Consider the following 57671-nt stretch of genomic DNA (forward strand, 5'->3'; position numbering starts at 1 on the left):
GCGAATTGCTAACAAAAGCAGAGCTTTCTGCGGTTAATACCAGAGTAAATTTATATCGAGAGAGGCTCAGTAGCATCAGTTGGTTTATGCGCGTTCTTAATGAGAGTATTGCACGACAAGCAAATCAAGAAGATGACTGTAAAGGTCGTTTTTGGGAAGGTCGCTTTAAGTCACAAGCATTACTTGATGAAGCAGCTCTTGCAGCTTGTCTTGCGTATGTTGACCTAAACCCTGTAAGAGCGAAAGCGGCTGATTTACCTGAGCAATCTGACTACACCAGTATAAAAACACGCATTGAGTCAGCTCAAAATAATAAGCAACCAAAGTCACTTATGCGCTTTGCAGGTAAACCACGTAAGCATATGCCTAAAGGTCTGCCATATGAGCTCAAAACATACCTGCAACTCGTTGATTGGACTGGTCGCTCAATACGAGAAGATAAACCAAGGAAAATCCCTGAAGATGCATTACCAATACTTGAAAGACTAAATATTTGTACTGACAACTGGCTTACACTCACCACTTCCTTTACCCGCTCATTTAAAAATACTGCAGGTAAAGAACAAGCAATCACAGCTTACACAAATCACATGAAACGAAAGAGAAGAAGCTCAATAACTAATAGCCAAGCTTTGTTTTGTTAATCTATTAAAACTACAAAACAATACTAATAAATAGCTATTGATATAAATAGAAATATCGACGTTCTGAAATTACTTATGATATAAATTAAATAGCTAATTTTTCAGATAGAGCAATAATTAAGCACCAACTCCCTACTTTCATCTAGCCGAGATAAATCTAAATTATGCGATACTGCACTCATATCAATAAATAAAATGGGTGTCTTTATTGTTTATGTAAAAAATGGATGTCTCTTTAATTACATTTTAAATTCTTAGAACAAAAGTGGGTGTCTAATTATATTGTCAAATCACTAAACAACACCTTGCTTTAACATTGCATCTGCAACTCGTTCAAACCCCGCTATATTCGCACCAAGCACCAAGTCGTGTTCATTAGAGTACTGCTTGGCAGTAACTGAAATAGTATTAAAAATGGATTTCATAACTTGCTGAAGTTTTTCATCAACTTGCTCAGATTGCCACTTTTGCATACTGGCATTTTGAGCCATTTCGAATTGGCTCGTCGCCACACCTCCAGCATTTGCGGCTTTGCTTGGCCCTAAGTAAACGTTGTGCTCTTTGAAAATCTTCATTGCTTCAGGTGTAGTTGGCATGTTGGCACCTTCGCACACAGTTAAACATCTGTTTTCTACAAGAGCTTTAGCATCACCTTTAGTAATTTCATTTTGAGTCGCACATGGCAAAGCAATGTCTGCTTCATATCGCCAAACTTGATGACCGTCAGTTGGGTATTGATTGACAGGTGTGAACTCAGCATCTTTATGTTCATTCAAATAATCTCTAAGCTCAGCACCACGTTCACTTTTTAGATGCATCACTAATTTTACGTCAAGCCCATTCTTACTATATAGCGTGCCCTTCGAATCGCTACAGCTAAGAATCACAGCATCGTACTCATCAAGCTTTTTCATCAGATAAAGTGCAACATTACCAGCACCAGACACTAAGCACCGTTTTCCTGTTAAAGAGTCGCCTTTCGCATCTAACATAGCACTTAGAAAGTAAGCAACGCCGTATCCTGTTGCTTCTGTTCTTAAAGAAGAGCCATTTAATGATTCAGGTTTTCCTGTTAAAACGCCACTAAATTGGTTTGTGATCCGCTTGTACTGCCCAAACAAATAACCGATTTCCCTAGCGCCAACGCCTATATCACCGGCGGGAACATCTGTATTAGCACCTATATGACGGAAAAGCTCAGTCATGTATGACTGACAAAAACGCATAATTTCATGGTCGCTTTTGCCTTTGGGGTTGAAATCAGCACCACCTTTACCACCTCCTAACGGTAAACCTGTCAATGCATTTTTTAAGACTTGCTCAAAGCCCAAAAATTTAACCACACTTTGGTTAACGCTGGGGTGAAATCGTAGGCCGCCCTTAAAAGGACCTAACGATGAACTAAATTCAATTCTAAAACCACGATTAACCTGAACATTTCCAAGATCATCAAGCCAAGGAACCCTAAATATGACTTGCCTTTCTGGCTCTACTAATCGTTCAACAATAGAGTTTTTTTGATACTTATCATTAATCTCGAGATATTGATTAATCGAAGACAGAACCTCTTCAACAGCTTGATAAAACTCCGTTTCATTTGGATTAGAACTCTTTACTGATTTTAACACTTGCTCTATGTATTCCATCACTCATTCCTCTTCAAGCTGTTGAAAATAAGATTCTTACAAATTAAACTCATTTACGTAAAGAATCGATCACTCTTACCTAATCGTAAACACCATTGGCTGCTCACTATCATTTTTCCAATAATAACGTAAAGGCTCACTCTGAGTGTCATAAAACCACACCTCGGCCACCAGCTCTAATCCACTGTTAGCTAACATTAAACTAGATGACAGCTTGCTCTGTACCAATGGTGCACGAAGCAAACACTGGTTATAATCGGCTTTATCGTCGTCGCCTTTAAGACATATGTTTAAAAAGGCTCTGGTGTCACCAATATTCAAATCTACATCTACATCGAGCTCTAATTTACTACTTAAATTAAACTCAGGAGCAATCGTTAAATCATTCATCGTCTCAGGATCCACGCCAGTAGCCGGAGGTGTTGTCTCAGGTGGCGTTGTATCTGTTGTAGGTGCTTGCGTTACATTTGTTCCAGCACTTTCAGTTGCAGAGTCGCCTTCACCACCGCCACCACACGCAGCTAACATTAAGCTTATGATCACTAAAGTATAATGTTTCATAATTATTCTCCTCTTGAAATCACGTTAGCAGGTTTAGCATTGTTGAACCACATTGGCTTTTCTTGTCCTTTTGATTCTGCAAATGCTTTAAAGTCGCTGTATGCATGGGTAATATCTACCCCTTCTTTAGGGTGAGCCCACGAAGTACCTACTTCAATTGCCCAAGGTAGACCTGTTTCGGTTTGGAAGTAAAAACCCTGCGCACTGTCAGATGAATCATCAGACTCTGCGAAAGAAAATAGTTGCATATCAAATTTTTCTGTCGGCTGCTGATTCTTAAGGTGAACCTCCCAGCTTCTAGGGTCTTTACCAACCAAGGCTTCACCATGATAGTGTCCATCAGCTGCAAATATGAAAGGATCTAATGTGTACTTAGGTGCATCAGCGGTCGCTGTACCTGGTAATAAATCAATAAACAATGAAAACGTGACTTTACTATTGCTATCACAACCCGTCTCGGTTCTAAAATAATTACAATTAGACTGTTTATCAATGTAATCCCAAGTATCAGGCATAATCACGAAAATAGCATCTTCAGTATTTTGCTCTAAGATCTCGTGCGTTTGTTCAAGACCATTAATCAGTAAACTAGTTTTTTCAGCATTAATTTGGCTACGTAAAATGCGTTTATCATTTGAACCTTCCACAGTCTCATATAACCTAACTGCAAAGCCATTATGAAAATCAGCACCTATCCCAACTAGCTCACCTTCTATTTTGTAACCTGTAGCCACACCATTTTGATCTATAATTGTAGTTCGATAGTTTATAACTAAATCATTGAAGTCATAATCTCCAGAAAATGGCCATTTATCCTCAAATGCAAGTGTTACCCAGCTATTTTCTCCTGGGTAAACTAGGCTTCCCAATGTTGTTACAGAGTAATCTTCTACCTCCCCACCAATAACACCACCACTTGCTGTAATTGGGTTGGTTTCACTACCATCAGTTACACGAAAGCGAGACCAGGTTGATCCCATAACGGCATCATCAGGAACATTAACCAAAATGCTATTATCGCCTTGGTTTAACCGATATTTAGACACCGTAATTTCATCCGCATCAAATTGGTAATTCTGATCCCAATCAAACCATGCGTATAGATATGTCTCGTCATTTGCAGAGGTAACAATAATTTGACTGGTATTGCCTGCTACCAAATCAGTGACGAACTTAACGCCGTCATCTGATTGATCATCAGGTGTTAAAAGTAAGTCTGAACGTGTATTAATATTCTCGCCATCTACTGTAGCACCTAAGTAAACCAAATTAGTTTGATCTGCATTTGGGTCAAATAAATGTCTTGCGCCACTGTCTTCGAGTGAGGTTTGATAAGGAGCTGGTGCATCACCAAAATCGATTGAATTATCCGTTACCTTTACCTCAGCAATTGCGCAGCGTGCACCATCATTTTGATTTGATGTAGGCCCTAAAGTAAACACCGCAGCAGTTGGCGTGTAACCGTTTACAGGGCTGATGCTAAGGTCTACTTTGTGTATTTTACCGCTTCGGTTATTACTAAAATAAAACTGTCCTTTTACATCAAAATACCCAGCACCATTCGCTCCGGTATCACCAGCTATATCTAAGTTCGCCACAAATGTGGGTGTCTGATTATTAAGATCTATTTCGTATAAGTCGCCATTTGATTCAACTGCATACAAAAGGTTGCTATTAGGATGAAAAGCAAAATCATAAATAGCTAACCCCCAGCTAGCTGAACCCGCAACTAAATCAGCTTGATATTCATCAGCAGGCTCTGTCAAATCAATACCGTACAATCCGAATTTGGGATGATACAAATAATATACCGCCTGATTAGTTTCACTATTTACATGGATGTCACCCACATAGAAGTTAGTATCAGGCAGACCGTTAACCACGAGTCGTTCTAGTTGATAATCATCACCAATTTTGACAACACTCTTCGGGCTTTGCTTACTAAAGCCATACATATATTGGTCTTTATAGTTAAAACCCACAGCATTTACGCTTTCATTGTTTGTTTCGTCACTAAAGTTTAATGACGGTGCTAATACTGTCGCTTTAGCAGAGACCAAATCAATTCCAAACATTTGTGCAGGTGTACCTTGTATTAGAAATGCTTTACTTGGGCATTCTTCAAACGGAGCTGCGCTTACATAACTAGTGGCAAGCACAGATAAAAGACAGACGGGTATTTTGCTTTTCATAATTACACTCTCCTGTGGTTATGTAATTATTTAAAGCAGCAATTGTTCCAAAATATAACTCATTAAAAAATAAGGTTTTAAATGTTTTTTGCAGATCCTTTTTGCAAGATGCAACCATCTATATCGCAAAATGCAATTCTTTTTAATCACAAAAAACAAATTTACTCAACACAAAAGCATGATGTGCTAGAATTGCTTCAGAAAAAATAATAATAAATGTTAAAAATGAACTTTAAAGCTCTTGTTATTCTGCTGTGTACCTTGTCATTTGCATCAATTGCGTCAACTCTACAAGGCCACATTGATGAAGCTAGAACAATAAGCGATTACCAAGAACGCTATAAATATTTAACAAATATAGATAAACGCCTTATTGAATCTGCCAGTTTTGCTGAGCAATTAAGCTTTAATGTTAGATTAATTCACGTTCATATACACCTAGGTCAGTTTCAACAGGCGCAAAATATAGTAGAAGAACTTGAGTCTTCTCCAAAATATAAAAGTGACTCCTCTATTTATAGCGAATTGTATTTAGTCAAAGCTCGATTGGCATATAGTGCAAATAAACTAGAATCTGCAATTCACTTATCTCAACAAAATGTCGCGCTGTTTCAGCGTTTGCAACTCACCGATTACGAAATTGATGCCGTTGCGAGCCTTGTCAGTGCTTATCATAATGCAGGTGAATATCAAGCAGCCTTAAACTTGCTTGAGGTTTATATTCACGACAACAATCGAGAATTATCCTTAAAGCAAAAAGAAATGCTCTACCATGGTTATTCGCGTAATCTTGAACAGTTAGACCGGTTAACCCTTGCCCTAGAATATAAGCTAAAACGCCGTGAAGTTATTCAGCAAATGTCGCCGTCTATTTCATTACAAGCAGGTATAAGTTATTCAATTGCCCAAAGTTATTTAGATTTAGAACAATACGAAAAAGCAAAGAGCGAGTTTATTACAGCCCTTAGTTTTGATAGGCAAACGGGTTCACTATCTGATATCGGACATAGTTTAGTTAAGCTATCCCAATGCGAATATGGACTTAAAAACTACCCTGCAGCACTTGCATACGCACAAGAGGCTAAGCAGGTCTTCGCTAGTTATAACAGTACGCGAAATACTGCCTGGGCAAACCATAATATTGCGATAAATTTGCTCGAAATAGATAAACCTGACCAAGCATTAAGCATTGAAAAACAAGTGCTCATTGAACTCAAGCAAGACGATCACTTATATATAGATGTATTACTTACATTAGCTAAGCTGTACATTGGCTCTACTGAGCACGAACAAGCTAAACATTATGCTGAGCAAGCCTACCAGTTAAGTAAACAAAAAAATAAGCTGCAAAAACAAATCATTGCCCTAGAACATTTGATAACTGTGACAGAAAAACAAGCTGATTATAAACAAGCCCTGTCGTATCAACGTGCTATTACAGAGCTTGAAAAAGGCTTTGCCCGTAACAACTACAACCAGCGTTTAGCTGAGCTACAAAACTCCATTGCAATGCGCGACCGCGATTTAGCAATACAAGATTTAAAACTTCAAGACAATGAAAAAAGCCAAGCTATTGCCGCACAACGTCAAGCTATTTTATACAGCGTCTTATTATTTAGCCTGCTTTTAGCTGCAATGGGCATTGCTTTATTAAGAATAAGACAGAGAAAACAGCTTATTGAACAGCGCCGAAATTATCTGGATAAACAAATCAGTCAACGTAGTAAGTTATTATCACAAGTAGCTCACGAACTAAGTGGTCCATTAACAGGGTTGCGCTTACACCTTGAAACGCTCCAAGCAGGCCTAACCCAATTTAATGAGCTTACTTACGAAAAACTTAACCAAAAAATCACCGACATGGCAACTTTAGTGACTGATTTAAATAAAATTTCACTTTTAGAACAAAGCAGTTTTCAGCTCAACGTAACAACAGTTAATGCGGCTGAGTATTTCCAAAGCTTACACGCAGATATGCTGATCCAGCTTGAAAAATTTGAAGTGACATTTACACAAAATGTTGCTGATGAACTAAGTTTTGAGTGCGATGCAACACGGCTTTCACAGTTATTTGCAAACTTAATCAGTAATTCGCTTAAGTACACAAATCACCCTGGTAAGATTAATTTGACGATTAGCCAAAACCAAACACAGCTTTTAATCTGCTATGAAGATTCATCCCCTGGCATCAGCGACGAGAGTTTAGCAAAGATTTTTGACCATCTTTATAGAGTGCCTGACTTAAAAACAGTGAAACAGTCAGGTTCAGGAATTGGGCTTGCGATAGTAAAACAAATTGTCGAAGCCCATAACTGGCGTATTACAGCAGCTCATAGCGAACTGGGTGGTGTCCGCTATGACTTAACGATTGCTATTTAGCAGATTTGTCTGGCCATTCGAACGCGCCAACATCGCCAGGAAATACAACCGGTGATTCAATACCGTCTTTGTTTACAGCCGCAACACCAAAATAGTAGTTATCGATAACAACATTTTTAAGGGTTGCTTCGGTTACCTTCCCAACATCGCGGCTAAACTGCCATTGTGGCTCACTGGTATAACGCCAATAGATTTTATAACTGACCACCGTTGGATCATCACTTTTATGCCACGCTAATGTTGTACTCGGCTTTACGGCACCTGAAATACTAACACCCGTTGGCGGCGCTGGAGCCCACGCCATTGAAGCCATTGTCACTGCATTGAGTGACGTTAATTTCGCCGCATAGGCAAAATCAACATGGTCGATGGTGTCACCATAAGTAATACCATTTTCAGTACGTAAGTCTTGATGCTGTTGATTATAGTTTTCGTTTGTCTCCATAATACGCACAGCTGCAAAGCCAACATCGTTAAATGGACGATGGTGCCCTCCTCGACCAAACCGATCGAGTCGATATACCAACATGGTATCTAGATTCTCGATGTAACGATCTGCGATTGTATCTATGTAGCGCGCAAGGTTACGACTTGCTGAGTCAACCTCACCACCCGTAAAACGGCGTTTATGAGCCTGGTCTTTCGTTTCAATAACGCGTGTGCCTTCAGAGAAAATACGTGCAGTTGTGTTATCTGTTACACCATTAATGCCCGTTGAATTACCAATCATGTCATTGTTTAAAACACCATGAACACGCCAATCATGCTCTTGTGCATATTTAGCTAAGATTTTACCGCCATACAAGCCTTGCTCTTCACCAGATAATGCTGCGTAAACAATTGAGCCGTTAAATTTATACTTTGATAAAACTCGCGCCGATTCAAGCACGCCAGCCACTCCAGATGCATTATCGTTAGCCCCTGGCGCATCTGAGGTATAGTCCATAACATCAGACACTCTCGAGTCAATATCACCCGACATCATAACCATACGGTTTGCATCAACTTGACCACGCTGTATAGCCACAATATTGACCACGTCAACCGGGTTTGGAATACGCTTTTCACCGGAGATAGTGTCTTTTACCTCGATGATTTCTAGGCAGTTACCGCAAGCTTTAGAAATCGCCTCAAATTCAGACTTGATCCAACGTCTTGCAGCACCAATACCGCGCGTATCTGATTTCGTCTCAGAGAGAGTATGGCGAGTGCCAAAATCAACCAGCGTTTGAATATCTTGCTCTATACGTGTTTTAGAAACAGCACTTGCAATATCATGCAAAGCTTGTTGATCTATATATTGAGGTGTTGTGGCATGAGCTGCCGAGACCAATAACAGCGATGAGCTAAACAAAGCACCCGTTGTTGTTATTTTACGCTTTAACATAGTTTCACTCCTTCAATGAATCATTAAAGGCTAACTAATATTTCATTTCGCGCAATAGTAATGCGTTAGAAAACAAATTAATAGGTTAAAACATTTTTCCGATAAAGCTATTAATACTATTTAATATTTTTAGTGCCTGATAACTTTATTCCCTCGTTATAAAACACCAAGCGATTACCCCCTTCATACTTAGCTTTGTACATAGCTTTATCTGCACACTGTATTAAGAATTCTGCATCACCATAATGCTCTGGAAAGAGAACTGCACCAATACTTGGGGAATAACACAGTTCATCATCATTAAAAACTAAAGGCTTACATATTTCACGACTTAGTTTATCAGCAATTTTTTTTACATCAGCTTTGCGTTTTACACTTTTTACAACAATTACAAACTCATCCCCTCCCAAACGGCCAACTATGTCGTCTTTATCCAATACATGGCGAATTCGCATGGCAATAGTTTTTAATAGCTTGTCGCCAGCACTGTGGCCGTGAATATCATTGACTTGCTTGAAGCCATCAATATCGATAAACAATACCGCAATAATTGCAGAAATAGTATTAGCAGTGGATAGTGACTCTTCTAGTTGGGTAATTAAAAAGCTACGATTAGGGAGATTAGTGAGTGGATCGTGCCCAGCCATGAATATGAGTTTTTGCTCAAGCTTTTTCTGTTCTGTTATATCATGAGCAATCGCTACTCTAACTTGCTTTTCTTTTGACCAATAGACAGACCACAAGACATGGACCACAGTACCGTCTTTTTTCACCCACCGATTTACAAACCTTGGATGTAGATTATCTGTCATTATCTGATTGATAGCATTAATGGTTTTTGCTCTATCTTCGGGATAAACAAAGTCCAACATTTTTCTATTGATGGCTTCTTCTGGTGCGTATCCGAAAATTGTTTCAAAGGCTGGATTAGTAAACAGCAAGGTGCCTTTTACATCTACTACGCAAACAGCATCAAGTAATAGCTCAATAATATCTGACAAATAATCTGAGGTATTTTTGTTCATACGCAACTTTTAGGCTAGCACTATACTGAGTATAGACGAAACCTAACAAGTCACTGAAAGTTTAGACCTTGGGTGGATATAACTTTTTGCTAAGCCATGCAGATATGGCACTAAATATTGCGATACCAGTAAAATCTGCAATTAAATCAACAAAGTCTAATGTTCTCGATTCAATAAAAAATTGGCTTAGCTCTTCTAAAATCACAAACGTACTCACAATCAACACAGCTAAATAAATAGGCCGTCCAGCAAGGTTCAATGTTTTAAACTTAAAGGCAAGGTTTATGAATAACGTAAGTAGTCCAAATAAGCAAAAATGCCCCAACTTATCACCGTAAGGAATGGCCGCAACGAGTTCGAAAAACACCGACTTTTGCCCAGTATTGGCAAGATAAATAACCCAACCAATAAAAGCGAAAAAGCCGATAGCAATTAACACCAGAATACGTTGAAGCATCTTTTATGGCGCCATATGTGAGGTTAAAAATAAAAATTGGTAGGCAATCACTTTATTCCAATAGTGCCAGTCATGAATACCCGGACGCTCAACATAGTCATGGCGGATGCGCATTTTTAACATCGCCTGGTGTAGCGCTCGGTTTTGCTCAATAAAAAAGTCATCAACGCCTATATCAAGCATAATAGGTAAGGTATCAGCGCCCTTTTTCCATGCCGTATTGCCAGCAGCAATTTTATGGAGGTTGTTAATAATGGCAATGCTATCCCATTTTTCTTTGTTTTCAGCATAACTGCCGAGTACTTTTTCAAGGTCAAACTCTGCACTAAAGGGCCTAACATCAACCCCAGCAGATATCCCTGAAACTGCTGCAAACTGTTCTGGGTGATTTATTGCAATGTGCAAGGCACCAAAGCCACCCATTGATAAGCCTGTTATTGCACGGCCACTTTTAGACCGATTAGTCGAATATTCAGAATCGATATAATTTAGTAAATCGTCTGCAATGTAGGTTTCGTATTGCGAGCTTTTGTCGATATCAGAATCGAGATACCACGAACCGAAGTTGCCATCTGGGTTAACAATGATGACATCATATTGGTCTGCCAGTTTTTCTATGTTTGTAAGCTTAGTCCAATCGCTGTGATTGCCACTGTAGCCATGTAATACATAGATAACATTGTATTTTTTTGAGTCCTGATAGCCATCAGGTAATGTCACCGTTACGGGTTTTTCGATGCTGGTTTTTTTGCCCTTAAATATGTGGGTGTCGGTTTGGTAGGCACAAAGCGGTAAGCTAAAAACGAGGGACAGCGTACAAAGCAACTTTTTCATCATTAATTCCTTTTTCTTATTATATTTTCATTTCTCACACTAGATGTAAATAACTGAATAGTTGATAGATTTTAATCTTAGTTTTTAAATTAAATGAACTGCTAAAAAACCACTCAAATGGTATAGTAAGGCCACTTTGATTTTTAAAAAGCGTCGTCTATGTATCGTTTATTTGAACGGATGACTAATCCGTTTCCTAAAGAGCAACCCTCTCAGCCACCTAATAGCTTATTTGCTTTTTGCCGTCACTATACTCGTGGCATGGAGCTTTCATTGCTGCTGATGTCGTTAAGCGCCGCTGCACTCGCTATTTTAGAAGTATCGCTATTTAGTTACATGGGCCAGCTTGTCGATTGGCTTGGTCAATACACCCCAGATACCTTGTTTGTAGAACAGCAGGCTGAGCTTACAAAAATGGCGGTTATGTTGCTGGTGGTGTTACCTATTGTCGTGTTCTTTCACTCAGCGGTTTTACATCAAGCGCTGCTTGGCAACTATCCTATGTCTATCCGTTGGTTAGCGCACCGTTATTTGCTTCGTCAGAGTGTTAGTTTTTATCAAAACGAATTTGCCGGCCGTATTGCAACTAAAGTGATGCAAACCTCATTAGCTGTTCGTGAATCGGTGATGAAACTGCTCGATGTACTAATGTATATCGTGGTCTATTTTGGCGCCATGGTGTTTTTGGTCGCAGAATCTGACTGGCGTTTAATGTTGCCATTATTGGTTTGGCTGGTTTTGTACGCCGCTATTCAAATGTATTTTGTACCTAAGCTCAAGAAGGTAGCAAGCTCACAAGCGGATGCGCGCTCAGAAATGACCGGACGTGTAGTTGATAGCTACACTAACATTTCTACTATCAAATTGTTCTCGTACACACAGCGAGAAGAACAATATGCAAAAGATAGTATGGATGTGTTTTTACAACCGGTATATAAGCAAATGCGCTTAGTTACTAGCCTAAACTTCTCTATCAACACGCTAAATTACTTATTGGTATTTAGTATTGCTGCCCTCTCTTTATATCTATGGTCAATTAGCGCCATCAGTGTTGGAGCTATCGCCATTGCGGTGAGTTTATCACTGAGACTAAACGGTATGGCACAGTGGATCATGTGGGAGATCAGTAGTCTATTTGAAAACATTGGTACTGTTGCTGATGGTATGAAAACCCTATCAACGCCGATTGAAGTGGATGATAAAGAAAACGCAAGCACTCTTACTGTTAATGAAGGGTCGATAAGCTTTGAGAATGTGCAATTTAACTATGGTAAAGCTGCCAACGAGACCCTCCGCGGCCCTGTTATCAATGGCTTAAATTTAGATATTAAACCGGGTGAGAAAATAGGTTTAGTAGGTCGCTCTGGTGCAGGTAAATCTACCTTAGTGAATTTGTTACTGCGCTTTTATGATGTTGACTCAGGTACGATTTCTATCGATGGTCAAAACATCGCTGAGGTAAGCCAAGAAAGCTTACGTAAGCACATTGCGATGGTGACGCAAGATACCTCGCTGTTACACCGCTCAGTAAAAGATAACATTCTTTATGGCAGACCCGATGCTACTGAAGATGAAATGCTTGCAGCCGCAAAGCAAGCAGAAGCAATTGAGTTCATCGAAGACTTAGAAGACAGCAAAGGCAATAAAGGCTTTGCCGCACAAGTTGGTGAACGCGGTGTGAAGCTTTCTGGTGGTCAACGTCAACGTATTGCTATTGCACGAGTCCTTCTAAAAGATGCACCAATTCTAATCTTAGATGAGGCAACCAGTGCCCTTGATTCTGAAGTAGAAGCCGCAATTCAAACTAGCCTAGACGATTTAATGACCGGCAAAACAGTTATTGCCATTGCGCACCGCCTATCAACTATTGCGCAAATGGATAGACTCATTGTGCTTGATGAAGGTGGCGTGGTTGAACAAGGCTCTCACGAGCAACTAATTGCCCAAGATGGTATCTATGCTGCCCTATGGTCACACCAAACAGGTGGCTTTATTGGCGTTGAGTAGCTAGGTTTTCAGTATTAAAAAAGGCATTGTATGAGCATTCATTCAATGCCTTTTATATATGTTAGCAATGCTGTTTAAATCAAACGTAAACCAATTAAAACAAGCATCACACTATTTGCCAAAGCAGCGATTAAAAAGAAATAGCTGCGTGGGCTTGGATTCTTCTCAGTTGCTACACCATAATACAGCAGCATATGAATGATCCTGGCTATCACATACACCCATATACACAGTGCAAATGCGCTGCTGTTCAAGTTTAAAAAGAACCCAAGAAATACGCTACCTAAAAATAACGGGCTATTTTCTAAGGTATTCATAAATGTGCGATGTGAACGAAATACAAAGCTATCGTGGCTTAATGAATTATCGAGTTTACCAGGCACCGCATTGGGCTGTTTGGCTTTAGTGACAGCAGCAACCACCCACTGAATTGTCAGCATAATCAGGTAAACATACACGGCCGCATATGCTGAAAGAATAAGTTCAGGCATTTTCATTTCCTTTAGTTAAAAGCATATAGACTTACACTTTGCAAGATACCTACCAAGCCAAAACTTAAAGCAAACCATTGATTTTAGGTGCATTTACTTTAATTTCGTTATGCGTACTGTGCCATTACTACGTACTGTATATAAAAATTACAGTGTGGATTGGTCTAAGTTCAACTCGCTAACTTTAAGCGATTCACCTGTTTTACTTTACCCATACTAAGTCTGTCTATACTCTATATGGTCTGTTTTCTAAAACATTAGCTGTTTTGCTAATAGTTAATGTATAAAAATAATAATAAAAGGTTTTATTATGCGTTTAGGGCCCGGACTGCTAGTCACCGCAGCTTTTATTGGACCAGGTACCATCACCACGGCAAGTGTTGCAGGTGCTAATTTTGGCTTTGCTCTTATTTGGACGTTATTGTTCTCAGTTGTAGCGACGATTTTGTTGCAATCAATGGCTGCTCGTCTTGGTGTTGCTACAGGACTTGATTTAGCATCTGCACTCAGAACCACGATTCAAACACCGATTTTTAAAGCCCTGGCTGCCATATTAGTGATCAGTGCAATTGGTATTGGCAGTGCAGCCTATGAAGCAGGCAATCTGACTGGTGCCAGTTTAGGACTGCAAGAAATACTCCCTTCAGTGAGTCCACTACTCTGGACTCCCCTTATTGCGATTCTAAGTGCAGTGCTCTTGTACACTGGCAAACATAAAGTCATTGAGGGTGCGTTAATTGTTTTAGTAGTCTTGATGAGTTTAGTGTTTATTTCAACGCTGGTGATGGCGGCTCCGCCACTTGGTGAAGTGCTAAAAGGATTTATACCTAGCTTACCTGATAATTCAATTACCACGGTACTTGCCTTGATAGGTACAACCATTGTGCCCTACAACCTGTTTTTACACTCTGGGGTACTTGCAGAAAAACACGATAGTTCAAAAAATATCGACAAAGTAATCAAAGAAACAAACCTTGATACCGGTATTTCGATAACTTTAGGTGGCATAATCACGTTAGCTATCTTATCAACAGCCTCTGTGGCATTTTATGGTACCGATGCAGGTAAAATTTCAGCGGCCAATATGGCTGTGCAACTTGAGCCCCTTCTAGGTGGTATGGCTCATTATTTCTTTGCTATCGGTTTATGTGCAGCTGGGCTTACTAGCGCAATAACTGCACCGCTTGCGGGTGCTTACGCTGTTTGCGGCATGCTTGGTTGGTCAACACAAATGAGTGATACACGTTTTAAACTGGTTGCTATCACTATCCTTGTTTTCGGTGCACTGGTCGCATCGCTTGGGCTTGATCCGGTTGCGGTTATCATATTTGCGCAAGCTGCCAATGGATTATTACTTCCAATTGTTACCTGTTACCTTGTTTGGTTAGTGAATCAAAAATCGGTGATGAAAGGATACACTAATTCGCTTTTACTTAACCTTGTAATTGTGCCAGTAATACTGCTTATATTTGGCCTTAGCCTTTATAAACTAAGCAATCTAATTTTTTAGCTTTTAGTTTGAAAATATGTATTAAAAAAAGGCCGCAAATTTGCGGCCTTTTTATATGTTGAGCACTTATTTAGTATAAGCGCGTGGCATCGCTGAATCAGTTGTATAACGGTCGCGTAGTTTGTCTTGACGCGCTTCGGTTGAAACCTCTTCACCGTTGATCCACATTTTGCTTACGTGTGAGTTAAGCTCAAATGGATCAGCAGACCACATAACTAGGTTTGCACGTTTACCTTTGGCAATTGCGCCTGAGTTTAAACCAAAAACATCAGCAATATTGCTGGTAACTGCGCTAAGTGCACCTTGTTGGCTCATACCGTATGACACAGCATTACCTGCATCAAAACGTAATTGGTATACATTGTGGCTTGAGTCACCAGCAACACCAATAATGACTTTTACACCGGCTTTTTCAAGCTTACCTGCGTTAGCAAGATTTGCATGCATAGAGTCAAAGCTACCCGGTAAGTTAGCCATAGAGCTGATGATCACAGGTACATCCGCTTTAGCTAGAGCATCTGCAACCACAACAGCATCATCACCGCCATGAATCACTAAATTGATGCCATAGCTTTCTTTTAACTTAACAAGTTCATAGATGTCTGATGCGCGTTGAACACTGGCAATCAGTGGCATATCACCAGCAAGCACAGCTGCTAAAACTTTTTGCTCTGTTGATGGCTCTTTTTTGTCATCTTTTTTAGCTGACTTTTCGCCTTCAAGCTTGTCGATAAGTGTTTTCATCGACATAGCACGTGAGCCTTTACTCTTTTCACCTAAATGAACAACAAGTGCAACTTGCTTTTTATTTACGCTTTCAAAGCTACCTGATAGATCAACTACAGATGCAAGACCCGCAAAGATACTGTCACCGCCGTTTGGTACAATCACGTCTTGAGTAATGCCGCCTTTGCGTGCATAAGGAATTAAGCTACTGCGTGGGTTGAATGCAAGGCTTGGATCAAAATCAATGCCCGCTTTGTCATCACCACCATCACGCGAACCTGCAACAGCACCCACTTCGACTAAGCCTAATTGGTTCATAGTACCAATAAAGCCTGCAGTCACGATTTGGCCTTTTGCATCAATGGTTGTATCCGCGTTGACAGTCGCTGGGTTAATAGCAACAATTTTGCCATCTTCAATAACAACGCTTGCGCCTTCAAGTACGCCTTGCTCTGTTGAAGTATGTAGTGTTGCATTGACAATCGCTACTGATGCAGCACTTGCTGTCGCAGAAAATAAGCCAGCAGCAACAAGTGACAGCTTTAATGATTTAGTTAATTTTGTCATCAATGTTACTCCTATTTTTGACCTAGCATGAAATCACTTTGTGCTTGGTATTTATCATCGTTACGATCATAAACTTTGGCACCATCGATAAATACTTGTTCAGCTTTCGCATAAACACTGAATGGGTTTTGGTTCCAAATAACCACATCAGCTTGCTTACCTGCTTCAAGTGAACCTGTTTTATCATCAATACCTAGCGATTTAGCCGCGTTTGAAGTGATCCACTTAATTGCGTGTTGCTCAGAGATGTCGTAACCCACATCATTCGCGCGATACATCACTTTACCGGCTTCTTGATTTAAGCGTTGAATCGTTGTATCAGAATCAGAGTGAACAACGGCACATGAATTTTTAACAGCATCTACAATTGCTACGTTCTCTTGAACCATGTCGTAGGCTTCCATTTTAAAGCCCCACCAATCTGGCCAAAGTGCCGCACAGTTACCGTTTTCAGCAAGTAAGTCAGCAATTTTGTATGCTTCAACACCGTGATGGAAAGTACCTGAGTGATAACCAAACTCTTTACCGAGGTCGATCATCATGGCCATTTCTTCTGCTTTATAACAGTGGTTATGGATTAATATGTCACCTTCTAACACACCTGCTAGCGTATCTAGCTTGATGTCGCGGTGAGGTGCTGCAGGGTTTTTACCTGCGGCATAATCACTTTCGTATTTATCCCATTCACGTTTGTATTCAGTCGCTTCAATCCACGCTGTGCGGTAGCCCGCCATGTTACCCATACGCGTTGATGGTAAAACACCTTTGCGGCCATAAACACGTTTCGGGTTTTCACCACATGCCATTTTTAAACCATATGGTGCTTCAGGAAACTTCATACCTTGCATCGTGTGCGAGGGAATGTTTTTAAGCGTTACACCGCGGCCACCAATTAAGTTTGCTGAACCAGGTAGAATTTGTAATGACGTAATACCGCCTTCACGAGCACGGTTAAAGCCAGGATCTTGTGGCCATACTGAATGCTCAACCCATACTTCTGCAGTCACAGGGCTGGTCATTTCATTACCATCTTGGTGAGATGCTACTGATGGAGTTGGGTATGCACCTAAATGTGAATGCACGTCAATAATACCCGGTGTTACCCATTTACCTTCTGCATCAATTGTTTTATCAGCTTGTACAGAAAGGTCTTTACCTACTTGTTGTACTTTGCCATCAACAATGAATACATCTGCGTTATCTAAACGCTCACCTGTGCCGGTTAAAACTGTGGCATTAGTGATTAACGTACTTTGTGATGCAAGTGGCTGATAAGTGCTTGGGTATGGGTTTTTGTTAATTGAGACTTTTGGATCTTGTGGGCCATTGTCTTGACAACCCGCTAACGCGACACCAAGCGCCATAACCAACAAGGATGGTGCAAATTTTTGCATTCTTACGTTCCTCTTTTTTATTATTTAATTACTTTAACTAATTGTTAATTCTAATGCGAGTAAACGAGGCCAGTCACCAATATTCAAGACGAATAACCAGCCTCACAGAGCACTATTTCTTTATGTAGTTGTTATATAACTGCTCTAACGCACCTTCGGTAGTTAAGCTCGGATCTTTGTTGATAAAATGTTTCACAGTTCGAGTTACAAAGTCTGAGTTTTGCTTGTGCTGCTTGGCAAAACTTTTAATCAGTGAATCTGCATCGTTAGCTGCGGTTATTTTTTCGTGTCGATGGCGGTATTGACTCAATGCACGGTTAAAATCACCATTATAATCTTCGACCACCAGCTTATAGAATTCTGTTCTGTCGACTTGTAAATCATTAATGCAGTAATTAAGCGCGTCTTTAAAGTCATAAAAGACTTTGCCTTGCACATCAAATTCGGCACGTTTCTCGCGAATAGTGACACTGGCATCTTCAGTTGCATAACTATAACCTTGAAATGCTATTCGCTCTGCCGCCTCTGCACCTAACTTCATGCCTGCTTTAATACTGTGCACAAACTCATCACTCATATCGTGAAGTTCACTTTCATGCCACATGTGATAAATTCTCAGCGCTTTTGCATATTTTGCAGAAAGTTTCTTTTTTAGCTTTGTCACTCGCCCATCAATAGTTAGCACTCGTTCGTTATGCAGTAATGCAAAGCACTCATAACATGCTGGAATTGATATAAATTCGGCCTCTTCACCTAAATCTATAATGCTTTGCAGCATATGCAGTGGCGGACAAAAATCTCGCTCAGTTGCTTCACAACCACAATAAAAACATTGATTAAAGTGTTTTGATTCAGATGCATAGGCTTGTTGATAATAGCCTGCTAATTTTGTGGTCACTGATGCTCCTTATACTCTGATTAGCCTTTTAAAGAAAAGCTAGAGTTAATACTTAAATGTAACAGCCACGTAAATATCAAGTCTTAAATACGAGCTAATACAGGATTTTTAAAAATTAATTAAAAAATTTTAAGGCTAATTGTGTCAACATTCACACTTTAAAATAGCACTTATCAAGCGGTTAGTTTTGTTTGTTCACATCTACATACTTACTTACATCTTGTCGATTCTCATTAACAGCAATTGTTTTTGTTTAGCGTAATACTTTAAATGTGCCCAGCAAACAGGAAATGTGCAGTATCCATAATAGCCAGGTCGCACAAATGTTACGTTATAGACAACAACTGGAGAGAAAGATGAATACGTTAACTACAGCACTAGGTACAGCAATAATTTTAGGTTCTTCACTAGCAGCAACTGATGCAAGTGCAGCCCAATTTGTCGCAGCAGATAACTCAGTTGGCACTCAAGCGTGTATGGCTATTGCATCAAATAAGCCACTCAATGTAATCGGAACTATGCGCGATTTACGCTTAAGTAAACGAGTAATGACAGAAAAACTATTTTGCAATGATATGCCAACTAATAAGTTTGTTAGCACTTATGGGTTGCATAACTCTGCGAAATACTTAAATTTTGACATAGCAACAAAAACCAGTATTCAAGATATCGCTAACGTATCTGATGACACTGTGATTGTAATTGCAGGCTCAAAATAATGATGAATACACAGTAGCAGGTCTTTGAAGGCCTGCTACAAATTCCTTCTTCATTAGACTAGCGCAGCTATCAGGCCAAATAAGCCGCCAAACACCCCACCCCAAATTACTAACCAACCTAAATGTTCTTTGATCATGGTTTGAATAATATCTTTTACCATGGTTGGTGTAAGCTCATTCAATCGTTCATCAACTAAACGCTCAACTGTACTGTGTAATGAGCCACCAAGGTGAGATTTTGCAAATAGCTTTTCATCAAGAATGGTTTTAAATTCGTCGCTATTCGAAATATCAATAACCGCCTCTTTCATTTTTTCAATGAAAGGTTCGCGCATTGGCTCGAGCGCATCACGGCCACCAAACATCGACAGCATGCCACCAAATTGAGAGTTTTCGATAACCTCAATTAAAGAGTCATAAGCCGGACTTAAATTAACTTCACTGATCACAGGCTCTAAATCAATATTTGGTTTAGCGAGCGCCATGACCTGATCGATTTTTTCTTCAGCGAAGAACTCGGTCATTACCAAGTTACGAATCGCCACCTTAAAAGACGCAAACTTTAATGTTATAACACCAGAGCCGTATAAAAATGGTACTTTTTCGAATAGCATGTGAATAGCAAGCCAGTTTGTTACTGCGCCCGATAACGCAAATAAACCAACAGAAAGCACAATTGCTTGTTCAAATAAAAATCCAACTAATACTAAGGCAAGTGCCACTAAGTTAGTAATGAGACTTTTATTCATCTGACCCCTCATAAATACTTCGATAAACTTTAACAATATTAACGCTATGGGTTTGTTAATTCATCGTCTTTTTGCCATAGTTTAATTATATGGTTAAAAGGTGAACAAAATTATGTGGAATTCGGTGAATGAACAGATTAGCCAAGCGATGCATTTTGATTTTAAGCATACCTTTAAGCGCCAATTACAATCACCCAATAACGATAAATACTTCCAAATTGGCGATGATTTACACCACTTCTTTGTGAAAGTCGCTCACTTAAGTGATCTGGAGCGCTTAGAGTGCGAAGCCTTTAATCTAGAGCTGTTAACTCAAGAAAGCTTATTTATGATCCCAGATTGCATCACCACAGGTTGCAATATTGAGTTTTCATTTATCGTGCTTGAATGGTTAGAACTTGATAAACAGCCCCATACCAATTGGCATGAAATGGGAGAACACCTTGCTCATTTACACCAAAAGCATACCCAAGCCATGTTCGGCTTAGATAACGACAACTTCCTTGGCCCTACTCTACAACCAAATCGTTGGCACAAAAAATGGGATGTATTTTTTGCTGAAGAACGCATTGGTTGGCAATTGCAGTTATTACAAGAAAAAGGCATTGAGCTTGTGAATCAAGACACCTTCATCGCTTTTGTTAAAGACGCACTGCATAGCCATATTGTAGAGCCTTCGTTATTACACGGTGACTTTTGGCGTCGAAATATGGGCTTTTATAATAATGTACCCAGTGTATTTGACCCTGCTTGTTATTATGGTGATCGGGAATGCGATATCGCAATGAGTGAGCTTTATGCACCACTTCCCGATAGCTTTTATGACGCCTATAACGATATCTACCCATTGCAGGTAGGCTACGAGCAACGTAGGGCCATCTACCAACTATACCCTATGCTCAATAATGCCAATATCTTTGCAGGGCACTATCTTACTGAAGCAAAACAACAAATTGATCAGCTCCTGAAATAAGCTAAAAATCACTGTAAAAGGAATGTCACAAACCGCTAAACACAGCTATATTTAGCTTATAAAGCGTATTAATAAAGATGCTAACCGAATTGGTAGCACTACGCTTAAATAAATTCGGTTAGTGAGTTATATCAATCTTATTAAATCTAAATTCATTTTTGATGAGTTAGGGTTTAATGAAGATTGCAATTTAACGAACTCAGGCATGCCTGATTAAGGTAAAAGCTGATGAAAGACCAATACACACAACGGATTTCATGCCCTCACTGTGGCCACCACATTCACGTCGCACTTGATGCAAGTGACGGTGACCAAGATTACTATGAAGATTGCGCAGCATGTTGCAATCCCATCCATTTGAATATGCATATCGATTACGCACACAACAAACTCGAATTACATGTCGATAGTGACGACGAGCAAATTTTTTAATTTGCTCGTTTTATATGTCCTTCTTGCGAGAGATAATTTTCGACCGTGTTGATAATGGTATAAGTTTGCTGATCGACTTCGATATTTAACTTATCCCCTTCGCGGTAATTATCGAGATTGGTAATAGAGAGTGTTTCTGGGATTAAGTGCAACCAAAAGCCCTGCTCATCAACTTCACCTACAGTGAGGCTTGCCCCGTTAACGCTCACAAACCCTTTGTACAGCACGTATTTTTGCCACTCTTTTGCTAATGCTAATTGCATTTTACAGTTGTCTTGATGGTGGTTAATTGAAAGTATCTCGGCCATACAATGAATGTGGCCCGACACGATATGCCCGCCCAGTTCAGTCCCAAAAGTCACTGAACGTTCAAAATTCACCGTATCATTGACAGCCAGCTTACCTAGGTTGGTTAACTTCAATGTTTCATCAATCACATCAAAATTTATAACACAGCACCCTTGAGTGTCTGATGCAAACTTCACCACGGTTAAACAACAACCATTAATGGCTATGCTAGCGCCGATATTCAGGTTTTCAGCGTATTGCTGTTCTACTTGTAAAGCTAGCCTTAGTACACCGCCTTGGTTAGTAGCATCAACCACAACGGCTTGCGTTTGCACAATTCCAGTGAACATCGCTTTCTCTTTTCTTCATTAAATAGATAACTGCGATTTTTATTGATCTATGAATAGATTACAATGGCTGTCTGTTTATTTAGTTGTGTATTTTATGTCTTTTTGTAGTTGGGAAGCCAAAAGGTTAATTTCGTTAGCCATTCCTGTTTTTTTGGCACAGGTAACCCTTATTTTAATGACGGTTGTTGATACCGTGATGGCAGGCCAAGTGAGTGCAACAGATTTGGCGGCACTTTCTATTGCAACAGGTATTTGGAATCCGTTAATGCTTGCGTTGCAAGGCATATTATTGGCGTTAACCGGTATCATTGCGCAGTCTGCTGGTTCAAACGATAAACAAGGTATTAGTCATTATTTTCAACAGGGCCTGTATCTGGCGTTAGTACTTGCCATAATCGGTTTAGGGCTGGCAAGCCTTGCTGATACTGTGCTTAGTCAATTAGATACTTCACAGTCTATTACCCACTTAGCTGAGCAATACATTCATTTTGTTAAATGGGGTATTTTTGGTTTTTTACTTTTCAGTGTGTACCGCAATATCACTGAAGGTATGGGAATGACCAAACCTGCTTTTTACATTAGTTTAATTGGCTTAGCAGTTAATATTCCGGCCAACTACGTATTTATACATGGTAAATTAGGTTTTCAAGCCTACGGTGGCGCGGGCTGTGGTATTGCCACAGCGCTGGTATTTACAGCAATGGCGTTAACTCAGGTTATTTATTGCCACTTTAATAAAAAGATTGATGCCAAAGCATTGCTAGCCAATTTCGAAGCGCCAAAGCCCGCTACTTTGTGGACTATCACCAAAGTAGGTATTCCAATTTCATTAGCTACTTTTTTTGAAGTAACGCTATTTGCTTGTATTCCTTTGTTTATAGCACACTTAGGTGCAGTTGCTGTTGCCGGTCACCAAATTGCAGCCAGTGTGACGACATTACTGTTTATGATGCCGTTAAGCCTCTCAATTGCCATTAGCATTCGAATAGGCAATTTGTTTGGCCAACAACACTATCAGCAGTTAAAAAATGCCGTTAAAACGAGTTATATTCTCGCGGCAATTATTGCTTTTTTACTGGCAAGTGTGACCTTTTTTGCTCGAGATATTATAAGCCAATTGTATTCTGACAACCCTGAAGTATTAGCTCTTGCTTCTTCAATCATGGTACTTGCTTGTATCTACCAGTTACCAGATGCCCTGCAAGTTTCTGCCAATGGTATTTTACGGGGATTAAAATACACGGCACCGATTGGTTATATCACCTTTGTATCCTATTGGTTGATCGGCTTTGCGCTTGGCTTCGTACTTGCTCGTACAGATTTAATTGTTCCAGCACTGGGCCCTCATGGCTTTTGGATAGGCATTATTGTGGGGTTAAGTGCCGCAGCAATTATGTTGATGTTCACTGTTCATAGGCGATTTAAACATGCACCTTTTTTGCAAAACCAATAGCCTTTTAAACTCTATCATCGCAACAGCGTGTGTGGCACTTATTGCCTGCACGCCCTCCTCCGGTGATGTAAATCACACCTACGCGCAAAGATTAGAAAACGTACTTAAAACCGAAAGTTTTAAACTCTCTAAACCAAGTACACTCACTGTTAACCACTTTTCTGAAAATACTGAAGTTAAAGCAACCATTGGCATGCTTGAACTTGCCCAGTTACGTCAATGTAAACTCGCAACTCTTATTGCTGAACATAATAACCAGCTTGGCAAAACAGCAACGCCTGCTAATGTTCTTAGTTATCAAATTAAGTTTATTCAAAGCGCAAATGAGTGCTTAGAAAGCTTTGATGAACGAGATGAATTATTTGAAAAAATAAAACTCACCGCAATACAAAAACAAGCAAACCTTGCTAACTACTTTAGAGCTATGCTGCTCAACGAAAGCGAGTTTAAGCAAAGCTGGCAGCTAAGCTCGACACACATTGATGAAAACACCGCAGGTTTTAGCGAAACCGTGAGCGCGATGGAGCAAATTGCTAAGTTAAACAATCAAATTAATACCGGCAAAATAAACGCTATAGAGCCAGAGCAAATCATCAACCAACTCGAAGTATTAAATCGTTTTAAATACAACAAGCTACTCATTTCTGCGGCTCGTGTGCAAACACATTACAATCAACAATTAACAGCGCTGCTCATGAAGTATTCAAAAGATGATCTCTGCCCTGCAAACAAGAATAAACAAAAAGCGCAAACGTTGAGTAATGTGTTTAAAAAGTTTTATTTAGAGCAACTACAGCCTTATCAATCATTCTTAGTGGGTCGATTAGAAACTCTACAACCTCTTTACCAGCAAATATGGCGTGACACAGAATTGGCCCAGTTTGTAAATAGCGAAAGTAATGACGCAATTTTACAAAGTCTTAAGCACTCTGCGAAAAGCCATGTTGCTTGGTGGCAAGGTTTTTACAGAACGTGCGAAATTAGTCCGTTATGAATAAAAAACCAGCACTTAGCACAAAAATAGCTAAAGCTGCTTGATTCACACAACCAGTCGCTATATATTAGCCTCCGTTGTTTAGCCACGCTAACAAATGTTTTAAATCAAAATACAACCGTAGCTCAGTTGGTTAGAGCACTACCTTGACATGGTAGGGGTCGGTGGTTCGAATCCACTCGGTTGTACCATGATTTAGGTATAACCAAAGGAAAGAGCACTACCACTCTTAATGGCCCGGTCCAAAGGTCGGTGGTTCGAATCCACTCGGTTGTACCAATCTTGATTTTAACATCTCAGTACGACCGTAGCTCAGTTGGTTAGAGCGCTACCTTGACATGGTAGAGGTCGGTGGTTCGAATCCACTCGGTCGTACCAATTATATCTTTATTGCTTCTTAGTAATTCCTACAACTTCTATTAATAAATATACTAATTTAAAAAGTTTCACTCAGTTGGTTAGAGCACTACCGCTCTCTATGACCCACGCCAAAATCGGTGGTTCGAATCCACTCGGTCGTACCAATTCTTAATGTTCCAAATTTAAAATATTTGTAGCTCAGTTGGTTAGAGCACTACCGCTCTCTATGACCCAAGCCAAAATCGGTGGTTCGAATCCACTCGGTCGTACCAATTCTTAATGTTCCAAATTTAAAACATCTCTAGCTCAGTTGGTTAGCGCACTACCGCTACAGTCGATTCCACTCAGTTTCACACTCTGAATTAACGATGTGAAACTGAGCAGATTAACTAAACAAAATTAATTAGCTAATTTCAAGCCAATAATGCCAAGGGCGATCAGTAGTAAGCTGGCTATTTTTAATAGACTCACACCTTCAGCTAATAGTGTCATGCCTATTATTGCTGAGCCAATAACGCCGATACCAACCCAAACCGCATACGCCAAACTAAGTGGTAATGATTTGAGTGCCACACTTAAGCAATAAAAGCTGGCAGCCATGGTTAAGATTGTAAAGAATGAAATGAGGGGTTTTGTAAAACCGTCTGATTGTTTTAAGCCATAAGCCCAAGCGACTTCAAGTAAGCCAGCAGCAATAAGTAGGATCCAGTTCATGGTCGACCTCTATGGGGTCGTCCCCGAATTTAGATTACAACTTTAAGGTCGTCCTTAAAGCGGTGTAGAACATCACCACACATGGCGCAATTTAGCACGCCCAAATTACCAAGGCAACTATAGCCATAAAAAAGCGAGCAATCTGCTCGCTTTTTTATACTTGGCTTTTATTCGTCGCCTATAAACTCACAGTTAGCGACCAATAATCAGTGCGCCACCTTGAGCTAATAAGTTTAAGGTTAACTTGCCACTGTTACTTACTGTGACTTGCATAGTACCAGCGCTGCCATCTTTTTTATCAAACAACAGGGTGATTTTTTTACCCGCTAACATAGGTAAATCAATATCTACTGTTTTGGCTTTATTTTCACCATTCACGGCTGCTACCCACCATGTTTGTTGATGACGCCTTGCGATCGTTGCATCTTGACCCGGCTGACCTGCAATATAGCGTGTTTCATCCCATACCGTTGGCATCGCCTTTAAAGTATCAATAACAAATTGGGGTTGCTCTGCAAGGTTATTTGGCGTCAGGCCAAAATGTTGCACTGGTGATTGATAAAGCACACCTGTTGCCAGTTCAAATGCATCTGTGGTTTTACGAATAGTGCCGACGGTTTGATCTTGCGATAAACGTTTGTTTAAAAACACTGGGGCAAAATCCATAGCGCCAATAGCATTACGAGTGAATGGTAAAATAGTCGCGTTATAGGCATGTAAATCTAACGAATTTTGATGAAAAACAAGGTTCTCCGATGCCAGTACCGCTTCAGAAGTGACGAAGTTAGGATACATTCTTTCCCAGCCACGCGGGATGGTGCTGCCATGAAAGGTGATCACTAAACCATACTGATTTGCATCTGTAAGAATATCTTCATACAGTTTAATGGTTTCTTGTTTATCACCACCAAAAAAGTCTACTTTCAGCCCTTTTACACCAATGCTTTGCAGCCACGCCATTTCATTTCGACGTGCAGGTGCACTGTTCATTCTATTTTGTGGGGTCTGTGGTGCATCATTCCACCAGCCATTTGAGTTGTACCACAAAATAACATCAACGCCCTTTCCATTGGCGTACTTAACCAATTCAGCCATTCTCTCGCGGCCAATGTTTTTATCCCACCAATTGTCGATTAATACATATTCAAAATTTAATGATGCAGCTAAGTCAATAAATTTGATTTGATCATCGTAGTTGATACTTGGGTCTTGCCAAACAATCCAGCTCCATGTTGATCGACCCATTTTATAATTTTGACTTGCTTGATAAAGTGGTTTAACCAAATCAAATGCCACGGTTGATTCAACAATTGGTTTTAAACTTGTTCCTAACGTGATGGTACGCCAAGGTGTGGTTGCTGGCATTGCCATAGCGGCATAAGTTGCACCAATGCCATTGTTTTCACCGGCCTGAGGAAATGAAATACGATATACACCGTCTTTCGTGCCTTCGCTTAATTTTGAGCCAACATAATGGCTATCAACACCGGTTTCTGAAATTAAAAGCCAACCTTTATCGCTATTTTTAAATAATGCAGGAAAGGTATAACCCACGCCATTCGCTGACGGTGTTCCAAGGGCTTCGTTAAAGGTGTAAGGCTCTTCGTAACTTGGTTTTGTTTGCATCCAGCCCGTTTCAGGTAAGGCTTGTGGGCTTATAAATGTAGTTGCATTATCTGGTAGATTAAAAGCACTGTATTCAGCTAACACCTTGATACGGGTATCTGTTTCAGCTCCCGATATCTGATAACGAAATGCAACATCGCTATCAGACACATTAAACTCGACGCCAAGTATTCTGCCGTCTTGGTTTTCAAATTGCGCTTTGAGTGTATTCGCTGTGTAATTTACGTCACTCACCTTCGCATTATGCAATTTATAGCTTTTATTGACCGAAGCGGTTGTATGGCTTTTATATTTGAGGATTTGTGAAAAATCACCTAGGTTGGTATTTAAACCAAGCTCTGATTGCTGCAAAAAAACCTGATTGCCATAATTTACGCTATAAACAAGCTGGTTTTGTTGTTTTTCGAGTTTTACAGTTATTTGTCCATCAGGGCTTGTAACGCTAAGCGGTAATTGTGCGTGAGCAAGCATAGAGCTTGTGAGAAGTGATATATAGAGACTTAGTTTTATCATTGTTGTTATCCTTAAGTTGCAAAAGCATTAAGTGATATCATAATACAAATGCAAGCTTTTTGTCACTCAAGTCTACTACTATAAGCTGTGACCGAAAAATGTACTCCATCCGTTAGATATTGTTACAGTTCCTAGGTTGTATATTTACGACAAAAGGCTAAGCTTTAGATAAATAACAAAAACTTAAACAATTTATGAAACTATTAACAGTGCTCTTTTTATTCGCTTCATATCAAGCCCTTGCGGGTCTAACACCTGTTAGTTTTGAAAAAAATGGTGAAATCGTCACTGAAGAAGCGGTGCGTTTCAACGGCGGATACGGTTATAACCTAAGTGCCAAACATGTTTTAAAGCTCGTCACTTTAGATTGGCCTCCTTATATTGACGAAAACTTGTGTAACAAGGGCTGGCTCTATCAATTTACTGTCAGCTCACTTCTTGAAAAAGGTTATGGCATACACATTGGTTTCTACCCATGGGCGCGTGCCGTAAGAGAAGCTGAATTAGGTCGCGCTGATATTCTTTTTCCTGAGTACTTCATTGAAGATGATGTTGTATCAGATAATTTTCTTAGTAAAACTCGCAACAATTTACTTGCTTTAAGTCATGAAATACCTGGTGGAGATCTATCATTCGTGGCGTTAAAAGGAAATCAAATCCCTTTCAATGGTGATTTAAAATCAGTTGAGAATTTACCTATTGGTGTAGTCCGCTCTTATAAAAATACCAAAAAACTCGATGCTATGATTGATAATAAAGAAATCGATACAATCGTCGCAAATAATGAATACCAGTTAATCCATCTTTTACTAAGTAATCGAGTAAGTCTGATTGTGGCGGACCTTGAAGTTCTTAAAGCCAGTGTTTATAAGTCTGAATTATCAATTAGCGGCAAACGACAAATTTTAGAATCACTGGTCGCGCTAGAACCAAAGCTTGAATACAAACCGCTTTATTATTCTATTAGTAAATCAACGCCGCACTGGCAAAAAGTTTTACAAGATTTAAATGATGAAATTGAACTGATGCAACAAAGCGGCAAGTTTGATGAATATATTGAAGGAATGAAACAACAGTGCTACGGATCAGACAAAGCGGCGTAACCGCCGCTTTATTTTGATAATATCAGTACGCGATTGAGTACTACTCGGGCACTCTAACCCAACCTTCCATCAACACACGCGCACTTCGGCTCATACTTGCTTTAGTGACTTGCCAATTGCCATCAACAAGTGTTGCAGCAGCGCCGACTTTTAAAGTGCCAGAAGGATGACCAAAGTTTACCTCTTGTCGCTCACCACCGCCTGCCGCAAGATTTACTAAAGTTCCAGGTATGGCAGCTGCAGTACCTATTGCTACCGCAGCCGTGCCCATCATAGCATGGTGCAATTTACCCATCGACATAGCACGTACCACTAAATCAATATCGGTTTCATTTACAACTTTACCGCTTGATGCGTGATACGTTTTAGCAGGTGCTACCCAAGCCACTTTTGGCGTATGTTGGCGTGCCTTTGCTTCATCAATATGAGAAATTAGCCCCATTTTCAACGCCCCGTAGGCTCGAATTGTTTCTAATTTTTCAAGTGCCGATGCATCACCGTTAATGGCTTCTTGCAGCTCTGTGCCATCATAGCCAACTTCACTGGCGTTAATGAAAACTGTAGGAATACCCGCATTGATCATCGTTGCAGACAACATACCAATACCCGGCACTTCTAGCTCATCGACTAAGTTACCTGTTGGGAATAAGGCCCCTTCGCCATCTGCAGGGTCCATAAATTCAAGTTTTACTTCAGCGGCTGGAAAGGTCACGCCATCAAGCTCAAAATCACCGGTTTCTTGCACTTCGCCGTTAGTAATTGGCACATGTACTATAATGGTTTTACTAATATTGACTTGCCAAACTTTAACTTCGACAACGCCGTTGTCTGGAATTTTGCTGGCATCAACAAGGCCGTTCGACACAGCAAAGGCTCCGACTGCAGAAGTTAAATTTCCGCAGTTACCACTCCAATCAACAAACGCTTTATCGATAGCTACTTGACCAAATAGATAATCAACATCGTGATCAGGTTTCGCGCTTTTTGATAATATTACCGTCTTACTGGTACTTGAGGTTGCACCGCCCATACCATCAGTTTGTTTTTGGTAAGGATCGGGGCTACCAATCACACGTAACAACAGGTTATCGCGCGCCTCACCTGCCACTTGGGCAGGCTCAGGTAAGTCAGTTAAGTTAAAGAAAACCCCTTTACTGGTGCCGCCACGCATATAGGTCGCTGGCACCTTAATTTGTGGTTTAAACGCCATCGCTTAGTGCTCCTCAGATTCTAAAAAATCTTGCGCGAAACGTTGCAGTACACCACCCGCTGAATAAATTGACACTTCTTCAGCGGTATCTAAACGACACGTCATTGGTACTTCAACGATTTCACCATTGGCACGGGTAATCACTAATGTCAGTGTTGCACCTGGTGTTGGCTCACCTTTGACACTAAAACTCTCACTACCATCAATACCTAGCGTAGTTCGCGTAGTACCTGCTTTAAACTCAAGCGGTAATACACCCATACCAATTAAGTTAGTGCGGTGAATACGCTCAAAGCCTTCTGCTGCAATCACTTGAACACCAGCTAGGCGAACACCTTTTGCAGCCCAGTCACGTGACGAACCTTGACCATAATCAGCACCAGCTACAATGATAAGCGGTTGTTTGCGCTCCATGTAGGTTTCGATAGCTTCCCACATACGCGTCACTTTGCCTTCTGGTTCAATGCGAGCATATGAACCTTGCTTCACTTCACCATTTTCTTTAACCATTTCATTCAATAACTTAGGGTTAGCGAATGTAGCACGCTGTGCTGTTAAATGGTCACCTCGGTGAGTAGCATAGGAGTTAAAATCTTCTTCTGGGAGACCCATTTTAGCCAAGTATTCACCAGCAGCACTTGACGCTAAAATCGCATTCGAAGGTGATAAGTGGTCAGTAGTGATGTTGTCGCCCAACACAGCTAATGCACGCATATCACTCAGAGAGCGTTCACCCGCTAATGCGCCTTCCCAATAAGGAGGACGACGAATATAGGTACTTTGTGGACGCCATTGGTAAAGTGGATCGTTGTCTTCACCGTAATCTACACTTAAGTCAAACATTGGCTCGTAAACCTTTTTAAATTGTTCAGGTTTAACACTTTGTTTGATCACTGCATCAATTTCTTCATCTGATGGCCATAAATCCATAAGGCGAATTTCGTTACCTTGTTGATCATGGCCTAATACATCTTTTTCGATATCAAAACGAATAGTACCGGCGATAGCATAAGCAACAACCAGCGGCGGTGAAGCTAAGAATGCTTGTTTAGCATAAGGGTGAATACGGCCATCGAAGTTACGGTTACCCGAAAGTACAGCGGTTGCGTATAAGTCGCGGTCAATCACTTCTTGCTGAATTTTTGGATCAAGCGCACCACTCATGCCATTACAGGTTGTACATGCAAAGGCAACGATACCAAAACCTAGTTGTTCAAGCTCAGGTAATAAATTTGCTTCTTCTAAGTAAGACTTAACCGCTTTAGAACCCGGTGCCAGTGATGTTTTAACCCATGGCTTACGAGTTAACCCTTTAGCGTTAGCATTACGCGCAAGTAAACCTGCGGCAATAACATTGCGTGGATTACTAGTATTCGTACAACTTGTGATTGCAGCAATGATACAGGCACCATCTGGCATTAAGCCTTCTTCATTCTCAACAACGCCAGTGATACCCGCTTTATCAAGTTCGCTTGTTGCAACACGGCGATGTGGATTTGAAGGGCCCGCAATATTGCGACCAACTGATGATAAATCAAAGGTTAACACACGCTCATATTCTGCCGTTTTAAGGCTATCACTCCAAAGGCCAGTTTCTTTTGCGTAAGTTTCGACGAGTTGAACTTGCTCTTCTTCACGGCCTGTTAAACGTAGATAATCAAGCGTGTTGTCATCAATGTAAAACATCGCAGCTGTTGCGCCAAACTCCGGCGTCATATTAGAAATAGTTGCTCTATCGCCTAATGTAAGTGCATCGGCACCTTCGCCATAAAACTCAAGGTAGGTCGATACAACTCTTTCATTACGTAAAAATTCGGTGATCGCTAATACGATATCGGTTGCAGTAATACCCGGTTGTGGCTTGCCTTTGAGCTCAACACCCACAATATCAGGTAAACGCATGTAAGATGCACGGCCAAGCATCACGCTTTCAGCTTCAAGACCACCTACACCGACTGCAATAACACCTAATGCATCGACCATAGGTGTGTGGCTATCTGTACCAACTAATGTATCTGGGAATGCCACGCCGTCACGTTTTTGGATCACAGGCGACATTTTCTCTAAATTGATTTGATGCATTATGCCGTTACCCGGCGGAATCACATCAATATTTTTAAATGCTGTTTTCGTCCAATTAATAAAGTGGAATCGGTCATCGTTACGACGGTCTTCAATAGCACGATTTTTTTCAAATGCGTCAGGTTCAAAACCTGCGTGTTCAACCGCTAATGAGTGGTCAACAATTAACTGAGTTGGTACCACGGGGTTTACTTTTGCAGGATCGCCGCCTTTTGCAGCAATGGCATCACGTAGGCCTGCTAAATCAACTAACGCTGTTTGACCTAAGATATCGTGACACACAACGCGCGCAGGAAACCATGGAAAATCTAAATCACGCTTGCGGTCAATCAATTGCGACAATGCATCATTTAGCATTTCAGGGTCACAACGACGAACTAAGTTTTCGGCAAGTACTCTTGATGTGTAAGGAAGTGTGGCATAGCTGCCTGGTTTAATTGCATCAACAGCAGCGCGCGTATCAAAGTAATCGACGCCGGTGCCTGCTAATGGTTTTCTAAAATTTGTATTCATGATGATTCTACTTGTACTTGGTGACGGTGAACAATGGTGGGCTGATTGTTTTTGTATTTATTTCGCCCCTTCATAAAGGGGCAGCTAAGCTACCCCTATCACTGATTTAATTAACGATTAACGCTCAGAAATTGGCGTATAGCTACGCGCTTCTGGGCCCGTATAATCTGCACTTGGGCGAATAATACGGTTATTAGCACGTTGCTCTTTCACGTGTGCTGTCCAACCTGTAACACGGCTCATCACGAAAATTGGCGTAAATAACTTAGTTGGGATACCCATGAAGTGATACGCAGATGCATGGAAGAAATCAGCATTACAGAATAATTTCTTTTCACGCCACATAACTTCTTCACATCGAACAGATACAGGATATAGAACATCGTCACCCACTTCTGCAGCCAGCTTTTCTGACCATTTTTTGATGATCACGTTACGTGGATCTGATTCACGGTAAATAGCGTGACCAAAGCCCATGATCTTGTCTTTACGCTCAAGCATGCCCATCAGCGCATCTTCAGCTTGGTCTGCACTTGTAAAGCCTTCAATCATATCCATAGCCGCTTCGTTCGCACCACCATGCAGTGGACCACGTAAGCTACCAATTGCACCCGTTACACAAGAGTGAATATCAGACAATGTTGATGCACACACACGCGCAGTGAATGTTGATGCATTAAACTCATGCTCTGCATAAAGAATTAAAGACACATTCATTACTTGCTCAAACAGTGCTGATGGTGCTTCGTCATGTAATAAACGTAAGAAGTGTGCACCTACCGAATCATCATCTGTTTCAGTTTCAATACGAACGCCGTCATGGCTAAAACGATACCAGTAACAAATAATGCTTGGGAATACGGCAACCATGCGGTCAATCGCATCATTCGCCTGTGAGAAGTCTTGCTCCATTTCTAGGTTACCTAGCATTGAACAACCCGTACGCATTACATCCATTGGGTGCGCGTCTTTAGGAATGTTCTCAAGCACAGTTTTTAGTGCGTCAGGTAAACCACGAAGTGATTTTAGCTTTGCTTTATATTCAGTCAGCTCAGACTCTGTTGGTAATTCACCGCGCGACAGTAAAAAAGACACTTCTTCAAACTGCGCTTTATCTGCTAATTCACTAATATCATAACCACAATAAGTTAAACCTGAACCTGACTTACCTACTGTACACAGAGCTGTTTCACCTGCTACTTGACCACGTAAACCTGCGCCGCCTAATGCTTTATCTACCATGAGTGTTCTCCTTATATGTTGTCGTTATGATTTTTTAGCTGAGAAAAGGTTATCGAGTGTGTTTTCATATGAGTGATAATCTAAAAACTCATATAATTCCGCACGTGTTTGCATATTGTCTACTTGGCTTTGTTGCGAGCCTTCGCTAAGAATAGACGAATACACATTAAGTGCTGCTTTGTTCATCGCTCTAAATGCACTGAGTGGATAAAGTACAATTTCAACACCCACTTCACTTAATTGCTCAGTTGTATAAAGCGGTGTTTGACCAAATTCGGTGATGTTCGCAAGAATTGGCACATTTAACGCTTTAGCAAACGCTTGGTAATCTGCTAAATCATGTACCGCTTCTGCAAAGATAGCGTCTGCACCAGCTTCAACACACGCTGCTGCGCGGTCAATCGCGGCATTTAAGCCTTCTTTTTGGAATGCATCAGTACGCGCCATAATATAAAAATCACTGTCTGTTTTGGCATCAACCGCAGCTTTAATACGGTCAACCATTTCATCTTTAGACACGATCTCTTTATTAGGACGGTGACCACAACGTTTTTGTGCTACTTGGTCTTCAATATGGAAGCCCGCTGCGCCTGCTTTGGTCATTTCTTTAACGGTACGAGCAATATTAAAAGCACCGCCCCAACCTGTGTCAGCATCAACAAGAAGCGGTAAGTCGGTAGCGCTGGTGATTCGACGAATATCTTCAAGTACGTTATCAAGGCTAGTCATACCTAAATCTGGCATGCCGTATGATGCGTTAGCAACACCCGCACCTGAGAGGTAAAGTGCTTGGTGGCCTGTTTTTTCTGCCATCATTGCGCAGTACGCGTTGACAGTGCCAACCACTTGCAATGGCTTGTTGTTGGCGATTGCCTGTTTGAATTTTAATCCTGCTGACATTGGATAACTCCTATCTTTGAACGGTTTCAGCTCTTTGGCTAACTCTATTTTTTAAATCTAAATTGTGACTGTTTAACTACGGCGCTACTGATTTTTTGCTGCGAGTAAGTCAAACTTCGTCTGAATATTTGCCTGAGACGCACTAATATGGCGTTTCATAAGCATTTCGGCTAATTCACCGTCATGGTTTTCAATGGCATTAATAATAGCCAAGTGTTCATCAAACGCTTTTGATACACGTGGCCCAACCATCCCCATTTGTACACGGTACATACGAATTAACTGGTACAACTCATTACATAACAGATGAATTAAGTGTGCGTTTTTCGACCCTTTAATAATGCGATAATGAAAATCAAGGTCGCCCGCTTCTTGGTAGTATGATTCACCTTCTTTTACACGCTGTGTTTGTAAGTGCTGATTCAATAACTGTTTTAAACCCTGTACTTCTTCAGGTTCCATGTTGTCGGCAGCTAACCGACAAGCCAGCCCTTCTAAGGCACTACGAACCTGATAGACTTCGATTAAACGCTCGGCGGTTAGCGCAACAACACGACAACCGACATTCGCTTTACGCTCTACCAAATAACAGCTCTCTAAACGATTTAGTGCCTCACGTAAGGTGGCACGGCTTACACCATAGCGTTTAGCAAGTTCTGGCTCAGAAATTTTGCTACCCTGCTCGATGGTGCCTTGGACAATTTCACGACGCATGTCGACAAACACTTGGTCTGAGGCTGTTGTTATCGTGATATCGTTGTAGTTATCGTTGGCTTTTTGCTCTGTCATAATAGGTCTATCAAAGTACTAAATTAAGATTGTCGACAATTTATGAGTTCACTATGCGCCCTAACATTGAAACTGTCAACCTTGAGATCTGAAAAACAGGCTAAAAAACCAGCAAAATGTCGACATAAATTGATATTTATCAAAAATAATGGCTATAAAGAACATTTATATTAGCAATATGTCGACACTTCAATATCGCTCTTAAAAAGCTAAAAATATCCCCTGATAGCGCTATAAATGGTATGATCCAGCTATTATTACGTGATGTGAGAGCCATTTAGTGGACGCTAATACATATATTCCTGACTCATTTATTGATGATGTAAAAAGCTACCTTCCTGAACATTTATCATTAGACGACTTTATTGCAGCCTGTCGCCGCCCACTAAGACGATCTGTTCGCGTAAATACATTAAAAATGTCAGTCGCTGAATTTCAGCGTCAATGTGCCAAAAAAGGATGGGAGTTAACAGCAATTCCATGGTGCGAAGAAGGGTTCTGGCTAACACGACCAAGCGACGAAGAAGCCGCCCTTGCAATCGGTAATACCGATTTACATTTAAGTGGTGCTATGTATGTGCAAGAAGCCAGCTCAATGTTACCGCCGGTAGCACTGAGAGCCGAAGTTAAGCAAAGCGACGCGGTACTTGATATGGCATCGGCACCAGGTTCAAAAACATCACAAATCGCCGCCATGATGGATAATAGTGGCGTGTTAGTGGCCAATGAGTTGTCATCGTCACGCTTAAAAGTATTGGCTGCAACCCTCAAACGTATGGGTGTGGGTAATTGTGCATTATCACATTTTGACGGTGTGATATTCGGGGATTACATGTATGAGTGCTTCGACAACATTTTGCTAGATGCCCCGTGTTCAGGTGAAGGCACGGTTCGTAAAGATTCAGACGCCCTAAAAAATTGGTCAATCGAATCTAATATTGATATTGCTGCTGTGCAAAAAGCCCTTATCAAAAGTGCCTTTTATGCCTTAAAACCAGGCGGCACATTAGTCTATTCGACCTGTACTTTAACACCCCTTGAAAACCAACAAGTGTGTGAGTATCTATTAGCAGAGTTCCCTGATTGCATCGAAGTACAACCGCTCGACAGCCTGTTTGATGGCGCAGACAAAGCGACAACCAGTGAAGGTTATTTACATGTTTGGCCGCAAACTTACGACAGTGAAGGTTTCTTCATCGCTAAATTTAAGAAAGTAGCATCAAGCGATAACCCAAATCAAAAAGTTAAAAAAGGCGCATTTCCGTTTGCTGAATTTGATAAAAAGCAAAGCCAAGCGTTTATGCAAACAATTAAAAAACAGTTCGGTCTAAAATCACTTCAAGGCACCTTAATGCAACGTGATAAAGAGCTTTGGTTGTTTCCTGATGGCTTTGATGAACTGCATGATAAAATTAAATACTCACGTTTAGGTATTCAACTTGGTGTGATCCACAAAGGCGGTGTTCGCTTAACTCACGAGTTTGCCACTGTCTTTGGCCAAGATTGCGATAAAAATACCTTTGAGATGTCTGCTTGCCAAGCAAACGATTACTTTAACGGTAAAGATATTAGGCTCGAAAAACCAACGCAAGATAATGGTGAAGTAGTTTTAATGTTATGTGGTTGTCCGGTAGGCCTAGGTAAGTGGCAAAAGAATAAAATTAAGAACTCATTACCTCGTGATTTGGTCCAAAATGCCCAGTTGATAACTTGGGTATAAGTTGCGCATAAAGACTGTATAAATAAGGCGCTAATTTAGGTAAAAAGCTGTAACAGACTGATTTTAAACCAGTATAAAATTTGTACATTTACCGTGCAATTTCCTGTTGATTAACTACACTTAAAAGTACTTTCTACTTCTCCCTACTGAATTTAGAAGGTGTTTTTTTATAGTTAGCGCAGGCTCACACGAGCCACCCCCTAAGCCCAGAACAATGCGGATTCGTTCTGGGCGTTTTTTTATTCTAATGTATTCGATTAATTATCGTTTAAATCGAATTCAGTTATTTGGTTATCAGCGTGAATAAGTTCATATTTAGCAAGTAAACCGTCATTGAGCTCAATTAAGCTGATAGCCGCATTACTGACCAAATACTTTTGTCCTTCGCCTTTGGTTTGATGTTTATCAACTTCCATTTGCCAACGTTTAGTGAAAAAGTTAAGTGGGCTTTTCGGGGCATATAAAATTGAGTCGAGTTTATCGAGTACATTAATAAGTTTGCGTGGGAACTCATTTTTAATACCACTGGCAGTCAACTGCCAAATTCGGTTTTTATGTTTACCAAAGCGCTTTTGCACTGAAAAACAAAATGAATAATGGACATCACCAGAGAGGATCAAGGTTTCTTTTGGCGTATCTTCACGGCGAAAAGTATCTAGCAGTTTTTTAGCAGAACCTTCATGGGCCATCCAGTTTTCAACATCAACCAACAATGGCTGCCCGCAAAAATTAAAAATAGCTTGGATTGCTTCAATCGATTTAACACCAAACACCGGTGCTGGAGATACAATAATCACTTTATCGTGAGACAATAAGCTTTCTTCTAATTCAGTGAGCCTTTCCCAATCAAGTAAGCCTGATGGTTCATTGAAATTTTGCTCATTACGCCAGCGATGGGTTCGGGTATCGAGAACCACAACTTTGGGGATGGTATTAAGCTCGTAATGCCAATGGTTAAAATTGAGTATTAGCTTATCAAAGTCTTTAAAATGCCAGCTCTGTTGTTGCAGGCTTTGTTTAAAACTGGGTAATAAAGACAAAGTGTTATCACCGGCATCATTACCAATCCCTTGCATTAACCAATAACTAATCAGGCCATTATTTACAATACGACGGCTAGCTGGGTGCTGATAAATAGCTTGCTCCCACCCTGCTGTTAAGTTCCAATCATCGGTGACATCATGATCATCAAACATCATTAGTGTCGACACATTGGCGAATAATCTTTCAACACTGTGAAGGCCATTTGCAAAGCCAACCAGTGCGTCCTTTTCAAGTTTAAATAGGTTAGCGTATTTAGGGGCTAATGCTGGGCATTCAATTGATTCAAACTCAATTAGCTGCCAAGTAACAGCACTGAAGTTTAATAAATATAGCGCTATAAATTCTTGAAAATGAATTAAATGGTTTTCAGCTTTTAAGCTTGAGAAGTGTGGCTCATCTTTTTTAAGCCAATAACCAACACCAAATTTGCTCCGTTTTTGCCAAGGTACTTTGGGTAAGTGTAAATGGCGCTGATAAAGTTGCTGCTCGAACCCTGCTGGTAAATCTAAATCAAGCGCTGGCTCTTGAAATACACCAAATAGACTAATCACTTTTTCAATCGAGAGCAGCATAGGCCCTGCGACATCATCCGCATATATTTGATCGCCAGATAACAATAATAGATCAGCACCTGCATTAAGTGACTGGCGCTGATCATTTTGCCAATTATCTGCAGCTACAAGGCTATCTTTTGCAGGATGATGAGGGTTACGACACGAACCATGCAGAATTCTATCGAGTCGATTTGGGATCACAAATGCAGGAGATTCTGCACGTTCATAGCAATAAGACGATAAATCAAGGCTTTTTTCTTCATCATGTAATGAATAGTAGATCAGTGAGTCAACTGCAAACTGGCCATTGACAGGCATGACATTGATGAAATTTAAGTAAAGATGTTGCCCTAATTGGATGGACTCTAAGTTCGAGTATATTTCAACTCCGCTAAACTCAATTCGGTAATGGCAAGGCCTAGTTGTAACAAATTGAAAGCACACTCGCCCTGCATCTGCTCGGCGTACCATTGGCCCCATTACTAACTGAGGTAAGTTCGATACGCCGTCCACTATTACGCCCTTTTAGCTTGATTAAACAACGAGTAAAAGTTGTTGGTTGTTGCTTCAGCTAATTCGTTAAAAGTAAGCCCTTTTAACTCAGCGATGTAGTAAGCCACATCTTCAACATAGGCTGGTTGATTTGTTTTACCACGATATGGAACAGGCGCTAAATACGGTGAATCTGTTTCGATTAGTAAGCGATCTAGCGGAATTTGCTTTACAACGTCTTTTAACTCTACGGCATTTTTAAACGTAACAATGCCCGAAATCGAAATATAAAAGCCCATATCAATGGCTTTTTTGGCCATATCCCAGTTTTCTGTAAAGCAATGCAATACACCACCACACTTCTCGGCATTGTGAGCGCGCATTAAGTTGATGGTGTCTTCTCTGGCATCTCGTGTATGAATGATTAGCGGTTTATTGAGCTCATTAGCAACCTCGATATGACCAACAAAGCTTTCTTGCTGAACAATATGGGTCTCTTTTGAGTAATAGTAATCAAGACCCGTTTCGCCAATTGCCACCACTTTGTCGTGGCTTGCAAGTGAAATAAGCTTTTGCTTATCGAGTGCGTCTTTTTGATCAAGTGGATGCACACCGCATGATGCAGAAACATCTGGATAGTGTTTAATTTTATCCAGCATACTTGGGAATTGATCTAAAGTTACGCTTACACATAAAAAGTGTTCTACTTTCTTAGCGCGAGCGTTTTCAAGTACTTGGTCTAAATTAAGGTCGAGTTTATCGAAATCAAGCCTGTCTAAATGACAATGAGAATCTACAATCATGGTACTACTTTTATTACATGGTATAGGTCGGATTGCCTGAGTTTAACATAGTACCGAGTAGTTTTTCGATTTTCGCATTTAAATTGGTTTTATCATCGATAAAATTAACACCGATACCTGGTGGGTTTGAGCTTTGTGCACCTTGTGGTGTGATCCAAGCAACTTTACCCGTTACTACATCATCTTCGAGTGCATCTGGTAATGTGACTTTTAAAGCCAATGAATGACCCATTTCAAAGCGCATATTAGTGCGAACAAACAAACCACCATTTTTTAGATAAGGCATGTAACAGCGGTATAATTCTTCTAAGTCTTCGATATCTACTAATAATTCTTGCACGATATATCCTAATTTTGACTTTCACGTAAAGTAAACGCTAATTGTGAAATGGCTAGATCCATATTTAAGCCAAGCACATGCGAGCTGTTATAAAGAAACTCTGAAATAGCAGATTGTGCTTTTTGATAATTGAAAAAGTCCATTCCTAATACTAATTGCGTTTTAAGATGCTCTGTTAAAAACAAGGCAAATACATTAACCAAGCTATGATCTTTATTAAGGATGTCGACTAACGCACTGAAATTATGGCTGTCTTTTAGCTTAGTTGCAAATTTAAAGAGTGAATCAATAGCTTCAAGTTGGTTATCATTTTGCCACTGCTGAACAAGCAGTGGCTGTCTAGCGAACAACTCTAACCATGAATAATTAGCAATGTTCAGTGATGCTAACCATTGTGTTGTATATTCTGGGTTAACCTTTATTTCGTGTACCGCACAGCGACTTAAAATTGTTGCAGGTAATAATGCTGTTTGTTCGCACGTTAACAATAAATAACGGCGCAAACTTGGCTCTTCAAGGGTTTTTAATAAAGCATTAGCCGCTGCAGTGGTCATTTTATGACACTGTTCAAGCACCACTACTTTGTTACCATTTTGCGCTGCTGAATGGTTGATAAAATCACTGATCTCCCGAATTTCATCAACGCCTATTGTTTGGCCTTCTACTTTTACAACACGTTTATCAGGATGAGTACCCGCTTGATTTAGTTGGCAGCTTTTACAATTGCCACAGGCTTTTAAGTTTACAGGTGACGTACAAAGTAGTCCATCAGCGAGCGAATCGACTAAACGTTGCTTGCCAACACCTTTATCACCATTAAATAGCTGTGCATGATGAAAGCGTTGCTGTGCAAAACTTTGCGCAAGTTGCTGATAAAGCCCTTCAAGCCATGGCAAAGGCATATTAATTTAAACCTGCAAAAAAGTTATCAAGCACGGTTGTGATTGCCGCATGTACTTCTGGCATTGTTTTGTTTGCATCCACTGTTTTGATACTGCTATCAGTTTTAGCTATTTCAAGGTAGCGTTCGCGAGTGCGCTCAAAAAAGCCTAATGCTTCTTGTTCGATCCGATCAAGTTCACCACGGCCTTTTGCACGGGCAAGACCCACAGCTGGGTCAATGTCTAAATAAATAGTTAAATCAGGCTTTAAACCATTTAGCACCATATTAGCTAAAAAAGAGAGTTTAGTTTGTTCAATACCACGACCACCACCTTGATATGCTTGTGAGGAAAGATCATGGCGATCACCTAAAACCCAAGTGCCCTTTTCAAGTGCCGGATTAATAACATTAGCAACCAATTGCGAACGTGCTGCATACATAATTAACAGCTCTGTTTCACCGGTCACTGTTTCTTGGTGAGCCTGTTTGACGATATTACGCAGCTCTTCAGCCATAGCTGTACCGCCAGGCTCACGTACATTAATAAAATCGACTTGCTTGTTTTCTAAATAAGCTTGGCATACGGCAATAGCCGTTGATTTTCCGGCCCCTTCTAGGCCTTCAATCACAATAAATTTCGCTGTCATATGACTCAATTCTGGTTGTTAGTTTAATTGGTACTGCTTTACCGCTCGATTATGTTCTTGCAATGTTTTCGAAAATTGATGGCTGCCATCCCCTTTCGCAACAAAATACACATATTCTGACTCAGGTGGATTAACCGCGGCCAAAATCGCTGCTTTCGAAGGCATGGCTATGGGTGTTGGCGGCAAGCCTTTTATCTTATACGTGTTATACGGTGTATAGGTTGTTAAATCTTTTCGTTTTATATCGCCATCAAAATCAGCACCAATACCATAAATAACCGTTGGATCGGTTTGTAAGCGCATATTGGTTTTTAAACGATTGGTAAATACCGCAGAAATTAATGGTCGCTCAGAAGCAAGACCCGTTTCTTTTTCGATGATAGAAGCCAGTATTAACGCTTCATACGGTGAACTTAATACTAAATCTGGCGCTCTAGTTTGCCATGCGGTGTCTAATTCCTGCTGCATTTTGTTGTATGCGCGTTTTAATAAGCCGCTGGCACTATCTTCGCTGTGGTAGTGATAGGTATCAGGGAACAACCAGCCTTCTAAATTCTCTTGCGTGTTACTTATCTGCGTCGCTAAATTTTCTGTATCTAAGTCTTGGCTTAAATGCGCTTGTTTTTGAATATTAGCAACAACGTCACGAAGTGGCTGACCTTCAATAATTGTGAAGCTAAAGCTCGCTTGTGCACCTTGATTGATACGACGAATATTATCAATAACGGCGCTGGTATCCAGCTCATAAAGACCCGCTTTTAAATCAGTAAGCGTAGGATCTAATTTAGCGAGTACCTGAAATTTAAAACAACTATCAACCCACTGCTTTGTTTGCCATGCTTGGCAAAGTTGATTAAAGCCGGTGCCACGCTCCACTTTAAATAAAGTACTATTTTCAACTTTTAACGGCATTTTTAATGCTGATTGAAGTTGTTGATAGCCAATACCACAACATAGCAATGCTAATAACAGCACGCTAACAATGACTTTTATCACACACTCTCCTTGGCAAACTGCGCCGTTAATAGCGCTTTACTGCATTCAATATCAAACTGTGTATCAGCAATTCGTGCAACGGGCACCACGCCCATTAAACTGTTACACATAAATACGGCATCCATAGCTAAAAGCTCATCTAGTTGGATTGCTTTAAATTCAATGGCTAACTTATCACATAAAGCGCTGAGATAAACCCCAGTGATGCCGCAGCGGTCTAACTTAGGTGATATAACTTGACCGTCTTTAATAGCAAAAATATTTGCAGCAGAGCACTCAATCACATTGTTATCATAGTCAAGTACAACAACGTCATCACATTCAAGGCTGCTCATTTGCTTTTTGATAAGCACTTGCTCTAAACGGTTCAATGTTTTTAAGCCTGCAAGTAAAGGTTGATGTGCAAGTTTCACGTCACTGATTTCAAGGTTTGCCCCCTGCTGCTGCCAACTTTTATAGTGTGAAACTGCAGGCATGGTACTGATCAGCACTTGGATACTTGGTGTGTCTGGTAAGCCATAACCACGCCCACCTGCACCACGGGTGACAACTATTTTTAAAATACCGGTTTGTGTATCACTGATTGCGTGGTTAACTTCACGCTCAATTGCAGATAAATCTAATTCGGGGAAAAATAGTCTTTGCGCGCATTCATCTAAACGCGCTTTGTGTAAATCCCAGTGCTCAACGACAGAATTCATCACAGAGGCTGTGGTAAAAAAGCCATCACCATAATTTAAGCCACGATCTTGCGTGCTTATTGTGGTGTCTGGTGTGACTATTTTTATTGTTTGTTTTAATTTATTCATACAAAAAAGCCCAGTTAAACAACTGGGCTCTTCTTTTTAGTCCGTTGTTAAAAAGAATTATACCTTTTTAAACAGCAACGAGCCATTAGTACCACCAAAACCAAATGAATTACATAGTGCGTAATCCAATTTAGCGTCACGTGCAGTGTGCGGTACGTAGTCTAAATCACAGCCTTCATCTGGGTTATCAAGGTTGATTGTAGGGCTTACTTTCTGGTCAACAAGTGACAAGATAGTAATAATTGACTCTACCGAGCCTGCTGCACCTAACAAGTGACCCATCATTGATTTAGATGAACTTACCATCACATCTTTCGCTGCATCGCCAAAAATAGTTTTAACAGCGGATGTTTCGGCTTTATCGCCTGCATTCGTCGATGTACCGTGAGCATTAATGTAACCAACTTGGTCTGCATTAACTTGTGCATCGTTTAGGGCATTTTCCATCGCTAGAGCTGCGCCTGCACCGTCTTCAGGTGGAGATGTCATGTGATATGCATCGCCACTCATACCAAAACCAACGAGTTCAGCGTAGATCTTCGCGCCACGTGCTTTAGCATGCTCATATTCTTCAAGTACGATAACACCAGCACCATCAGCAAGAACAAAACCATCACGGTCTTTATCCCAAGGACGAGATGCTGCTTGTGGATCGTCGTTACGAGTTGATAATGCACGTGCCGCATTAAAGCCACCCATACCAATTGGTGTCGATGCTTTTTCAGCACCACCGGCTACCATTGCATCTGCATCGCCGTATGCAATCATACGCGCAGCATGACCAATGTTATGTAGACCTGTAGTACAGGCTGTAACGATTGAAATGTTAGGGCCACGTAAACCGTGCATAATCGATAAATGACCAGAGATCATATTGATAATGGTCGAAGGCACGTAGAACGGAGAAAGCTTACGCGGGCCGCTATTTAATAGTTTAATGTGGTTTTCTTCAATTAAAGTTAAACCACCGATGCCAGAACCCACTGCTACACCAACACGAGTGGCGTTTTCTTCAGTGATCTCTAGACCAGAATCTTGTAGTGCTTGTACACCCGCTGCAATGCCATATTGGATAAACAAATCCATTTTCTTTGCATCTTTCGGTGACATGTAAGCTGATGCATCAAAGTCATTCAGCAAACCTGCGAATTTGGTGCCGAAACTTGAGGTATCGAAATGCGTGATAGTTTGAATACCACTTTTACCGTTTAACAAACCTTGCCAAGTAGATTCAACATCATTACCTAGCGGTGTCAACATTCCTAAGCCAGTTACGACGACTCGACGTTTAGCCACGGGTTGCCTCCAATAAGGAAATTATTTTAGGTGGGGTGTATACCAAATTTATTAGTATCATTCTATAGATAGACTAAGGGCAGCTTAATGCTGCCCTTAAAATCAAAATGCGTAAAATTACTCAGCGTGAGCTGTAACGTAATCGATTGCAGCTTGAACTGTAGTGATCTTTTCAGCTTCTTCGTCTGGGATCTCAGTGTCGAACTCTTCTTCAAGAGCCATTACTAGTTCTACAGTGTCAAGTGAATCAGCACCTAAGTCGTCAACGAAAGAAGCTTCATGTTTTACTTCTTCTTCTTTAACACCTAGTTGCTCAATGATAATTTTCTTTACGCGTTCTTGGATGTCGCTCATTCTTCTTTCCTTTATTAAAAACGCCAATGCGTTATTTTCAGATTGCGGCGTAGTTTACGCCGCATAATTCTGTGATTCAAGGATTTGCTGATAATTACTTATCTGGTCAAACCTCTCGAATAGTATTTGTTCATTTATCGCTTATTTTCATAGCGAATTCAAGTATGTTTAAAGCAAGATCACAAAAATTTCAACAATTTTCGATAATCTTTCGCTAGCAAATTTTTGCTAACTTTCATTAAACCATGTACATCGCGCCATTTACGTGCAATGTTTCGCCTGATACATACGCAGCAGCGTCAGATGCTAAATAGCATACCGCAGCAGCGATTTCTTCAGGTTGACCTAAACGCCCTGCAGGTACATTTGCAAGCGTAGCTGCTTTTTGGTCTTCAGTCAGCTCGTCTGTCATATCTGTTTGGATAAAACCCGGTGCAACAACGTTCACTGTGATGCCACGTGATGCCACTTCGCGTGCTAATGACTTAGTAAAACCAATTACACCCGCTTTCGCTGCAGCATAGTTAGCTTGACCCGCATTACCCATAGTGCCAACTACAGAACCGATATTAATGATACGACCATTTTTCTTTTTCATCATAGGGCGTAAAACAGCCTTTGATAAACGGAAAATTGAGCTTAGGTTAGTATCGATGATGTCATCCCACTCACCGTCTTTCATACGCATTAATAAGTTATCGCGAGTAATACCCGCATTGTTAACTAATACGTCGATATCGCCTAAATCAGCCTTGATCGCAGCAAGTGTCGCCTCAATCGATTCAGGATCTGTAACGTTAAGGGCATAACCTTTACCGTTGTCACCTAGATATTCACTGATTTTAGCAGCACCTGATTCGCTTGTTGCAGTACCCGCTACTTTTGCACCTTGTGCAACTAGCGTATTTGCAATCGCTTTACCAATACCACGGCTTGCACCAGTGATTAGGACAACCTTGCCCTCAAGAGAAAATAAATTTGTCATTCTATTCCTACTTATTTCGCTTCATCAATAGCAGCTTGCGTATTAACCGCAGCACATACCATTGCTTTATCAATTCGTTTAGCAAGGCCCGTTAATACTTTACCTGGGCCAAACTCATAGCTTTGTGTGATACCTTGCGCAACTAATGCTTGTACAGTTTCAGTCCAGCGTACTGGGCTGTATAGTTGGCGTACTAATGCATCTTTAATTGCTTCACTTGATTGCTCAGCTTTTACATCAACGTTGTTGATTACATCACACTTAGGTGTATTAAATGTTAAAGTGGCTAAATCAGCAGCTAATTTCTCTGCAGCTGGTTTCATTAGTTCACAGTGAGAAGGTACGCTTACTGCAAGTGGTAAAGCACGTTTAGCACCTGCTTCTTTACATGCTTCTGATGCACGCTCAACTGCCGCTTTATGGCCGGCAATAACAACCTGACCTGGTGAGTTGTAGTTCACTGGTGAAACCACTTCACCATTTGCTGATGCTTCACACGCTGCTTTGATTTCGTCGTCACCTAAGCCGATGATTGCAGCCATAGAACCAACACCCGCAGGTACTGCTTCTTGCATATATAAACCACGATTTTCTACTAGTTTAACTGCTTCGCTTAAGCTTACAACGCCAGCACAAACTAATGCTGAATACTCGCCTAAACTGTGACCAGCCATAACAACATCGGCATCAGGGTTTGCGTCTAACCATTGACGGTAAATAGCAACACTAGCTGTAAGAAGTGCTGGTTGTGTACGATGGGTTTGATTTAATTCTTCTTCTGGACCATTTAGTACAAGTGCAGCTAGATCATAGCCAAGAGCTTCAGATGCTTCAGCGAATGTTGCTTTAGCAATTTGAGAATCAGCTAATAGTTCAGATAACATGCCCACAGTTTGTGAGCCTTGACCTGGAAATACGAGTGCAATTTTATGTGCCATACTTTGCTCTTATAATTAAACAAAAAAATATTCTGTAGCAGGCAGCATAACAAGTTTTAGATATGCTGCACTACTTTGTTGTTGGATGTGTTTGCTCAAAAATCGCAGCGATTTTTTCAGGGAGTTGGCGTTCGACTTCCCGCGCGGCTTCATCAATAGCAGCATGAAACGCCTTTGGTGAGGCATTGCCATGGCTTTTAACAACAATACCGCGCAATCCTACCAGACTTGCGCCGTTATACTGGTCGGGGTTCACCCGCTTGTAGAGTTTTTTTATCACTGGACGCAATAAAAACGCTAAACTTTTGTATAAGAAATGTTTGTGTAAGGCTTTGGTGAGTTTATGCATGATCAGTTTAGCAATACCTTCACAGGTTTTTAATGCCACATTACCAACAAATCCTTCGCACACAATAACATCGGCTTTTCCGCTGAAAATATCGCTACCTTCACTGTAACCTGTGTAGTTGAGATATTCACACTGCTGCATTAACTGTGCAGCTTGTTTTATTCCTTCATGCCCTTTGATGTCTTCAGAGCCAATATTCAATAAACTAACTCTTGGGTTATCACACCCAAGTGCCTGCCCTGCTACCACAGAACCCATAATGCCAAATTGATAAAGGGTTTGTGCATCACAATGCACATTAGCGCCTAAATCAAGTAAATAAACAGGATTTTTACGTTCGGTTGGAACAGCAGAGATTAATGCAGGACGTTTTACGCCTGGAAGCATCTTTAATACATAATGCGCCATAAAAAATAACGCGCCTGTATTACCAGAGCTTACACACGCTTGCGCTTCACCCGATTTAACTAAATCGAGGGCAACTCGCATTGATGAATCTTTTTTAGAACGAACCGCTGAAGCAGGTTCACACGCATTTGTGACGACTTCGCTACAATGGCGAATAATTAAACGAGGGTGTGAAACAGAATCGAGTGCTTCGAGTTCTTTTAGAATAACTTGCTGATTACCACATAAGATGAGTCTTAAGTTGGTATTAGCATTTACCGCTTGCACAGCAGCGGGGATAGATGAACGGGGGCCGTAATCGCCCCCCATCATATCTAACGCTATGGTTAGATTGGTCAGCATATAGCAATCTCTTAGTTAGAAATTACTTTAACGCCTTTGTAGTAACCGTCAGCAGTTACGTGGTGACGACGGTGAGTCTCACCAGAAACTTGATCTACAGTTAAAGTTGGACCACTGATCGCATCGTGTGAACGGCGCATGCCGCGTCTTGCACGAGACTTTTTGCTTTTTTGTACAGCCATTAGTCTTCTCCTAAGAATCTTTCTTAAGTTGTTTCAAAATATCAAATGGATTTGGTTTGTCATCTTTTGCTGCTAATTTACCAAAGCTAGTAGGCTCTGATGAATAACTGCATGAAGCTTCGTTGTGAGTAGGCACTATTGGAATAGCTAAAATCAGTTCGTCTTCGATTAACTCAAATACGTTGATTTCACCGTTTTCGTCCAGCTCTACTTCATCGTAACCTTCAGGTAGATGATCTGACTCTGCATCCAAACCAATTGGCGAATACACAAAGTCTTGTTCCAAATCCAACCCTAATTCTCCATTACAGCGTTGGCAAGTTACAGTTACATGTGTTGATAAGTTACCACTTATTACCACTAAACCTTGCTCGTCAATTTTGCAATGAATCTTTACCGCTATTTCACCTGCTTCCTCCTGCACAACTTGCTCTAAACGAGAAAGTTTTTCAAGCGGGACAATACCGTCATACGTTAAACGATGTTGAGCTGCTTTGCTGGGATGAAGAGTGATGGGAATTTTCACCTTTTGCATAGGGGCTGCATCATATAGATAGTTAGTAAGTTAGTCAAAGTAAAAAACCAATTTTGGTAGGTTTTTAACGATCTTCTGCTTTGTTTTCGGATTCATTGTGGCTTATCCTTGGCAAAATACAATTTTCATCCAGAATTTATTATGAAACCAACACTTATATTAGCGTCAAGCTCACCATTTAGACAGCAATTATTAACTAAGTTTAACTTACCTTTTCAAAGTTTTTCTCCAGATATTGATGAGTCCCCTATCGCAGCTGAAACACCAGAGCAATTAGTTGCTCGTTTAAGCGAGCAAAAAGCCCGAGTTGCCAAACAACATTATAGTGAAGGTTTGGTGATCGGCTCTGATCAAGTTGCGGTATTCAACGATACAATTTTAGGTAAACCTCATACTAAAGAGAATGCCATTAAGCAGCTATCATCATTTAGTGGCCATACAGTTACCTTTTTAACGGGTTTAAGTGTTTTTGATATACAAAGCGATAAAGCAATTACCACAGTAGTGCCATTTGATGTGACATTTAAAACACTCACACATGAGCAGATCAATGCTTATTGCGATGCAGAGCAGCCATACAACTGTGCAGGTAGCTTTAAAAGTGAAGGATTAGGCATCTGTTTATTTGAAAAGCTCAGTGGCGATGACCCTAATACATTGATAGGCCTGCCACTGATCACATTAACTAAAGTGCTGGCTGAGTTTGATGTTGACGTGTTAACGCTGCAAGGGGCGTAGTTAAAACCTGCAAAAGTTGTTGGTATGAATCAACAACACATAACGGCGTATGTTGTTGCAACTGCGCCGGGCTATGGGCACCAAAACTCACTCCAATACAAGCAATGCCTGCGGCATTAGCCATTGCCATATCGAGTTGGCTATCGCCAATCATCACAGCATCGCTTTTTGCGATGCCCTGCTCACGTAAAATTTGCTCAAGCATATCTGGAGATGGCTTCGACTCAGCATCGTCAGAGCATTTTATATTCACAAAGTACTTACCAAGGCCTGACTCATTAAGAAGCCTATCAATGCCTTCACGTCCTTTACCGGTAGCAACAGCCAATTGCATACCTGCATCGCTTAACTGCTTTAAAACGGATTCTACATCTTTAAATAAAGGTGTAGGTGTAACATCTAACTCACGGTACTGTGCTTTGTAACCTGCAACGAGTTCGTCGCTTAAATGTAAATGCGCCGGAAAAAGCACTTCAGTGGCTTTTGCCAGCGATAAACCAATAACGTCTTTCGCTTGTTGCTCTGTTGGAACAGGAATACCTAAGTCTCGCGCAGTATTTCGCAAGCAGGTGACAATTTTTGGCACAGAGTCCATCACTGTGCCATCCCAATCAAAAATAACCAGCTTAAACTTGTTCATTATCTGCACGTAGCTTTTTGATACAATTTTGAAGTGCATTATCGAGTGGCGCTTCAACATGCATGGTTGTTTCATTTTTAGGGTGCATAAAACGTAAATCGTGGGCATGTAAAAACAAACGATTTAAACCAGTCAGTTTATTCACGTATTGATCGAACTCTGCAACGCCATATTTATCATCACAAGCAATTGGATGACCTTTACATTGCGTATGCACACGAATTTGGTGAGTACGCCCCGTTACCGGCGACGCTTGTACTAATGAGCACTCAGCATATCGCTCAAGCACACGAAAACGCGTGTGCGATGGTTTACCTTCAGTATTATCAACACGCACCACACGCTCACCAGACTTTAAGGTGTTTTTACGAAGTCCTTCGGTAACGTTTTTCGTTTTAGAATCCCATTGACCATCAACTAATGCCCAATAGTTTTTCTCCATGGTTTTTTCACGTAACTGTTTATGTAAATCAGTTAACACTGAACGACGTTTAGAAATAAGCAAGCAACCTGATGTGTCACGGTCTAGTCTGTGTACAAGCTCTAAACTACGCTCTTCAGGACGAAGTACGCGAAGTGCTTCGATTAAGCCATAACTTAGGCCACTACCACCATGCACAGCCATACCCGAAGGCTTGTTGATCACCATTAAATACTTGTCTTCAAACAAAATGGCGTCTTCAAGTTGTTTTACTTTATCGAGTTTCTTTGGCACAAACTCTTCTTTTTCGGCCACTTTAATAGGTGGAATACGAACCACATCATTAAGTTGTAGTTTGTAGACAGGTTTTATGCGCTTTTTATTTACTCGCACTTCGCCTTTACGAAGGATTTTATAAACTGCACTTTTAGGCACACCTTTTAGGTGAGTAATAAGAAAGTTATCAATACGTTGACCTAGATGGTCTTCACCTATGGTAACAAACGAAACTTGTAAGCCGGTTTTTTCTGACATTGCCTAATCACTGATTTAAGTAAATAATTTAGTTGCTAACGCGACTGTAATAGTGGGATAATCACCATCGCGAACATAAAGTTTGCAAGTAACAACGGTGCTTTTATCACATTAATACATTCGTGAAGCATATTCTGGGTTGCCGATCATACAGATCCGCGCTAAGTTTTCCAAAGCTTTTATAATTACCCAGCCAACACGAGCGTTCAATTATCGGCGATGCGCGTAATATATTGCCTGAATAATTTGAGCACGAATGTTGATTAATGAACATAAAAAGCAATTGAACAAGATAAATTGACTGATAGTGACGACGTAGCAACGTCATTCAGAAGCAGCTGTTGTAGCAAGACATTGAATAAAAATTTGAACATGGTCGACTTCGGGACAAAACTCGTAAATTAAAACCGCAGAATTGGCGGCAGTTTTGACACCTATAAGAATTTAATAACGTGACAACATGTTATTGTCAGCCACACATAGTGATGCTCAATGTAAGCAAACAACTTCAGGTTTTGACTTTACCCAGTCGTGAGACTGCACAAAAACAACCGTCAGAAACCACTGAACAGACGAGTTTATATCGTCATGTCAGCGACAGAATTAGTAGAGTAACAATATGAAACGTATGCTAATCAATGCGACGCAGCAAGAAGAAATGCGCGTTGCACTGGTTGATGGCCAGCGCCTGTATGATTTAGACATAGAGAGCCCAGGTCACGAACAAAAAAAAGCAAATATTTACAAGGGTAAAATTACCCGTATCGAACCGTCACTAGAAGCTGCCTTTGTTGATTATGGCGCTGAAAGACACGGTTTCCTTCCTCTTAAAGAAATAGCTCGCACCTACTTCCCACAAGGCTATACATTCCAAGGTCGTCCAAATATCCGTGACGTGATCAAAGAAGGCCAAGAAGTCATTGTGCAAGTTGATAAAGAAGAGCGTGGCCAAAAAGGCGCTGCGTTAACAACTTTTATCAGCGTTGCAGGTAGCTATTTAGTACTTATGCCTAACAACCCTCGTGCCGGTGGTATTTCTCGCCGTATCGAAGGTGATGAGCGTACTGAACTTAAAGAAGCACTAAGCCGTTTAGAACTACCTAAAGGCATGGGCTTAATTGTTCGTACAGCAGGTGTTGGTAAATCATTTGAAGAACTAGAGTACGACTTAAAAGCACTATTAGTGCATTGGCAAGCGATTCAGCAAGCTGCTGATAGCGGCCCTGCTCCGTTCTTAATTCACCAAGAAAGTAACGTAATTTTCCGCGCAATCCGTGACTATTTACGTCGTGATATTGGTGAAATTTTAATTGATAAAGCACGTGTATTTGAAGAAGCGAAAGCGCATATTGAGCGATTCCGTCCAGATTTCATGAGCCGCGTTAAGCTTTATCAGGGCGATGTACCACTATTCACTCACTACCAAATTGAAAGCCAAATTGAATCTGCTTTTCAACGTGAAGTTCGCTTACCATCAGGTGGTTCAATTGTAATTGACCCAACTGAAGCACTTACGTCTATCGATATCAACTCATCTAAAGCCACTAAAGGCGGTGATATCGAAGAAACAGCACTTAATACTAACTTAGAAGCAGCAGACGAGATTGCCCGTCAATTACGTTTACGTGACTTAGGTGGTCTTATTGTTATCGACTTCATCGATATGACTCCACCACGCCACCAACGCGAAGTAGAGAATCGTTTAAAAGACGCTGCTCGCCCTGACCGTGCCCGTGTTCAGATTGGTAAGATCTCACGCTTTGGTCTGCTTGAAATGTCGCGTCAGCGCTTACGCCCTTCATTAGGTGAAGCAAGCCAAGGCCCATGTCCTCGTTGTAATGGTCAAGGTACGATTCGTTCTAACGAATCAATTGCATTGTCTATCCTTCGTTTAATCGAAGAAGAAGCAATTAAAGACAATACATCACAAGTAAATGCACAAGTGCCTGTGGCTGTTGCCGCTTACCTATTAAACGAAAAACGTCGTAGTGTTCAACGCATCGAAAAGCGCCATAACGTTGATGTTGTGATCATTCCTAATCAACACATGGAAACGCCACATTACGAAGTAGTTCGCTTACGTAAAGACGAAACAATCGAAACAGTAAGCTACGAGCAAGTTGTTGCTCCTGAGCCAGAAGCATTTGAAATGGCTAAAGCGCCTTCAGCACCAGTTCGTGAAGAGCCGGTTCTTAAAGGTGTTGTTATGCCTACTACACCTGCACCTCAAGCTGCACCAAAAGCTGAGCAAACGACTCCTGCGGCTAAAAAGTCAGAAGGTGGATTATTTGCTGCAATTGGTAAGTTCTTCAAGTCGTTATTCAGCAATGCCGAAGAAGAAACTGAAAAAGAGCAAGAAGAGAAAAAAGCAGCACAAAGACGTAGCAATAATCGTCGCAACAACGACAACCGTCGTCGTAGCAACAACCAACGCCGTCGCAACTCTCGTAATAAACGCCCTGACGATGCACAAGCTAAAGAAGAAAACACAAATACTTCAAATAAGCCTGAGCAAAAAGAAGGTAACGAGAATCGCAACAAACGTCGTCGTAATTCTAACAACAGAAAACGTAATGAAAAACGTAATGATGATGTAGAACAAACGAATAAAGACACTGCACCAGAGGCGAAATCTGAGCAACCAAAGGAAACTAAACCTAAGGTTCGTCGTCAACGTCGCAACTTACGCAAAAAAGTTCGCGTAACAGATGAAAGCGCAGATGAAGCAAAAGCAGTACAAACTACTGAAACAACTGAGCAAGCACCTAAAGCTGAAAAACCAGCTAAGCCTGCAAAAGAAAAAGTAGCAGTTGAAACTGAACAAGCAGAACAGCCTGTTGCTGAAAAGCAAGTACCTGCAGAACCAGTAAAAGCTGAGGCTGAACCTAAACAAGCAGAGCAAACTGAATCGGTAGTTGAAACATCAACTGATGAAGAACAAGCTCAACCTCGTACACGATCTCGTCGTTCACCTCGCCACTTACGTGCTGCTGGTCAACGTCGCCGTCGCCCTGAGCATGATGAAAAGTCGAGTGATGACAAAGCTGATGCGCCAGCATTTATTCCTGTAGCAGATCAAGCTGCTGCTGAATATGAAGCTGAGCTAAAGGCAAAACAGGCTCAGGCTGAAACTGAAGAACCTGTAAAAGCTGAAGAGCCTGTTAAAACTGAAGAACCAGTTAAAACTGAAGAACCAGTTAAAACTGAAGAACCAGTTAAAGCTGAAGAACCAGTGAAAACTGAAGAACCAGTTAAAGCTGAAGAACCAGTTAAAGCTGAAGAACCAGTGAAAACTGAAGAACCAGTGAAAGCTGAAGAACCAGTTAAAGCTGAAGTGCCAGTGAAAGCTGAAGAACCATTGAAAGCTGAAGAGCCAGTTAAAACTGAAGAACCAGTTAAAGCTGAAGAGCCAGTTAAAGCTGAAGAGCCAGTTAAAGCTGAAGAACCAGTGCAAGCTGAAGAGTCAGTTAAAACTGAAGAACCAGTGAAAGCTGAAGAACCAGTGAAAGCTGAGGAACCAGTGAAAGCTGAAGAGCCAGTTAAAACTGAAGAACCAGTGAAAGCTAAAGAGCCAGCACAAGCTGAAGAGTCAGTGAAAGCTGTAGAACCTGCTAAAAATGAAAAAACTATTTTAGTAAAAGGTTCAGCAAGCGCTGCAATGGCAAAACCTACGCCAGTTGCAGATAGTGAGCCAGAGCCAACACCAGCGGCTATGGCGCATGACAAGCGTACAGCTATTCCAGATAGCGGCCTTCGTGCAGGTTCAATTAAACCTGCTGGCAGAGCCCGTGCTGATATGGCAAAAACCTTAGCGGCTGATTAATTTAGTCACTTAATAAAAAAGCCGCGTTTATAACGCGGCTTTTTTGTGTGTATTTTTCTTATAAAGCAATATCTTGTGTACCTAGGTGATTGGCATAGCCACCTACAAGAACCTTATAAACACTCTGCTCATCCGAATAAACACTGGCAGAAATATGTGAACTGCACCCCATTGCTCGGCCTTGTTCAAACTTGAAATGGTTTTCTTGCTGTACTAATACGTGTTTTGATAAGTAGCATGCAAGCGCGCCACTGGCGCTACCGGTTGCTGACTCTTCGGGTATACCAACCAAAGGCGCAAAGTTACGACAACTTGCGGTCAGCTCACTTTGCTCTTCACATAATTCAAAGGCATGCACACCAATCACATTATGCTGTTGGCAGAACTCGCTAAGCGCCACTTCGTCGATAGTGATTTTATCTAAGTAGCCATTCGGCACAGCAACAATAATATCTGGCAATCCTGTAGTTATTACATCGATTGGCAAGCCTGTTTCTGCCAGTATTGTTTCATCAAGCCCTAATAAGCCTGCAAGGTCGTCATAAGCAAAGTTGCCAAGGTACTTTGGCAAGGCTTGCTCCATGGTAATTTGACCGTCTTCGGCAATTGTTACACCTAACAAGCCCGCTTTTGTTCGTTGAGTGTAATAGCCAGGTTTTAATAACCCTTGTTCGAAGAGCGTAGCAAACACCGCTAGGGTTGCGTGGCCACAAAAATCAACTTCTTCAGTTGTCGTAAAAAATGACACAGTAAAGTCAACTTCATGATCTTGCGCCACAAATGCAGTTTCTGAAAAACCGATTTCTTTTGCAATCGTCAGTTTTTCTGCGTTTGTGAGTTTATCTGCATTCAACACGACACCTGCTGGGTTGCCGCCTGTATTATTTGCACTAAAAGAGTTAACTAAAAATGCGGTTATTGTCATTATTGTGTGCCTTGGTTTAAATTAAATTCAAAAAACAACATGCCATTTTCATTAGATGCTTGCTCTTCAAAAGCCAACTTTTTTAAAAGCTTAATTGATAGTGTATTAGACTCATCAACACCTGCGATGAGCTTATGCCAGTGTGACTGAGTGCTAGCCAGATTGATAAAACCCTGCAATAACTCAAATGCAAGACCCCGCCCCCAATATTGCTCAGCTAACAAATAACCTATATGTGCATCATGCTTTTCGGTATAGATAAATAAAAGGCCAACAACTTCTTGCTGTTGAGATTGCAGCATTAGTAAACGGCACTCGTTCAGCATGTTAGCCAGCCACTTTTCAGCAGCAGCTATAGAATCTATCCCCTGAAAATAACCAGGTAAGTTTGCAACTACAGCAGGGGTTAATATCGCAGGTAAAGCGTTAACTAAAGCAGTTTGCTCTGACTTTGCAGCATTAGAGTCTATTTCAATGACGTTTAGTCTCGGTGTATTAAATGAAAGAGCCATTTAACCCCCTAGATCTTCAGCCGTAAAATTACTTTTAAATGTAAAAGCATGGGGAGTGTCGCCGTTTTCACGAAGATTTTGCAACCTTTCTAATGCCTCTTGAGGGGTTGGAATATGGTTATCTTCAATCCACCATAAAACATAGCTATCTTCTGCTAAGCGGTGAAACCATTCACCTTTTCTGCGCATGAAATCTCTGTGGTGAGTGCGAAACATAAAATTTTTGAGATCTTCAACCCTTTCCCACACAGACATATTGATTATCATATTTGGATCATCAAACAATTTAATATTGGTGGCATCGCCTGATTCGTCTTTTAATCGCCATACAAAACCAACACTGTTTTCAGCCACCCCATTTATTAAATCAAGATTATCTACAAAATCTTTTATTTCTGGGGCATCCAATGGGTATTTAGCAAGAGCAATATTTAGTTGGGCAAGTTTCATTAATGACTCTCCTTAGCCATCGGGGAAGTCTGTACCTTGAGTGTATTAAAACTAAGCGATATAGCAATAGCAACGTCATTGATATTAGTTAAATTCACCTTGCACAATTGCTTATAAATAAAAAAGCCCAGCAAGTGCTGGGCTATAAAAATAATATCTATCGGCTTATCGCTTAAAGCTTAAGCTTGAGCCAAATTAACTTTCGTCTTGCTCCATAAAGCGC

The 57671-nt window shown here is 40.8% G+C and carries 53 protein-coding genes and 2 tRNA genes (1 of these 55 running past the window's edge); 15 read left to right on the forward strand and 40 right to left on the reverse strand.

Annotation, left to right across the window (positions count from 1 at the left end):
• Positions 1–644 (forward strand): transposase (locus tag IRQ78_RS11450; protein ID WP_194442245.1); only part of this gene is annotated, 644 nt, incomplete at its 5' end.
• 293 nt (positions 645–937) lie between these two features.
• Here the strand turns inward: IRQ78_RS11450 and gdhA are convergent.
• The 3 genes from gdhA to IRQ78_RS11465 form a co-directional block, all read right to left on the reverse strand.
• Positions 938–2290: an NADP-specific glutamate dehydrogenase gene (gene gdhA / locus IRQ78_RS11455; protein WP_194442247.1), complete on the reverse strand. Its 1353-nt coding sequence runs from the start codon at positions 2288–2290 to the stop codon at positions 938–940.
• A 75-nt stretch (positions 2291–2365) separates the two neighbouring features.
• Positions 2366–2851, reverse strand: a complete 486-nt coding sequence (locus tag IRQ78_RS11460; RefSeq protein ID WP_054554751.1) for a hypothetical protein — start codon at positions 2849–2851, stop codon at positions 2366–2368.
• A gap of 2 nt (positions 2852–2853) precedes the next feature.
• Complete coding sequence (locus tag IRQ78_RS11465) at positions 2854–5043, reverse strand: LruC domain-containing protein (protein ID WP_194442249.1); 2190 nt, start codon at positions 5041–5043, stop codon at positions 2854–2856.
• Between the two features lie 225 nt (positions 5044–5268).
• Between IRQ78_RS11465 and IRQ78_RS11470 the strand changes: the two genes are divergently transcribed.
• Positions 5269–7422: an ATP-binding protein gene (locus IRQ78_RS11470; protein WP_194442250.1), complete on the forward strand. Its 2154-nt coding sequence runs from the start codon at positions 5269–5271 to the stop codon at positions 7420–7422.
• On the opposite strand, the gene IRQ78_RS11475 is transcribed toward IRQ78_RS11470, so the two are convergent.
• From IRQ78_RS11475 to IRQ78_RS11490, 4 genes are all read right to left on the reverse strand, one after another.
• Positions 7415–8809 (reverse strand): M28 family metallopeptidase, encoded by a 1395-nt coding sequence (locus IRQ78_RS11475; protein WP_194442252.1) that lies wholly within the window; start codon positions 8807–8809, stop codon positions 7415–7417. The two genes, IRQ78_RS11470 and IRQ78_RS11475, sit on opposite strands and share 8 nt — an antisense overlap.
• 116 nt (positions 8810–8925) lie before the next feature.
• Positions 8926–9834, reverse strand: a complete 909-nt coding sequence (locus tag IRQ78_RS11480; protein WP_194442254.1) for a sensor domain-containing diguanylate cyclase — start codon at positions 9832–9834, stop codon at positions 8926–8928.
• Between the two features lie 61 nt (positions 9835–9895).
• The gene (locus IRQ78_RS11485; protein ID WP_054554745.1) at positions 9896–10291 is read right to left on the reverse strand and encodes a VanZ family protein; all 396 of its coding nucleotides are present in this window, start codon (positions 10289–10291) and stop codon (positions 9896–9898) included.
• A gap of 3 nt (positions 10292–10294) precedes the next feature.
• Positions 10295–11125, reverse strand: coding sequence for an alpha/beta hydrolase (locus IRQ78_RS11490; protein WP_194442257.1), 831 nt, complete (start codon positions 11123–11125; stop codon positions 10295–10297).
• A gap of 159 nt (positions 11126–11284) precedes the next feature.
• On the opposite strand from IRQ78_RS11490, the gene IRQ78_RS11495 reads away from it, so the two are divergent.
• A complete protein-coding gene (locus IRQ78_RS11495) occupies positions 11285–13132 on the forward strand; it encodes an ABC transporter ATP-binding protein (RefSeq protein WP_194442259.1) in 1848 nt (615 codons plus the stop codon).
• 74 nt (positions 13133–13206) lie between these two features.
• Here the strand turns inward: IRQ78_RS11495 and IRQ78_RS11500 are convergent, their stop codons facing one another.
• On the reverse strand, positions 13207–13623 hold the full coding sequence (locus tag IRQ78_RS11500) for an MAPEG family protein (protein ID WP_194442260.1): 417 nt from the start codon (positions 13621–13623) through the stop codon (positions 13207–13209).
• Positions 13624–13933: 310 nt separating this feature from the next.
• Here IRQ78_RS11500 and IRQ78_RS11505 point away from each other — a divergent pair, with 310 nt between their 5' ends.
• Positions 13934–15133 (forward strand): Nramp family divalent metal transporter, encoded by a 1200-nt coding sequence (locus IRQ78_RS11505; RefSeq protein WP_138601855.1) that lies wholly within the window; start codon positions 13934–13936, stop codon positions 15131–15133.
• A gap of 66 nt (positions 15134–15199) precedes the next feature.
• Here the strand turns inward: IRQ78_RS11505 and IRQ78_RS11510 are convergent, their stop codons facing one another.
• From IRQ78_RS11510 to IRQ78_RS11520, 3 genes are all read right to left on the reverse strand, one after another.
• Complete coding sequence (locus IRQ78_RS11510) at positions 15200–16426, reverse strand: amidohydrolase family protein (protein WP_194442263.1); 1227 nt, start codon at positions 16424–16426, stop codon at positions 15200–15202.
• Positions 16427–16437: 11 nt separating this feature from the next.
• On the reverse strand, positions 16438–17820 hold the full coding sequence (locus tag IRQ78_RS11515) for an amidohydrolase (RefSeq protein WP_138617575.1): 1383 nt from the start codon (positions 17818–17820) through the stop codon (positions 16438–16440).
• Positions 17821–17932: 112 nt separating this feature from the next.
• Complete coding sequence (locus IRQ78_RS11520; protein WP_194442264.1) at positions 17933–18718, reverse strand: hypothetical protein; 786 nt, start codon at positions 18716–18718, stop codon at positions 17933–17935.
• 356 nt (positions 18719–19074) lie between these two features.
• Between IRQ78_RS11520 and IRQ78_RS11525 the strand changes: the two genes are divergently transcribed.
• Positions 19075–19437, forward strand: coding sequence for a DUF3718 domain-containing protein (locus IRQ78_RS11525; protein ID WP_054554737.1), 363 nt, complete (start codon positions 19075–19077; stop codon positions 19435–19437).
• Between the two features lie 53 nt (positions 19438–19490).
• Here the strand turns inward: IRQ78_RS11525 and IRQ78_RS11530 are convergent, their stop codons facing one another.
• Positions 19491–20186, reverse strand: a complete 696-nt coding sequence (locus tag IRQ78_RS11530; protein ID WP_054554736.1) for a hypothetical protein — start codon at positions 20184–20186, stop codon at positions 19491–19493.
• A 112-nt stretch (positions 20187–20298) separates the two neighbouring features.
• On the opposite strand from IRQ78_RS11530, the gene IRQ78_RS11535 reads away from it, so the two are divergent.
• Both IRQ78_RS11535 and IRQ78_RS11540 read left to right on the forward strand, forming a co-directional pair.
• Positions 20299–21159 carry a fructosamine kinase family protein gene (locus tag IRQ78_RS11535; RefSeq protein ID WP_054554735.1) on the forward strand — a complete coding sequence of 287 codons (861 nt, stop codon included), beginning with the start codon at positions 20299–20301 and terminating at the stop codon, positions 21157–21159.
• Positions 21160–21387: 228 nt separating this feature from the next.
• Positions 21388–21591, forward strand: coding sequence for a CPXCG motif-containing cysteine-rich protein (locus IRQ78_RS11540; protein ID WP_054561385.1), 204 nt, complete (start codon positions 21388–21390; stop codon positions 21589–21591).
• On the opposite strand, the gene IRQ78_RS11545 is transcribed toward IRQ78_RS11540, so the two are convergent.
• Complete coding sequence (locus tag IRQ78_RS11545) at positions 21588–22229, reverse strand: riboflavin synthase subunit alpha (protein WP_194442266.1); 642 nt, start codon at positions 22227–22229, stop codon at positions 21588–21590. The genes IRQ78_RS11540 and IRQ78_RS11545 overlap by 4 nt on opposite strands.
• A gap of 94 nt (positions 22230–22323) precedes the next feature.
• Between IRQ78_RS11545 and IRQ78_RS11550 the strand changes: the two genes are divergently transcribed.
• The 4 genes from IRQ78_RS11550 to IRQ78_RS11565 all read left to right on the forward strand — a co-directional run bounded on the left by IRQ78_RS11550 (position 22324) and on the right by IRQ78_RS11565 (position 25054).
• Positions 22324–23682, forward strand: a complete 1359-nt coding sequence (locus IRQ78_RS11550) for an MATE family efflux transporter (RefSeq protein WP_194442434.1) — start codon at positions 22324–22326, stop codon at positions 23680–23682.
• Positions 23657–24676, forward strand: a complete 1020-nt coding sequence (locus IRQ78_RS11555; RefSeq protein WP_194442268.1) for a DUF3080 family protein — start codon at positions 23657–23659, stop codon at positions 24674–24676. Before IRQ78_RS11550 ends, IRQ78_RS11555 begins: the two co-directional genes overlap by 26 nt.
• Positions 24677–24790: 114 nt before the next feature.
• Positions 24791–24867, forward strand: a tRNA-Val gene (locus IRQ78_RS11560).
• A gap of 110 nt (positions 24868–24977) precedes the next feature.
• A tRNA-Val gene (locus IRQ78_RS11565) sits at positions 24978–25054 on the forward strand.
• Between the two features lie 381 nt (positions 25055–25435).
• Here IRQ78_RS11565 and IRQ78_RS11570 read toward each other — a convergent pair.
• Together IRQ78_RS11570 and IRQ78_RS11575 are read right to left on the reverse strand one after the other, a co-directional pair.
• The gene (locus tag IRQ78_RS11570; RefSeq protein ID WP_054554730.1) at positions 25436–25750 is read right to left on the reverse strand and encodes a DMT family transporter; all 315 of its coding nucleotides are present in this window, start codon (positions 25748–25750) and stop codon (positions 25436–25438) included.
• 192 nt (positions 25751–25942) lie between these two features.
• Positions 25943–27889: a glycoside hydrolase family 97 protein gene (locus tag IRQ78_RS11575; protein ID WP_194442270.1), complete on the reverse strand. Its 1947-nt coding sequence runs from the start codon at positions 27887–27889 to the stop codon at positions 25943–25945.
• 194 nt (positions 27890–28083) lie between these two features.
• Here IRQ78_RS11575 and IRQ78_RS11580 point away from each other — a divergent pair, with 194 nt between their 5' ends.
• Entirely contained in the window at positions 28084–28992 is a 909-nt protein-coding gene (locus IRQ78_RS11580) for a substrate-binding periplasmic protein (protein ID WP_194442272.1), read from the forward strand.
• Between the two features lie 40 nt (positions 28993–29032).
• Here IRQ78_RS11580 and prpF read toward each other — a convergent pair whose 3' ends face one another.
• From prpF to IRQ78_RS11605, 5 genes are all read right to left on the reverse strand, one after another.
• On the reverse strand, positions 29033–30202 hold the full coding sequence (prpF, locus tag IRQ78_RS11585; protein ID WP_194442274.1) for a 2-methylaconitate cis-trans isomerase PrpF: 1170 nt from the start codon (positions 30200–30202) through the stop codon (positions 29033–29035).
• A gap of 3 nt (positions 30203–30205) precedes the next feature.
• Positions 30206–32797: a Fe/S-dependent 2-methylisocitrate dehydratase AcnD gene (gene acnD / locus IRQ78_RS11590; protein ID WP_194442276.1), complete on the reverse strand. Its 2592-nt coding sequence runs from the start codon at positions 32795–32797 to the stop codon at positions 30206–30208.
• A gap of 117 nt (positions 32798–32914) precedes the next feature.
• Positions 32915–34039, reverse strand: coding sequence for a bifunctional 2-methylcitrate synthase/citrate synthase (gene prpC, locus IRQ78_RS11595; RefSeq protein WP_194442278.1), 1125 nt, complete (start codon positions 34037–34039; stop codon positions 32915–32917).
• Between the two features lie 24 nt (positions 34040–34063).
• A complete protein-coding gene (gene prpB, locus IRQ78_RS11600) occupies positions 34064–34939 on the reverse strand; it encodes a methylisocitrate lyase (RefSeq protein ID WP_054554724.1) in 876 nt (291 codons plus the stop codon).
• Between the two features lie 84 nt (positions 34940–35023).
• The gene (locus tag IRQ78_RS11605; protein ID WP_054554723.1) at positions 35024–35728 is read right to left on the reverse strand and encodes a GntR family transcriptional regulator; all 705 of its coding nucleotides are present in this window, start codon (positions 35726–35728) and stop codon (positions 35024–35026) included.
• Positions 35729–36008: 280 nt separating this feature from the next.
• On the opposite strand from IRQ78_RS11605, the gene rsmF reads away from it, so the two are divergent.
• Positions 36009–37448 (forward strand): 16S rRNA (cytosine(1407)-C(5))-methyltransferase RsmF, encoded by a 1440-nt coding sequence (rsmF, locus tag IRQ78_RS11610; RefSeq protein ID WP_194442280.1) that lies wholly within the window; start codon positions 36009–36011, stop codon positions 37446–37448.
• A 257-nt stretch (positions 37449–37705) separates the two neighbouring features.
• Here rsmF and IRQ78_RS11615 read toward each other — a convergent pair whose 3' ends face one another.
• The 14 genes from IRQ78_RS11615 to yceD all read right to left on the reverse strand — a co-directional run bounded on the left by IRQ78_RS11615 (position 37706) and on the right by yceD (position 49405).
• Positions 37706–39562: an alkaline phosphatase D family protein gene (locus IRQ78_RS11615; RefSeq protein WP_407681620.1), complete on the reverse strand. Its 1857-nt coding sequence runs from the start codon at positions 39560–39562 to the stop codon at positions 37706–37708.
• A complete protein-coding gene (locus IRQ78_RS11620) occupies positions 39562–40341 on the reverse strand; it encodes a TatD family hydrolase (protein ID WP_194442282.1) in 780 nt (259 codons plus the stop codon). The genes IRQ78_RS11615 and IRQ78_RS11620 overlap by 1 nt, the downstream gene beginning before the upstream one ends.
• A 13-nt stretch (positions 40342–40354) precedes the next feature.
• Complete coding sequence (locus tag IRQ78_RS11625) at positions 40355–40681, reverse strand: PilZ domain-containing protein (RefSeq protein ID WP_054554720.1); 327 nt, start codon at positions 40679–40681, stop codon at positions 40355–40357.
• An 8-nt stretch (positions 40682–40689) separates the two neighbouring features.
• Positions 40690–41583: a DNA polymerase III subunit gene (locus tag IRQ78_RS11630; protein ID WP_194442284.1), complete on the reverse strand. Its 894-nt coding sequence runs from the start codon at positions 41581–41583 to the stop codon at positions 40690–40692.
• A gap of 1 nt (position 41584) precedes the next feature.
• On the reverse strand, positions 41585–42211 hold the full coding sequence (gene tmk / locus IRQ78_RS11635; protein ID WP_194442286.1) for a dTMP kinase: 627 nt from the start codon (positions 42209–42211) through the stop codon (positions 41585–41587).
• 18 nt (positions 42212–42229) lie between these two features.
• The gene (mltG, locus tag IRQ78_RS11640; RefSeq protein ID WP_166339272.1) at positions 42230–43207 is read right to left on the reverse strand and encodes an endolytic transglycosylase MltG; all 978 of its coding nucleotides are present in this window, start codon (positions 43205–43207) and stop codon (positions 42230–42232) included.
• Positions 43204–44016 carry an aminodeoxychorismate lyase gene (pabC, locus tag IRQ78_RS11645; protein ID WP_166339274.1) on the reverse strand — a complete coding sequence of 271 codons (813 nt, stop codon included), beginning with the start codon at positions 44014–44016 and terminating at the stop codon, positions 43204–43206. Before pabC ends, mltG begins: the two co-directional genes overlap by 4 nt.
• Before the next feature lie 57 nt (positions 44017–44073).
• On the reverse strand, positions 44074–45312 hold the full coding sequence (gene fabF, locus IRQ78_RS11650; protein WP_054554715.1) for a beta-ketoacyl-ACP synthase II: 1239 nt from the start codon (positions 45310–45312) through the stop codon (positions 44074–44076).
• A gap of 117 nt (positions 45313–45429) precedes the next feature.
• Positions 45430–45666, reverse strand: coding sequence for an acyl carrier protein (gene acpP, locus IRQ78_RS11655; protein ID WP_016707440.1), 237 nt, complete (start codon positions 45664–45666; stop codon positions 45430–45432).
• A gap of 238 nt (positions 45667–45904) precedes the next feature.
• On the reverse strand, positions 45905–46651 hold the full coding sequence (gene fabG / locus IRQ78_RS11660) for a 3-oxoacyl-ACP reductase FabG (RefSeq protein ID WP_054554714.1): 747 nt from the start codon (positions 46649–46651) through the stop codon (positions 45905–45907).
• A gap of 11 nt (positions 46652–46662) precedes the next feature.
• Positions 46663–47589 (reverse strand): ACP S-malonyltransferase, encoded by a 927-nt coding sequence (fabD, locus tag IRQ78_RS11665; RefSeq protein WP_194442287.1) that lies wholly within the window; start codon positions 47587–47589, stop codon positions 46663–46665.
• 70 nt (positions 47590–47659) lie between these two features.
• Positions 47660–48688, reverse strand: a complete 1029-nt coding sequence (gene plsX, locus IRQ78_RS11670) for a phosphate acyltransferase PlsX (protein ID WP_054554712.1) — start codon at positions 48686–48688, stop codon at positions 47660–47662.
• Between the two features lie 11 nt (positions 48689–48699).
• Entirely contained in the window at positions 48700–48870 is a 171-nt protein-coding gene (gene rpmF / locus IRQ78_RS11675) for a 50S ribosomal protein L32 (RefSeq protein ID WP_036967969.1), read from the reverse strand.
• Between the two features lie 10 nt (positions 48871–48880).
• Positions 48881–49405, reverse strand: coding sequence for a 23S rRNA accumulation protein YceD (yceD, locus tag IRQ78_RS11680; RefSeq protein WP_054554711.1), 525 nt, complete (start codon positions 49403–49405; stop codon positions 48881–48883).
• A 141-nt stretch (positions 49406–49546) separates the two neighbouring features.
• On the opposite strand from yceD, the gene IRQ78_RS11685 reads away from it, so the two are divergent.
• Entirely contained in the window at positions 49547–50143 is a 597-nt protein-coding gene (locus IRQ78_RS11685; protein WP_194442289.1) for a Maf family protein, read from the forward strand.
• Here IRQ78_RS11685 and IRQ78_RS11690 read toward each other — a convergent pair.
• The gene (locus IRQ78_RS11690; protein ID WP_194442290.1) at positions 50091–50783 is read right to left on the reverse strand and encodes an HAD family hydrolase; all 693 of its coding nucleotides are present in this window, start codon (positions 50781–50783) and stop codon (positions 50091–50093) included. The genes IRQ78_RS11685 and IRQ78_RS11690 overlap by 53 nt on opposite strands.
• Complete coding sequence (gene rluC, locus IRQ78_RS11695) at positions 50770–51738, reverse strand: 23S rRNA pseudouridine(955/2504/2580) synthase RluC (protein WP_054561362.1); 969 nt, start codon at positions 51736–51738, stop codon at positions 50770–50772. Before rluC ends, IRQ78_RS11690 begins: the two co-directional genes overlap by 14 nt.
• Before the next feature lie 619 nt (positions 51739–52357).
• Between rluC and rne the strand changes: the two genes are divergently transcribed.
• Positions 52358–55561 carry a ribonuclease E gene (gene rne / locus IRQ78_RS11700; protein WP_194442292.1) on the forward strand — a complete coding sequence of 1068 codons (3204 nt, stop codon included), beginning with the start codon at positions 52358–52360 and terminating at the stop codon, positions 55559–55561.
• Positions 55562–55619: 58 nt separating this feature from the next.
• Here rne and IRQ78_RS11705 read toward each other — a convergent pair whose 3' ends face one another.
• The 4 genes from IRQ78_RS11705 to yejK all read right to left on the reverse strand — a co-directional run.
• Positions 55620–56486, reverse strand: a complete 867-nt coding sequence (locus IRQ78_RS11705; protein ID WP_194442294.1) for a PhzF family phenazine biosynthesis protein — start codon at positions 56484–56486, stop codon at positions 55620–55622.
• Positions 56486–56998: a GNAT family N-acetyltransferase gene (locus IRQ78_RS11710; RefSeq protein ID WP_194442296.1), complete on the reverse strand. Its 513-nt coding sequence runs from the start codon at positions 56996–56998 to the stop codon at positions 56486–56488. Before IRQ78_RS11710 ends, IRQ78_RS11705 begins: the two co-directional genes overlap by 1 nt.
• Entirely contained in the window at positions 56999–57448 is a 450-nt protein-coding gene (locus tag IRQ78_RS11715; protein WP_194442298.1) for a DUF3291 domain-containing protein, read from the reverse strand.
• Positions 57449–57643: 195 nt separating this feature from the next.
• Positions 57644–57671: the final stretch of a nucleoid-associated protein YejK gene (gene yejK / locus IRQ78_RS11720; protein ID WP_054554703.1), read on the reverse strand. 989 nt of this gene lie beyond the right edge of the window; only the last 28 of its 1017 coding nucleotides appear in the window; the start codon falls outside the window, past its right edge; its stop codon occupies positions 57644–57646.

Origin of the sequence: Pseudoalteromonas simplex (assembly GCF_015278155.1) — a bacterium.
GTDB classification, from domain to species: Bacteria; Pseudomonadota; Gammaproteobacteria; order Enterobacterales; family Alteromonadaceae; genus Pseudoalteromonas; species Pseudoalteromonas simplex.

What these genes read in the sequence shown, in the direction of transcription:
- gdhA (WP_194442247.1), bottom strand. Translation starts at nt 2,290, where the DNA reads ATGGAATACATAGAGCAAGTGTTAAAATCAGTAAAGAGTTCTAATCCA.
- IRQ78_RS11460 (WP_054554751.1), bottom strand. Translation starts at nt 2,851, where the DNA reads ATGAAACATTATACTTTAGTGATCATAAGCTTAATGTTAGCTGCGTGT.
- IRQ78_RS11465 (WP_194442249.1), bottom strand. Translation starts at nt 5,043, where the DNA reads ATGAAAAGCAAAATACCCGTCTGTCTTTTATCTGTGCTTGCCACTAGT.
- IRQ78_RS11470 (WP_194442250.1), top strand. Translation starts at nt 5,269, where the DNA reads ATGAACTTTAAAGCTCTTGTTATTCTGCTGTGTACCTTGTCATTTGCA.
- IRQ78_RS11475 (WP_194442252.1), bottom strand. Translation starts at nt 8,809, where the DNA reads ATGTTAAAGCGTAAAATAACAACAACGGGTGCTTTGTTTAGCTCATCG.
- IRQ78_RS11480 (WP_194442254.1), bottom strand. Translation starts at nt 9,834, where the DNA reads ATGAACAAAAATACCTCAGATTATTTGTCAGATATTATTGAGCTATTA.
- IRQ78_RS11485 (WP_054554745.1), bottom strand. Translation starts at nt 10,291, where the DNA reads ATGCTTCAACGTATTCTGGTGTTAATTGCTATCGGCTTTTTCGCTTTT.
- IRQ78_RS11490 (WP_194442257.1), bottom strand. Translation starts at nt 11,125, where the DNA reads ATGAAAAAGTTGCTTTGTACGCTGTCCCTCGTTTTTAGCTTACCGCTT.
- IRQ78_RS11495 (WP_194442259.1), top strand. Translation starts at nt 11,285, where the DNA reads ATGTATCGTTTATTTGAACGGATGACTAATCCGTTTCCTAAAGAGCAA.
- IRQ78_RS11500 (WP_194442260.1), bottom strand. Translation starts at nt 13,623, where the DNA reads ATGCCTGAACTTATTCTTTCAGCATATGCGGCCGTGTATGTTTACCTG.
- IRQ78_RS11505 (WP_138601855.1), top strand. Translation starts at nt 13,934, where the DNA reads ATGCGTTTAGGGCCCGGACTGCTAGTCACCGCAGCTTTTATTGGACCA.
- IRQ78_RS11510 (WP_194442263.1), bottom strand. Translation starts at nt 16,426, where the DNA reads ATGACAAAATTAACTAAATCATTAAAGCTGTCACTTGTTGCTGCTGGC.
- IRQ78_RS11515 (WP_138617575.1), bottom strand. Translation starts at nt 17,820, where the DNA reads ATGCAAAAATTTGCACCATCCTTGTTGGTTATGGCGCTTGGTGTCGCG.
- IRQ78_RS11525 (WP_054554737.1), top strand. Translation starts at nt 19,075, where the DNA reads ATGAATACGTTAACTACAGCACTAGGTACAGCAATAATTTTAGGTTCT.
- IRQ78_RS11530 (WP_054554736.1), bottom strand. Translation starts at nt 20,186, where the DNA reads ATGAATAAAAGTCTCATTACTAACTTAGTGGCACTTGCCTTAGTATTA.
- IRQ78_RS11535 (WP_054554735.1), top strand. Translation starts at nt 20,299, where the DNA reads ATGTGGAATTCGGTGAATGAACAGATTAGCCAAGCGATGCATTTTGAT.
- IRQ78_RS11540 (WP_054561385.1), top strand. Translation starts at nt 21,388, where the DNA reads ATGAAAGACCAATACACACAACGGATTTCATGCCCTCACTGTGGCCAC.
- IRQ78_RS11545 (WP_194442266.1), bottom strand. Translation starts at nt 22,229, where the DNA reads ATGTTCACTGGAATTGTGCAAACGCAAGCCGTTGTGGTTGATGCTACT.
- IRQ78_RS11550 (WP_194442434.1), top strand. Translation starts at nt 22,324, where the DNA reads ATGTCTTTTTGTAGTTGGGAAGCCAAAAGGTTAATTTCGTTAGCCATT.
- IRQ78_RS11555 (WP_194442268.1), top strand. Translation starts at nt 23,657, where the DNA reads ATGCACCTTTTTTGCAAAACCAATAGCCTTTTAAACTCTATCATCGCA.
- IRQ78_RS11570 (WP_054554730.1), bottom strand. Translation starts at nt 25,750, where the DNA reads ATGAACTGGATCCTACTTATTGCTGCTGGCTTACTTGAAGTCGCTTGG.
- IRQ78_RS11575 (WP_194442270.1), bottom strand. Translation starts at nt 27,889, where the DNA reads ATGATAAAACTAAGTCTCTATATATCACTTCTCACAAGCTCTATGCTT.
- IRQ78_RS11580 (WP_194442272.1), top strand. Translation starts at nt 28,084, where the DNA reads ATGAAACTATTAACAGTGCTCTTTTTATTCGCTTCATATCAAGCCCTT.
- prpF (WP_194442274.1), bottom strand. Translation starts at nt 30,202, where the DNA reads ATGGCGTTTAAACCACAAATTAAGGTGCCAGCGACCTATATGCGTGGC.
- acnD (WP_194442276.1), bottom strand. Translation starts at nt 32,797, where the DNA reads ATGAATACAAATTTTAGAAAACCATTAGCAGGCACCGGCGTCGATTAC.
- prpC (WP_194442278.1), bottom strand. Translation starts at nt 34,039, where the DNA reads ATGGTAGATAAAGCATTAGGCGGCGCAGGTTTACGTGGTCAAGTAGCA.
- prpB (WP_054554724.1), bottom strand. Translation starts at nt 34,939, where the DNA reads ATGTCAGCAGGATTAAAATTCAAACAGGCAATCGCCAACAACAAGCCA.
- IRQ78_RS11605 (WP_054554723.1), bottom strand. Translation starts at nt 35,728, where the DNA reads ATGACAGAGCAAAAAGCCAACGATAACTACAACGATATCACGATAACA.
- IRQ78_RS11620 (WP_194442282.1), bottom strand. Translation starts at nt 40,341, where the DNA reads ATGATTGTAGATTCTCATTGTCATTTAGACAGGCTTGATTTCGATAAA.
- IRQ78_RS11630 (WP_194442284.1), bottom strand. Translation starts at nt 41,583, where the DNA reads ATGCCTTTGCCATGGCTTGAAGGGCTTTATCAGCAACTTGCGCAAAGT.
- tmk (WP_194442286.1), bottom strand. Translation starts at nt 42,211, where the DNA reads ATGACAGCGAAATTTATTGTGATTGAAGGCCTAGAAGGGGCCGGAAAA.
- pabC (WP_166339274.1), bottom strand. Translation starts at nt 44,016, where the DNA reads ATGAATAAATTAAAACAAACAATAAAAATAGTCACACCAGACACCACA.
- acpP (WP_016707440.1), bottom strand. Translation starts at nt 45,666, where the DNA reads ATGAGCGACATCCAAGAACGCGTAAAGAAAATTATCATTGAGCAACTA.
- fabG (WP_054554714.1), bottom strand. Translation starts at nt 46,651, where the DNA reads ATGACAAATTTATTTTCTCTTGAGGGCAAGGTTGTCCTAATCACTGGT.
- fabD (WP_194442287.1), bottom strand. Translation starts at nt 47,589, where the DNA reads ATGGCACATAAAATTGCACTCGTATTTCCAGGTCAAGGCTCACAAACT.
- plsX (WP_054554712.1), bottom strand. Translation starts at nt 48,688, where the DNA reads ATGCTGACCAATCTAACCATAGCGTTAGATATGATGGGGGGCGATTAC.
- rpmF (WP_036967969.1), bottom strand. Translation starts at nt 48,870, where the DNA reads ATGGCTGTACAAAAAAGCAAAAAGTCTCGTGCAAGACGCGGCATGCGC.
- yceD (WP_054554711.1), bottom strand. Translation starts at nt 49,405, where the DNA reads ATGCAAAAGGTGAAAATTCCCATCACTCTTCATCCCAGCAAAGCAGCT.
- IRQ78_RS11685 (WP_194442289.1), top strand. Translation starts at nt 49,547, where the DNA reads ATGAAACCAACACTTATATTAGCGTCAAGCTCACCATTTAGACAGCAA.
- IRQ78_RS11690 (WP_194442290.1), bottom strand. Translation starts at nt 50,783, where the DNA reads ATGAACAAGTTTAAGCTGGTTATTTTTGATTGGGATGGCACAGTGATG.
- rluC (WP_054561362.1), bottom strand. Translation starts at nt 51,738, where the DNA reads ATGTCAGAAAAAACCGGCTTACAAGTTTCGTTTGTTACCATAGGTGAA.
- rne (WP_194442292.1), top strand. Translation starts at nt 52,358, where the DNA reads ATGAAACGTATGCTAATCAATGCGACGCAGCAAGAAGAAATGCGCGTT.
- IRQ78_RS11705 (WP_194442294.1), bottom strand. Translation starts at nt 56,486, where the DNA reads ATGACAATAACCGCATTTTTAGTTAACTCTTTTAGTGCAAATAATACA.
- IRQ78_RS11710 (WP_194442296.1), bottom strand. Translation starts at nt 56,998, where the DNA reads ATGGCTCTTTCATTTAATACACCGAGACTAAACGTCATTGAAATAGAC.
- IRQ78_RS11715 (WP_194442298.1), bottom strand. Translation starts at nt 57,448, where the DNA reads ATGAAACTTGCCCAACTAAATATTGCTCTTGCTAAATACCCATTGGAT.